The sequence below is a fragment of the Maribacter vaceletii genome (assembly GCF_003634105.1).
GTDB classification, from domain to species: Bacteria; Bacteroidota; Bacteroidia; order Flavobacteriales; family Flavobacteriaceae; genus Maribacter_B; species Maribacter_B vaceletii.
This window is the reverse complement of the sequence record NZ_RBIQ01000009.1, coordinates 345,306-402,976: the sequence shown is the minus strand read 5'-3', so window position 1 is coordinate 402,976 and position 57,671 is coordinate 345,306. Positions and strand designations below refer to the sequence as shown.

Sequence of the window (57,671 nt, the reverse complement as noted above, 5' to 3'; positions counted from 1 at the left end):
TTTTTGTACTTATAGTTTTCTATAATTTTAAGTGCATCTAGACTATTCTTTTGTGGAATAATAAAAGACTCTAACTCCTCAATATTATTTATTTGCTCTTCTATAGGAATAAAAGCATAACCCTTATATTGGCCTTCTAAAACAGCTACTATTCCTATTTCATCTTTAGTCCTTCCTTGTTCTTTTATAAAATAACTATCATTAGAGGTCTTTAAATCCTTTAGTGCTAATGTTACTCTTTTATTATATTGTTTTGTGGTTTCTTGTTGTTTACAAATACCGTTACATTTTTTTATTTTGTAATGGGAGCAGTGTGTAATATTCTCTTGTAAATGACAATACTTAGGGCATAAATTATACGCTTCGCATATTTTTTCTAATGCAAGCCTACAGTCTGTTATACTAAAAAAATGTTGTACAGCATTTGGAGCAGATTTTATTTTATTATAAGCAATATGTAAAATACCATTGCGGTCTTCGTAACTAAAAATACCATATTGTAAAGCAGTTCTTTTTTGCGCTTTGTTGTAGATTGGCATTTCTTTTTTTATAGCAGCAGACTCCATTAATAATGCTATAAGTTCATTTCCAGAAGGCTTAAAATCTAAATGTGCAGTTTTGGAACACATTTCAATTTCTTTTGTTGTTTTATTATAAAAATGACTTAGTACTCTTTTTTTTATTGCAATAGCTTTGCCAATATATATACTTATATTTTCTTCATTTTTAAAATAATATATCCCCGCTTTATTAGGTAGTTTATTAAACTCCTCTTTTGGTAGTGCTGGTGGTAAAGTGTTTTCTTGTGACCTAGAATTTAAAAAAGAACTAAAAACATCTGTTGCATTTTTGCTGTTTAAAAGCTTTTTAAAAAGTAGTAAAGTAGCGTGGGCATCACCACGAGCTCTATGTCTATTACTTAAAGGAATATTTAAAGAAGTACATAACTTTCCTAAACTATAAGACTTTAGCCCTGGGATTAATTTTCTTGATAGCCTAACGGTACATAGTTTTTTTCTGCTAAAGGGTATTCCAATATTCTGTAACTCGTTCTTAATTATATTATAATCAAACCCTACACTATGCGCTACAAATATGGTGTCTTTTGTAATATCTAGTATTTTTGGAGCAATTTCATGTATAGTAGGGGCGTCACGAACCATTGCATTATCTATACCTGTAAGTCTGGTAATAAAATATGGAATTTCACATTCTGGATTTACTAAACTTGTATACTCTTCTACAACTTCATTTCCATCATACTTAAATATAGAGATTTCGGTAATTTTATTTCCTTTTACTCCATCTCCAGTAGTTTCTATATCTATTATGGTATACATGTTCTATTTCTTAATAGGAAAGTTAAGAAATATATGTGTTTTCTAGCAAAACTCTATAAAAGAATAATAGACTTAATCTATTATCCCATTCTTTTTACAAAAAGACAAAACATCATCTATAGAATGTGATTTAGCTTTTCTTAGAATATTTTTTCGATGTGTTTGTACTGTTAATTTACTTAGAGATAATTGGTCTGCAATTTCTCTTGATGTTTTTTTTTGTTCAATTAAATGTATAATCTCTTTTTCTCTTTTAGTATAAAAGTTAGTATACAATTTATAAATTACTTTTTTAAACTCAATTAAATCTAATTCATTTGCTTGAAAATTCCACTCTACGCGATCATGAGTTTCTAGAAAAGAAATATCTGTAAGTAATGAAAAATTACTTATCATTTTACCTTCTTCATCTCTTTCTAATACAGAAGATTGCACTAAAAGTTTGCAGTAGGTGCCATCTTTTTTCAAAAATCTAAAAGAGAGTAATAAATGGGCTTCTTCATTTTGTATAGGAGTATTAACAACATGCATTACCACCCCTTTTGTAATGTTTTTTACAAGTTCTCTATCTTCAGGATGTGTATAAGAAATAATATCTTCTGTATTAAATTCTTCTAATTTGTAACCAGTTAAATTTTCTAAGCCTTTTTCGTATACAATACCTCTAGATCTCCAATTTGCAACATATAAACATTGTTTACTGTTTAAAGGGAAATTATTAAAATATTCGTAGTCTTTAGATTTTTTAAGAGATACACCTAGATTTTCTTGTATATTTTGGCGCAAATCTTTTATTTCCTCATTTTCTCTCATTCGTTATAAACTAGTATTACAAATACGACATTTATAGGTTAAATGCTTTGTTTATTGGAAATTTGGGGAACGTATGGAGAATGTTATTTAGTTTTGATTATGAAAAATTTACGTATGTAAATTCTTCAAAAAATAATCATATTCTAAAACGTTATTGTAAAAGTACTGTTTTTATTTGGTTTATTAAATATATAAATGTCTGTATAAATGAGTTTTAGTGTAGGTATTTATTCTATAAAGTTAGAGAATATAAATAAATAAACCCTTCACATACTTTCCTAGCAATAGTTCCCCCGAGTATTAACTAAGTTTTTTGTAAAGGGTTGTTAGTTTATATGCGTTATAATTAATAGCATTATTTATATGTAGTGTAGTTTTTAAAACTATTCACAAAAATAGAACTGATTATCTAATAACACAATACCTATTAGAGGGTATTTATTACCTGAGCATAGGTTTTACACCTAGTTTAGGTAAGAAAAATCTTTTAGAAAATTTAATTATTGTTTCTTAATTTTTTTACTTCATCTTTTGTAATACTACTATAGTTATTTCCAAAATTTGAACGTACATACGTTAGTACATCTGCTATTTGTTCATCTGTTAGAAAATCATGAGCAGCCATTACATTACTATATACTTCTCCATCTACTTTTTCTCCAGCCATACCATTAAGTAATACCCCAATAAGAGCCTTTTTATCTCCTTTTACCCAATTGGTATTTACTAATGGTGGATTTAAACCTTGTACCCCTTTTCCATTTGCTTGGTGGCAAGCTAAGCAGTAGGTATCGTAAACTTTTTTTCCATTAGGATTATTGGTAGTTTTCTTGGTAATTTCTTCAGGTTTTTTATAAGTTATAACGGTTTCTTTTATGTTAGAATTTTCTCCATAATACATAATTCGCCATATTTTCCCGGTAGCAGATGAAGTAACGTATAGAGAGCCATCTGGGCCTTGGGCAATTCCCATAGGTCTGTTTATAGCATCTGCAGGATTTTTAACTTCTTCCATGCCTGCAAAGTTATCGGCAAAAATTTCCCATTTACCAGATGGTTTCCCATTTTTCATAGGAACAAAAACTACAAAGAACCCTTTTTGCGGCAGCGGAGATCTATTCCAGGAACCATGAAATACTATAAAAGCACCATTTTTATATCGTTCTGGAAATTGATTTCCGGTATAAAATAATAAATCATTTGGAGCCATATGCCCTGGAAATGCCATTAAAGGAGCTTTTATTCCCTCGCATTTTCCTTGTTGTATGCCATCTCCTCCATACTCAGGAGCTAACATTTTTTTGTTTTTATTTTGGTCAAAATAACAGTAAGGCCATCCAAAATCATCGCCTTTACTTACTTGTAAAAATTCTTCTGCCGGTAGTTGCGCATTTTCTTCTTTGGTATATAAATCTGGCCAAAGTTGGTGTAATTGGTCTCTACCATGTTGCATAGCATATAAACTATTGGCAGCAAAATTCCAATCAAGCCCCATAGCATTACGAATACCTGTTGCATATTTAAAACCATCTTTACCGTGTACCTGCTTTGTTTTATTGGTTTTAAAGCTCCAGATACCAGCCTGTAAATCTAGATGCGGGCATGGGTCCATTCCACTTTTTCCTGGACTACGAGCTTCTTTTTGACAAGCATTTGAAGGGGAACCTACGGTTACGTATATGTTCCCTTTGTCATCAAAAGTAAAAGGTTTAGAAGAGTGGTCATTTTGTTTTGGAAAGCCAGATATTACTAATTCTGGTTCTAAGTTTGGGAGTAAGTTGTCTTTTTTTAGTGCATATCTATACACTTCTGTTGTAGAGGAGGCGTATAAAAAACCATTGTTAATATCTATTCCACTACCAGAGAAGTTACCAAACTCTTTTACAATGTCAGATTTTCCATTCCCAGTAGTATCTCTAAAGGCTATAATACCATTGTTAGTTACTTTTTTTAGCATTTTCACATAAATATCTCCATTATCTCTTACCGTTATATGTCTTGCCATTTTTCCAAGTCCGTTATGAACTACTATAGCTCCAAAATCTTTTGGTAAGCTAATGTCTCCATTATTAGAGTCTGGCGATGGTAGGGTAGCGGAAGGAATATCCTTTTTGCTTTCGCAAGAGGTAATAAAACAAAGTAATAGGGTGGCAAAAAAAAGCTTATTCATTCTTTAAAATTTTATTTAAGAGTTTTTAAACTTAAGCTATTTTTTAATAAGTAGCAATAGGGAATATTTTTAGAACTATTTAAGGGGAATAAGTTTTAATATACCCCATAAATTTTTCATTTATGGGGTTGTGTGGAGCCGGAGGGATTCGAACCCTCGTCCAAACAAGTAATTACAATACTTTCTACGTGCTTAGTTTCTATTTAATTTTAGATACGTACCTGACTAGAAACCGCCCAATACATACTTAGCTTCTTTAAGTTTTAGTGATACTGCCAAAGCAACAATATCCTTATATCGACATTTATGGTGCCCCGATTTGAATCGCCGTCGACAGAGGCTATTCAGGGACATCTCGCTTCTCTACCTAGTAGAGACGAGGCTAATCTTACTATAATTCAGATTAAGCGGCAAGAGCGTAATTATTTTCGCCAATTAAAAGTGTGATACATGAGATTAACGAGCCACATAACAAAGCTCGGCATGCTTATATTCCAATTAGTCTCGCTGTCAAAACCAGTCGGCCCCTTAATGAGTTAAATCGATTTTATCGATTGTAAACGAATTAAGCCTTGAACGAAGCCGAAGGGCATTCATTCATACTCAATTCTCTCCTTATTTTTTTCAAAGAACTATGCTCTATTAATTATAAAACTTATATTAATTTTGAGCCTGTACTAAAAAGTAGCTTACAAAGGTACTTCAAAAAGTATTCCAAAAAAAGTTTTGTGGTTAGACTCTTGTATTGTTATATTTACAACTAAAATAGCTTAGTAAGTTATAAAATTATTATTATGAAATTCGGAATTATTCAAGAACGCAAAAATCCACCAGATCGCCGTGTTGTGTTATCACCAGAAGCTTGCGTACAAGTACAGAATAAGTTTAAAGATGCAAAAATAATTGTAGAGCCATCTAACATTCGTGTTTTTAAAGATGAGGAGTACAGTACTTCTGGAATAACAGTGGCATCTAAAATGGAAGAGTGTGATGTTCTTATTGGTGTAAAAGAGGTTCCTGTTGAATCTTTGATTTCGAATAAAAAATACTTTTTCTTTTCGCATACAATTAAAAAGCAGCCCTATAATAGAAAACTTTTAAAAGCTATTTTAGAAAAGAATATAGAAATGTACGACCATGAAGTTATCACTAATACAAAAGAGCAACGTGTAGTTGCTTTTGGTCGGTATGCAGGAATAGTTGGTGCATATAATGGACTTAGAACCTATGGTTTAAAATATGATTTGTTCCAATTACCAAAGGCAGAAGAATTAATTAATCAAGAAGATTTAATAAAACAACTAAAAGGGATAACATTGCCTAATATAAAAATAATGTTAACCGGTAGAGGTAGAGTAGGGAATGGTGCTAGGGAAATGTTAGATGCCATGCAGATTAGAAAAGTAAATGTTACCCAATATTTAGAAGAAGATTTTAAAGAACCTGTGTATTGCCAAATAGATGCATCGGATTATAATAAACGTAAAGATGGTGTGCGTGGTAATAAAGCAGACTTTTTTGCAAAACCTGAGGAATACAAAACTAATTTTACAAGATTTACTAAAGTAACCGATTTTTATATTGCTGGCCATTTTTATGGCGATGGTGCTCCTTATTTATATACTAGGGAAGATGCTAAGCATCCAGATTTTAAAATAAAAGTAGTAGCCGATGTTAGTTGTGATATAGATGGTCCTGTGGCTACAACAATAAGACCTTCAACCATTGCAAAACCTGTATATGGTTATGATCCACAATCAGAAAAAGAAATAGATTTTAAAGACCCTAAAGCTATTGCTGTAATGGCGGTAGATAATTTGCCTTGTGAGCTTCCAAGAGATGCTAGTAACGGCTTTGGAGAAGCATTTGTAAAGCATGTAATTCCTGCTTTTTTTAATGCGGATAAGGATGGTGTTTTACACAGAGCAAGAATGACAGAAAATGGAAAACTAACAGAACGGTATTCTTATTTGCAAGATTATGTAGATGGTAAAGAATAAGACTTAGGGGGTATTTTGTTTTGTAGCGCGCATTATAGGTTTTAGTACCAAAAATGAAATCCACATGAAACTGCCAAAGCCTATTGTCCATACCCATGCTTCCCATAAGAAAAGACATTTGTAAAGACAGTAAAATAAAATTTTTGGCCTAGCTATAATATCCCATGAATTAAAACGTAGGAACCTACCAATAAAAATACCAAAACCACTTAAATAACAAGTTGTAAATAATGTATAGTTAGCTATTTTTTGTGTATACTTTTTAGTAAGAAAATGAAAAATATCTATCATAGATAAAGCACCTAATAATACCCCATTAAGAGCAAAAATAAATAACATGAAAAGGTCTACCCACATAGTAGACTTTCCGGTTTCTAAATGAATAAAATCTGTTATTATATATGGGCTATTTGGTAAAAAGAGAAGCCAAAAAATAAAAAAAACTGTAAGCGTTGGTTTAGAAGCTTGTACTTTAGAATTGTACCTAATTATTTTAGATAGAAATAATGGTAAAATAGCCAAAAACAAATTCCATAATAAGAAAGTGAAATCTATACTATGGGTAGTTATTACTCTATATAATAACGCAAGACTACATAAAAAAGAAAGTAATAATAGCCTTATATAATAAGGGTTATTACGTAAAAATGTAGATTTCATTTTTTAGAATTAGAATTTGGGCTTTTATAGTAACGATTCCAATCTAATTTTGTTGTAAGAAAAATAGTATAAATTAAGTTGTGTAGTTGTAAAGTAATTATTAAAGCTCATTTACAGTTTTCCTAATAGCAACTAAATTAGATAAGAGTCCTTCTAAGTGATCTAAATGTAACATATTAGCACCATCACTTTTAGCGTTAGCGGGATCAAAATGTGTTTCCATAAAAATACCGTCTACACCAGTAACAATACCTGCACGAGCAATAGTTTCAATCATATCAGGTCTTCCGCCAGTAACTCCAGAAGATTGGTTTGGTTGTTGTAAAGAATGTGTAACATCTAAAACCACTGGAGCAAATTGCTTCATGGTAGGGATGCCTCTAAAATCTACAATCATATCTTGGTAGCCAAACATAGTTCCGCGATCTGTAACCATAACTTGTTGGTTGTCAGAATCGGTTACTTTAGTAACAGCATGTTTCATACTTTCTGGACTCATAAATTGTCCTTTTTTTAAGTTAACTACTTTACCTGTTTTAGCCGCTGCAACTACCAAATCTGTTTGGCGAACTAAAAAAGCAGGAATTTGCAGAATATCTACATATTGCGCAGCTCTTTCTGCATCTTCATTAGTATGAATGTCTGTAACTGTAGGAACATTAAAAGTGTCGGAAACTTTTCTTAAGATTTTCAAAGCTTTTTCATCGCCAATTCCTGTAAAAGAATCTACTCTACTTCGGTTAGCTTTTTTAAAACTTCCTTTAAATACATAAGGGATTTTAAGAGCATCAGTAACAGAAACTATTTTTTCAGCAATTCTTAATGCCATATCTTCTCCTTCAATAGCACATGGCCCAGATAAAAGAAAAAAGTTGTTGCTATTGGTATGTTTTAGCTGCGGTATAAGTTCTAGTTTCATTTCTTAAGTAGTTTAATACAAAGATACAATTTCTATCTGCCAAGTATAACAATCTTTCATGTGGGTTATTCTTCTTAAATAGACTTTTTTTTACGGTAATTGTTATAATAAAATTTATATTATCTGATTGTATTGGAAGTCTCTCAAAATCAATAAGATAAAAATAACACAACTATTAGCTAGCATCAAAAAAATAAAAGTATCTTTGCACGCTTAAAATAGCTATTAAGACTGCTATTAAATAAATTATTTATGTCAACAACAAAGAATATTGCCATTATTGCGCACGTAGATCACGGTAAAACAACCTTGGTAGATAAGATTATGTATCACTGTCAACTGTTTCGCGAGAACCAGAATACAGGAGATTTAATTTTGGATAATAACGATTTGGAACGTGAGCGTGGTATTACCATTACCTCTAAAAATGTTTCTGTTGTTTATAAAGGAACAAAAATTAATATTATTGATACTCCTGGTCACGCCGATTTTGGTGGAGAAGTAGAGCGTGTATTAAATATGGCAGATGGTGTTTTGTTGTTGGTTGATGCTTTTGAAGGCCCAATGCCACAAACACGTTTTGTATTACAAAAAGCTATAGACCTAGGTTTAAAACCTTGTGTGGTTGTTAATAAAGTAGATAAAGAAAACTGTACTCCAGATGAAGTACATGAAAAAGTTTTTGATTTAATGTTCGAGTTAGGTGCTGAAGAATGGCAGCTAGATTTTCCAACAGTATACGGTTCAGCTAAAAATAACTGGATGAGTGACGATTGGAAAAACGAAACAGAAAATATTGAGCCATTATTAGATATGGTTATTGAGCATGTGCCATCTTTTGAACCAAAAGAAGGAAACACGCAAATGTTAATTACATCTTTAGACTTTTCTTCTTTTACAGGACGTATTGCAATTGGAAGATTGCAAAGAGGTTCTTTAGTAGAAGGGCAACAAGTTTCTTTAGTAAAAAGAGATGGTAGCATTGTAAAATCAAAAATAAAAGAGCTTTTTGTTTTTGAAGGTTTAGGAAAACTAAAAGTAAAAGAAGTAGCTACAGGAGATATTTGTGCTATTACAGGTATTGAAGGTTTTGAAATAGGAGATACGGTTGCAGATATTGAAGCGCCAGAAGGGTTAAAAACAATTGCTATAGATGAGCCTACTATGAGTATGCTTTTTACTATTAATGATAGCCCATTCTTTGGTAAAGATGGTAAGTTTGTTACTTCTAGACATATTAACGAAAGATTACAAAAAGAGCTTGAGAAAAATTTAGCTTTACGTGTAAACGAAACAGATAGCGCAGATAAGTTTCTAGTATTTGGTCGTGGGGTATTACACCTTTCGGTTTTAATAGAAACTATGCGTAGAGAAGGTTATGAACTTCAAATTGGACAACCACAAGTAATTATTAAAGAAATTGATGGTGTTAAATGTGAGCCTATTGAAGCATTAACTATAGATTTACCAGAAAGCGTTTCTGGAAAAGCGGTAGAATTTGTTTCTATGCGTAAAGGAGAAATGACTAGTATGGAAGCAAAAGGGGAGCGTATGGTATGCGAGTTCTTAATTCCGTCTAGAGGTATTATAGGTCTTCGTAACCAATTATTAACTGCTACAGCAGGTGAGGCAATTATGTCGCACAGATTCTTAGAATATCAACCAATGAAAGGAGATATTCCACAAAGACAAAATGGTTCTTTAGTTTCTATGGAACTTGGTAAAGCTATTCCTTATTCTATTGATAAATTACAAGATAGAGGTAAGTTTTTTGTAGATCCAGGAGAAGATATTTACGAAGGACAAGTTATTGGAGAAAATTCTAGAGGAGATGATATGACGGTGAATATCACTAAAACTAAGAAACTTTCTAATGTACGTTCTTCAGGAGCAGATGATAAAGCTAAAATTGTACCTGCAATTAAATTCTCATTAGAAGAAGCTTTGGAATATATACAAAAAGATGAGTATGTAGAAGTAACTCCATCTCACTTAAGATTACGTAAAATTTACTTAACAGAAAATGAGCGTAAGCGTAATAAAATAGCTTAATTATAATTAAGATACTTTATAGAAAATCTCAAGAATTTATTTCTTGAGATTTTTTTTTTCTTTTTATGTTAGGTTACTATTGGAGTGCGACTATTATTTTTAATAAACACTTTTAATTATGAAAAATATATTTAAAATTATTACTGTAGTTTTAATAGTAGGATTTGTTTCCTGTAAAGAGGCTTCTAAAAAGGGAGTAGCAAAAGAAGTAATTATAGAGAAAGAGGGGTATTCTATTCCAGATACTTGGATTCAAAAAAGAGTAGAAAATGCAAAAGCAAGATTAAATGCTACCGATGCAGGAAAAGTTTTATGGAAAGGAATGGAAGCACAAGGTGGTTTAGAAAAATGGTTTGCAAACGGTTTTTTTTCTTTTCGTTTTGATTACCAACCAGAAGATGGTTCTACACGTAGAAACTCTTACCAAACAGTAGATACTTGGAATAACAAAGCTAGGCATAATAGTATAAAAGATACAACAGCAACCTTTGGTTGGGATGGTGAAGAAGCTTGGGTAAACGCTAAAGATAGTTTGGCATTTAAATACGATACTAAATTTTGGGCTTTAACACCAATATATCTTTTTGGACACCCATTTGTATTAGATGGGGAAGGGGTTAATTTAGAACTTTTAGAAGACAAAGAATATAAGGGGGCTTTACAAGATGTTATTAAAGTAACATTTGCTTCTGGTACTGGTGATGCTCCAGATGATTATTATAAATTATATTTTGATAAGAGTACACATAAAATGAGTGCTATTTTATACATAGTATCGTATCCAGGTTATTTTCCTAATGGAGGGCATGCGCCAGAAAAAATTCTTGAAATTGTAGAATGGGCAACTATAGATGGGATTAATTTGCCAGTAAAATTAAAAACACACTGGTCCAAAGATGGAGATTTAGGAGAGTATATCACTAAAATTGAAATTAGTGATATTTCTTTTTCACCTAGTGTGCCAGAAAACTATTTTTCAGCACCAGAGGGAGCAAAAATTTTAAAATAGTTTGTGCTAAATAGAAAATAAAAAAGTTTCATTCTAATTCTAAAGAATGAAACTTTTTTTATTTTTTAATCTTTTGGAGCTTGATGTAGAGCAGCTGCAGCAGCACCTATAATACCAGCATGATTTTTTAATTCAGCAGGAATAACAGGAGTATCAATAGTAATTTGTTTGCTATATTCTTTAAAATCTTTAGAAGCGCCGCCACCTAATATAATTAAGTCTGGACAGGTAATAACTTCTACATATTCTAAGAACGTGTTAAAACGCTTTCCCCATTTTTTATAAGACAAGTTTTCGCGGTCTTTGGCAGAACCTGCAGCCCATTGCTCAATTTTTTTATATTTTTTATATGGTATTTGCCCTAATTCAAAATTAGGTAGTAGTTCTCCGTTTAAAAATACGCCGCTTCCTAAACCAGTACCAATAGTAATCATAATAACAAGACCGTCTTTTCCTTTTCCAGTACCATAATTCATGGTAGCATAGCCAGCAGCATCTGCATCATTAATTACTGTAACAGGAAGTTTTGTTACTTCGCTTAACAACTCATGTACATTTATATTTACCCAAGATTTGTGCAAGTTTCCTGGTGCTTTACATACGCCATGTTTAACTATGGATGGAAAACCAACCCCTATAGGTCCTTTGTAATCAAAATGTTCTGCAATTTGTTTTATTACATCGGCCATTTCATTTGGCTTTCTATCGGGAGGTGTAGGTATTCTATAGCGCTCCGTGGTCATTTCACCAGTTATTGTGTCTACCAAAGCTCCTTTCATACCAGAGCCGCCTATATCTATTCCTAAAACTATCATACGTAATTTTTTATTGAACTACCAAAATAACGAAAAGAATGATAAAAAGATTGTTTGTACTTGTTAATTTGGCTTTTGGAAATTTTTGTATTAAGTCCAAAGTCCAAAGTCCAAAGTCCAAAGTCCAAAGTCCAAAGTCCAAAGTCCAAAGTCCTGAGTCTTTTGTCTTGACTCCTTAATCTATTATCTATATTCTCTCTTCTCTTTATTCTTTTTTTAAATAAAATTTTCCTCGTTTGCTTAGGTTTTTAAGTTGAGATAATTTTTCTTACCATCAACCTCTAAACAGCCCTTTGTACTACCTCAAAAACTTTATTAGCATCACATTTGAGTGTTTTTGCAGGGTATTTTAGAATAAGAGCATAGTCATGTGTTGCCATAAGTATAGTTCTGCCGGCTTTGTTAATTTCTTGTAAAACCTTCATAACTTCAACACTAGTTTGTGGGTCAAGATTACCTGTGGGTTCATCGGCAATAATGAGTTCTGGGTCATTTAGTAAAGCTCGTGCTATGGCAATACGTTGTTGTTCGCCGCCAGAAAGTTCATGAGGAAATTTAAAACCTTTAGTTTTCATGCCAACTTTATCTAAAACCTTTTCTACTTGGGTATTCATTTTAGTTGCATCTTTCCAACCTGTAGCTTTTAAAACAAAAAGTAGATTTTTATTAATATTACGATCTGGTAAAAGTTTAAAGTCTTGGAATACAACCCCTAATTTTCTTCTTAAATACGGAATGTCTTTTTCTTTAAGTGTTTTTAAATCGAAATTCACAATTTTTCCGGAGCCTTGTTTTAGGGGTAAATCGCCATAAAGGGTTTTCATAAAACTGCTTTTGCCGCTACCTGTTTTTCCTATTAAGTAAACAAATTCTCCTTTTTGTACATGTAAACTAACTTCATTAAGTACTAAACTATCTTTTTGAAATATAGCTACATCTTTAAGTTCTAGCACAGTTGCATTCTCTTCCATAATCAAGTATTGTTAATATAAAAGTAATAAGTTCTAAAGGATTAGCTAGTACGCTTTTTTAAAAATCTTTTTCTTTAATTAGTTTTGATCTAAGTTTTAATAAAAATTTAAGACTTATCCACCTTGTAATATATACTTCGGAACAATATTTGTCGTTGTATATTTTAGTTAATAGTTAGAGAACGCTATGTTTAAAAAAAGTACTACAATACTTCCCATACTTTTGGGAATGGTTTCTTTTGGGAGTGCCCAAGAAACAACTATACACACACACCAAGACAAACAATATCAGGATGCTTTAACGCTTTATAATAATGAGCAATACCAAGCTGCGCAAACCGTTTTTGAAAAAGTAGCGGTTTCTACTACCGATGAGGAGATAGCAGCTAATAGTGCATATTATGCAGCAAATGCTGCGGTTAGGTTAAACCAGTTAGGAGCAGACCGTCTTATGGAAGATTTTGTGGAAAGCTATCCAACTTCTACCAAAAGGAACTCTGCTTATGCAGATGTGGCAGAGTATTATTTTGAAACAGGAAAATATCCGTATGCACTAAAATGGTACAATAAAGTAGATCAAGGAGCTCTTTCTAGAAAAGAGATGGATAAGTTTAATTTTAACTATGGTTATGCTCTATTTTCTTCAAAGAAAACAAAAGAAGCAGAAAAATACCTATCACAAGTAACTTCTTCCCCATTGTATGGTTCGCAAGCTAAATATTATTTAGGATATATATCGTATCAACAAGATGATTATGAAGCGGCAAATGAACGTTTTGACCAAATAACAGATCAAAAGGTTTTAGAGGAAAAACTGTCGTACTACCAAGCAGATATGAATTTTAAGCTTGGAAAGTTTGAAGAAGCTATCGCTTTAGCAAAAAAACAATTACCTAAAGCAGATCGTAGAGAAACATCCGAATTAAATAAAATAATAGGGGAAAGTTATTTTAATTTAAAGCAATACCAAAATGCAGTTCCTTATTTAGAGGAGTACAATGGAAAAAAAGGAAAATGGAATAATACAGATTACTATTTGTTAGGCTATGCATATTACAAACAGCAAGATTTTGCCAATGCTATTCAACAGTTTAATAAAATAATTGGAGGTACAAATAGTGTTTCTCAAAATGCGTATTACCATTTAGCAGAGTGTTATTTAAAATTAGAGAAGAAACAAGAGGCGTTAAATGCATTTAGAAATGCTTCACAAATGGATTTTTCTTCTGAAATACAGAAAGATGCTTATTTAAATTATGCTCGTTTAAGTTATGAGGTTGGTAATGCTTATGAGCCAGTACCGCAAGTAATCACAAATTACTTAAAGCAATACCCTAATGATGCACATAAAGAAGAAATGCAAGAACTTTTAGTAGATTCTTATATTACTTCTAAGAATTTTGCTGGGGCAATGGAATTATTAGAAAAAAATAAAAATTATGCTAGCAAAACTACCTATCAAAAAGTTGCTTTTTATAGAGGTGTAGAGTTGTTTGTTGATGGGGACTATGGAAATGCATCGGAAGTTTTTTCAAAATCTTTAGCAAGTGCAGAAGATGCTAGTTTTAAAGCCAGAGCAAGCTATTGGAAAGCAGAGTCTGATTATCTATTAAATAATTTTGATGCTGCTCTAGCAGGATTTATAGCTTTTAAACAAAGTTCTAATGCTTCTTTGTTAGAGGAGAATAAGGATGTTGATTATAATTTGGCTTACACGTATTTTAAAAAGAAAGAGTATGCAAATGCAGTTTCATATTTTGATAGTTTTACCAAGCAAGGATCTACAGATACCCAGAAACTTAATGATGCTTATTTACGTTTAGGAGATAGCTATTTTGTTACCAGAAAATATTGGCCTGCTATAGAAACCTATAATAAATCTTTAGCATTAACTGGCCCCGAAAAAGATTATGCTGCGTATCAAAAAGCAATGAGTTATGGTTTTGTAGATCGCAAAGCAAAAAAGATAGATGGGTTAAATAGTTTTGTTTCTACCTACTCTAAATCTACACTTAGAGATGACGCATTGTTTGAACTTGGAAACACCTACATAGCAGAAGGGCAAGAAAGTAAGGGTCTTAATGCGTATAATAGATTGGTTACAGATTTTAGAGGAAGCTCTTTAGTTCCTCAGGCTTTAATGCGCCAGGGCTTAGTACATTATAATGCAAGTAGAAATGAGCAAGCTTTGGTTAAGTTTAAAACAGTAGTAAGAGATTTTCCAAAAACGCAAGAAGCAATACAGGCTGTAGCAACTGCAAAATTGGTATATGTAGATTTAGGGAAAGTTAATGAGTATGCTGCTTGGGTAAAAGATTTAGATTTTGTTGAGGTAACCGATGCAGAGCTAGATAATGCTAGTTATGAGTCTGCAGATAAACAAAATTTAGAAGGTAATAAAGATGCTGCTATAAAAGGATATGTTAATTACATAAAGCAATTTCCAAATGGATTGCATAGTATACCTGCTAATTTTAATGTAGCACAATTATATTTTGGAAAAGGTCAAAAAGAAAAGGCGTTACCATACTACCAATATGTAGCAGACAGTGGCGCTAGTGAATATTCTGAGCAGGCTTTAACACGTGTGTGTGAAGTGTATATTGCAGATAAAAACTACGATAAAGCATTGCCATATTTAAAGCGTTTAGAATCAGTTGCAAATATTCAGCAAAACAGAACATTTGCGCAGTCTAACTTAATGAAAGGTTATTATCAGAAAAAAGACTACAGCAATACTATTTCTTATGCAGAAAAGGTATTGGCAACAGCAAGTATAGATAATAGAATTAAAAGTGACGCGCAGATAATGATAGCGCGTTCTGCTATAAAAACTAATGATACACCTAGAGCAAAAGATGCTTACGCTAAGGTTTTAAAAATAGCCTCTGGAGAAACAGCTGCTGAAGCTTTGTATTATGATGCTTATTTTAAGTACCAGGATTCTAGTTATGAAGATTCTAACATAGCGGTGCAAAAATTAGCAAAAGACTATTCTAGTTATAAAGAGTGGGGAGGTAAAGGCTTGGTTATAATGGCTAAGAATTTTTATGCTTTGAATGATGCTTACCAAGCAACTTATATTTTGGAAAGTGTAATTGCCAATTTTAGTCAGTATCCAGATTTAGTTGCAGAAGCAAAAGGAGAATTGTCTATCATAAAGGCAAAAGAAGCACAAAGTAACTCATCTGTAAATCCTAATTAATAGATTTTAATAGTATCCCGTTTTTTGGGAAAAAAGAACCATATATGCGCACATACATAAAATTTACACTTATTACATTTTTTGGGTGTATTCAGATAGGAATAGCACAAGAAACAGAAGAGGATGATTTAGGAACAGAAACTGTTACCGTAACTAAAGCTTATTCCCCAACGGTTTCTGATGCTTTTAAAATTAAATCATCACCAAGTATAAATGACTCTATAGAGTTGCAGAAAAAACCTATAAACTATAGTATTTTTTCAGTTCCTGTAGCTTCTACTTTTACACCTGCAAAAGGAAAAGCATCTAAAGTAGAAAAGCTTCCACCTCCAGTGTTGTATAATTCCTATGCATCTGTTGGTGTTGGTAATTACGGTAATGCTACAGCAGATTTTTATACTAGTAGAGCTTTGAATAGAGATGAGAGATTAGATATAGGTCTTAATCATATTTCGTCTAGAGGAGATTTAGATGGTGTAGTTTTAAGTAATATATTTTCGGACTCTAAATTAGATGCTTCTTATTCTAAAAGAGATAGAGATATGGATTGGGGAGCAGATGTAGCCTTACAACACCAACTTTATAATTGGTATGGATTACCTCCTACAGTTACAGATCCCGCTATTATAGATTCTATAGACGAGCGTCAAAATTATTATATGGGTGAAGTGGAAGCACATATAAATGTAGAAGATGCAATTTTTACAAATGCAGATATTGCCTATAGAAGGTTTTGGGATGCTGTTAAATCTGGAGAAAATAGAGTGGTTTTTAACGCAGGAGCTTCTTTTCCTATAAATGATGAAACTGTAGATATTGGTTTTAATGTAGATTATGTTAATGGTAATTTTAAGAATAGTGATGTAAACAGTGCAACTAATTTGGAAGGTGTAGAATACCGAAATATGCAAGCAAGTATTAATCCAAGTTTAACCATGTTACGTGATGATTTATCTCTGCGTTTAGGAGTAAACTTAGTTTATGGTGTTAATACTGATGCAGATACTAGTGATAGTAATTTTTATATATACCCAGCAGTAACTGCATCCTATCGTTTGTTGGGAGAAAATGCAATTGCCTATGGAGGGATAGTAGGAGAGTTAAAGCAAAACTCCTATTATGACTTTGTGGAAGAAAATCCATACATTTCTCCAACAATTACTATTGCGCCAACAGATAAGCAGTACAATGCATATTTGGGTTTAAAAGGACAATTATTACCTAACTTAAGCTATAATGTAAAAGCATTTTATAGCGCAGAAAACAAGAGTCCTTTATTTAAATTAAATCCTGAAAATGATTTTAGGGATGATGAAAAAGGATATTACTACGGTAATTCTTTTGAAGTTTTTTATGATGATATAAAAACACTTGGGTTCTTTGCAGAATTAAATGTAGATGTAAATAGAAATTTTACATTAGGTGTCAATGCTGAATTTTTGGATTATTCTACAGAAACAGAAAACCCTGCATGGAATTTACCAACAACAAAAGCTTCGTTGTTTATAGATTACCAAATAGGAAAAAAATGGTTTGCTAGAGCCAATTTATTTTATGTAGGAGAGCGCGAAGATTATTCTTCTAGAGTAGTACAAAATATACCACAGAGTGATTATCCAGCAACTTTAATTAACTTAGAGAGTTATTTTGATGTTAATCTGCAAGTAGGTTATAGGTACACAGACCAGTGGTCTTTTTTTATAAAAGGAGCTAATTTAACCAATTCAGATTATCAAAACTGGGCAAACTATCCAGTACAAGGAATACAAGTGTTAGGTGGAGCAACCTATAAATTTGATTTTTAATTATTTCAAAATTAAAAGTAAATACTATTTTGTTCTAGATAACGTTTATTAATAATGTAGGTAAAAACTTACAAAATTTTTATGCAAAATGTTTTTCAACTTTTAATAGTCTTTGTAGGATTACAGCTTTATACTGTTAATGCTCAAAATTTAATTACAAACCCTAGTTTCGAGAAATTTAGTGTTTGTCCAGATGAGTATGGTAATGTAGCAGAAGACGTTGGAAGTTGGAGTAAGGCTACAGAAGGAACTTCAGATTATTTTAATACCTGTAGCTCTAAAATGGGCGTGCCAAATAATTTTAATGGTAGCCAAACTGCTGCTTTTGGTTCTGCTTATGCTGGAGCATATTTTTTAGCACCTAATAATTATAGAGAATACATACAAGGAAAGTTAACTAAGACTCTAGAGAAAGGAAAACGTTATGGTGTAAGTTTTTATGTAAGCCTTTCTGAAAAATCTAATTATGCAATTGGAGATATTGGAGTTTTGTTATCTGCCAAGGAAATAAATGTAAAGAGTACTAAGGTTATTAAAAGACCTTCTGTGAAAAGTAAAAAAAATAACAGCTTTAATTATGCAGAAATAAAAGAGCCTTCTTTTTTTAAAGATAAAAAAGGTTGGACAGAAGTTTATACAGAAATAACAGCTTGTGGTACTGAAAATTTTTTAATAATTGGAAATTTTAAGGATAATAGAGACACAAAAACCTTGCAAGCGAATGGGTCAAAAAATGCTTCATATTATTATATAGACATGGTTTCTGTACTACCAATAGAAACTAGTTCCTATGAAAATTTAAAAGTAGATAGGGTATATGCATTTAAAAAAGTTCATTTTCCTGTAGATGATTATGGATTAGATGTAGTTTCAAAAACCGATTTAAAATCACTTTACAAGCATCTTAAGAAAAATCCTGAAATGTTTATTTCTATACATGCGCACACAGATAATGATGGTAATTTATCCTATAATAAAAGTTTGTCTAACAAAAGAGCAAAATCTGTTGCAAATTATTTAATAGCTTTAGGTGTAAAACAGAGCCGTATAAAATGGTATGGTCATGGAGAAAAAAAACCTGCAGTAGCTAATAAGTCTTTAGTTGACAAACAAAAGAATAGAAGAGCAGAGTTTATTTTGTCTGAAAAAAGATTTATACCAAAAAGCAGGAACAATTACGCAGAAACCTTATTTGAAGACGATTAGTTATTTACTTAAATCCATTTCTTTTATACTTTCAATTCTATTTCTAATTAAGAAAGCATCAATAGTTTCAAAATGTTCTATGACTCTTTTTTCTTTAAACTCAAACACTTTTTTAGATAAGCCTTGTAGAAAATCACGATCGTGAGAAACTAATATTAAAGTTCCGTCAAACTCTAATAAAGCATCTTTTAAAACATCTTTAGATTTTAAATCTAAATGGTTTGTAGGTTCATCTAATATTAGAACATTTACAGGTTCTAATAAAAGTTTTACCATAGCTAATCTGGTTTTTTCTCCTCCAGATAATACACTAACTTTTTTATCAATTGCATCGCCACTAAACATAAATCTGCCAAGTACATTTTTTATTTGGTTTCTTATATCGCCCTTAGCAACTTCATCCACAGTTTGGAAAACGGTAAGGTCTGGATCTAGTAAAGATGCTTGATTTTGAGCAAAATATCCAACCTTTGCATTGTGCCCTAAAGTACAGCTGCCTTCAAAATCTATTTGCCCCATAATGGCTTTAATCATGGTAGATTTTCCTTCTCCATTTCTACCTACAAAAGAAACTTTTTCTCCTCTAGCAATACTTAGATTAGCATTTTTAAAAACTATATGATCGTCATAATTTTTAGAAAGGTCTATTGCGGTAACTGGGTAATCTCCAGAACGTGGTGCAGGAGGAAAACGAAGCCTTAAGGAGCTATTGTCTACTTCATCAATCTCTATAATTTGTAGTTTTTCTAGCATGCGTTCTCTAGAAGAAACTTGATTAGTTTTAGAGTAGGTGCCTTTAAAACGGTCTATAAAAGCTTGGTTGTCTGCAATAAATTTTTGTTGTTCTTGGTAGGCTTTAATTTGGTGGCTTCTGCGTTCTTCTCTTAGTTGTAGGTAGTGCGAGTAGTTTGCTTTGTAATCATAAATTTTACCCATAGTTATTTCTACAGTACGGTTTGTAATATTATCTATAAAAGCACGGTCATGAGATATTACAACTACAGCTTTTGCTTTGTTAAGTAAAAAATCTTCTAGCCATAGAACAGATTCTATATCTACGTGGTTAGTAGGCTCATCTAAAAGTATTAAATCTGGCTTTTGTAATAGTATTTTTACTAACTCAATACGCATACGCCAACCACCACTAAACTCACTTGTTGGTCTATGAAAATCATGCCGTTTAAAACCCAGTCCGGCTAAAGCTTTTTCTACTTCGGCTTCGTAATTAATATCTTCTAAGGCATAGTATTTTTCGCCTAAATCAGACACTTTTTGTATAAGTTTCATGTATTCGTTAGACTCATAATCTGTGCGGGTTTCTAAAGCTTTATTTATTTCTTCAATTTCATCACGCATGTCAAAAATATGACCAAAAGCTTTAGATGCTTCTTCTAAAACAGTACAATTATCTTCGGTAAGTAAATGTTGTGGTAAGTATGCAATTACGGCATCTTTAGGGAAACGAATGTTACCTTTTGTTGGGTTTTGTATACCTGCTATAATTTTCATTAGAGTAGATTTTCCAGCACCATTTTTACCCATAAGGGCAATTTTATCTTGTTCATTTATAACAAAAGAAACGTCGCTAAATAAGGTTTCTCCACTAAATTCTACGGCTACATTATCTACTGAAATCATGGTTAATTTTTTAAGACAGCAAAACTAACAAAAACTATGGCATTTTATAGAAGATTAATACGACTGATATATTAAATAGATTTTTTATAATTAATAGGACTTATTAGCGTTATTATTTTGTGTAATATAAATTAGAAAAATGAAAAAGATAATATTTGTGTTCGTTGCTTTTTTAAGCGGGTTTACTGCAATAGTGGCATCACCAATTAAGAATAGCGAAGTTGTAGAATGTATTGCTTTGCATGTTAATGAGGAAAATGCTTTAGAAGGTGCATGGATGTTTGCAGTAAAAGGTGCAGCAAAATCTTATGCAGAAGGACAATTAATTATTGCTAAAGTTAAAGGAGAGTTTGTAGTAAAGCTTAATGCAGAGGCTGGTTCTCTTTACGCAGAAAACATAGTAGTAAATAATAATGAAATTTCTTTTGAAATAGTTATAAATAAAGAGAAGGTTTTCTTTTCTCTTTCTGCAGCTAATAATAAAATTTCTGGAACAAGTAGTTCTGCTTCTAAAACTTTTAAGGTAGAAGGAGTAAAAGAAGTTTTATTACAGTGATAGTATGTAAAAAATAAAAGTATAAAAAACCAAGGTAAATTTGCCTTGGTTTTTTTATACTTTATTTAATTGTAATGTTATAATGATACAGGTACAGTAACTCTGGTAGTATCCCAACCCATTACTAATGCAGCACCATCTTCTTTCTCTTGAAAGCTTATGGAAAAAGCATCTAGGGTTTCTTTTGCGGTAGATGCATTTACATTAACACGCAATACATCATCAGCTTTTTCGTAAGTGTAAGCGCCCCATTGATTTAATTTACTGTTAAGAATAATAGTCCACTCTTTTTCTCCAGGAATTGTAAATAAAGCATAAGTTCCAGCTTTAATATCATTATCTGCTATTTTAACGTCTTTATAAAAAGTAATTTCAGAAGCTTCATTTGCTCCAGTACGCCATATTTCTCCTGCAGGAGCTAGTTGTGAAATAGAACGTCCTTTTAATTGCGGGCGACTATAAATTACACGCACTATTTTTTCAGAAATTTTATAACTACTAGGAAAAGTAGCCATATCCATAGGGCTTCTATCTAAGTCGTTAAATTTTTGGGCGTTTGTGTTAGTAGTAAATGCTAATGAAAGCATTAAAGTAAAAAGTACAAGTAAGTTTTTCATGATAAAGATTATTTAATGTAAAGTCAAATCTAGTGAGTTCTAGATGTAATGATACATAAAAAGTCGTTAAAGTTTTTATAACTTACATAATGTAGGGATTATAGGAATAAAGCAGTTAATAAGTGATATATTTTAATTTATATGGTTATTTAAAGTTTTAATGTGAAATTAATATTGCTGTTTGTGTTTTCTAATTGAAAGTTAATGCGCATCTTTGTTTAAGAATTGATATAATTATAATAATATGTGTGGAATTGTATGTGCGTTTGATGTAAAGGAAAGCACGGAGGTTTTAAGACCTCAGTTGTTAGAAATGTCTAAAAAGATTAGACATAGAGGGCCAGATTGGAGTGGAATATATGCAGATGAAAAAGCAATCTTAGCTCATGAAAGATTAGCTATTGTAGATCCAGCTTCAGGTACTCAGCCTTTGTTTAGTGAAGATAAAAAATTAGTATTAGCTGCTAACGGTGAAATTTATAACCATAGAGAGTTAAGAAAGCAATTTGAAGGTACTTATAATTTTCAAACAGAGTCTGACTGTGAAGTAATATTAGCTTTATACCAAGAAAAAGGTGCAAGCTTTATTGACGAGTTAAATGGTATTTTTGGATTTGCTATTTACGACACAGAGAAGGATTCTTATTTTGTTGCAAGAGACCATATGGGAATTATCCCTTTATATATGGGATGGGATAAAAACGGTACTTTTTATGTAGCGTCAGAGTTAAAGGCTTTAGAAGGCACTTGTACAAAAATTGAATTATTTCCTCCAGGACACTATTTAGATAGTAAAGACGGCGAACTTAAGAAGTGGTATACTAGAGATTGGATGGAGTATGATGCAGTTAAGGAAAACGAAACTAGTATTAAGGAGGTAAAAGAAGCTTTAGAAGCAGCAGTACATAGACAATTAATGTCTGATGTTCCTTACGGTGTTTTATTATCAGGAGGGTTAGATTCTTCTGTAACATCTGCAGTTGCTAAAAAATATGCACAAAAGAGAGTAGAGTCTGGAGATACTAAGGATGCTTGGTGGCCACAATTGCACTCTTTTTCTGTAGGCTTAGAAGGTTCTCCAGATTTAGCAGCAGCACAAAAAGTTGCAGACCATATTGGTACCGTACACCACGAAATTAAGTTTACCATACAAGAAGGTTTAGATGCTATTAAAGATGTTATTTATAACATAGAAACCTATGATATTACTACCATTCGTTCTTCTACACCAATGTACTTAATGGCAAGAGTTATTAAGTCTATGGGTATAAAAATGGTATTATCTGGCGAAGGGGCAGATGAAATTTTTGGAGGTTACTTGTACTTTCATAAAGCGCCAAATGCGCAAGAGTTTCATGAAGAGACCGTACGTAAATTAGATAAGCTACATATGTATGATTGTTTAAGAGCTAATAAGAGTTTAGCTGCTTGGGGAATTGAAGGACGTGTGCCATTTTTAGATAAAGAATTTATGGATGTTGCTATGCGTATAAACCCAAAAGATAAAATGATTAATGGGGAACGTATGGAAAAATGGGTAGTTCGTAAGGCATTTGAAGATATGATACCTGAAAGTGTTGCCTGGAGACAAAAAGAACAATTTAGTGATGGTGTTGGGTATAGTTGGATTGATACCTTAAAAGAATTGGTGGAAAAAGAAATTACAGATGAGCAAATTGAAAATGCAGCTTTTCGTTTTCCAATAAACACACCATTAAATAAAGAAGAGTATTACTATAGAACTATATTTGAAGGACACTTTCCAAGTGATGCAGCGGCATTAAGTGTACCACAAGAAGCAAGTGTTGCATGTAGTACAGCAACAGCTTTAGAATGGGATGAGGCATTTAAGAACATGAACGACCCTTCTGGTAGAGCAATAGCTAACGTACATGACGAAGCGTATTAACAATTAAATAGTGAATTATACGTTAACAATAATTCTGTTTGTCTATTCGAGAGAATAGTCTCAGTTTTTTTATTTTAATTAGTCCTTAAGAAGCGCCCAATTGGGTGCTTCTTTTGTTAGGGTAAGTGGTTAATAGTTTCTTTGCGCGAGTAATTATTTTTTTAGAAAAAAGGGAAATTAATTTAAAAGGTTTTTTAGGCACTTTTGATATTTTAGTTGTTTTGTGTTTTTCTTTTTCTTTTTGTTAAAATGGATTTAAGGTACTTTTAAGGCTTTTTTATGAGCTTTTGTTAAAATCAGGTAAATTGTTGATAACTATTTGATATTGGCTTAAAATCATTTAAAAAAGACATATCCTTTATTTTATCTTTGTTAAGTTGCTATTGCAATAAGTTTAAATTAGGAATAAAATTAATATGAGCGAAGAAGCAAAAAAGAATAATTATTCGGCAGACAGTATTCAGGCCCTAGAGGGTATGGAGCACGTACGTATGCGTCCATCCATGTATATTGGAGATGTTGGAGTTAGAGGATTACATCATTTAGTATATGAAGTGGTAGATAACTCCATTGATGAAGCTATGGGAGGGCATTGTGACGAAATTAGCGTTACAATAAATGAAGATAATTCTATTACAACAAAGGATAATGGTAGAGGTATACCAGTAGGTTTACATAAAAAAGAAGGAGTGTCTGCTTTAGAGGTTGTAATGACCAAAATTGGAGCAGGAGGTAAGTTTGATAAGGATTCTTATAAAGTTTCTGGTGGTTTACACGGTGTGGGTGTATCTTGTGTAAATGCATTATCTAATGATTTAAAAGCTACAGTATACAGAGAGGGTGTTATTTGGGAGCAAGAATATAAAAGAGGAAAAGCCCAATACCCAGTAAAAAGAGTTGGAGAAACAGAGGATAGAGGTACCGTAGTAACCTTTAAGCCAGATGATTCTATTTTTACGCAAACTACAGAATATAATTACGAGACACTTGCAAATAGAATGCGAGAACTTGCCTTTTTAAATAAAGGAATAACTATAACAATAACAGATAAAAGAAATAAGGACGATAAAGGAGAATTTATTTCGGAAACTTTTCATTCTACAGAAGGTCTTAAAGAATTTGTTAAGTTTTTAGATGGTACAAGAGAATCATTAATACAGAATGTTATCTCCATGGAAGGAGAAAAAAATAATATTCCTGTAGAAGTAGCAATGATTTATAACACATCTTATACAGAGAACCTTCATTCCTATGTAAATAATATTAATACACATGAAGGAGGTACGCATTTATCTGGTTTTAGAAGAGGGCTTACAAGTACTCTAAAGAAATATGCAGATTCTTCTGGAATGTTAGATAAATTAAAGTTTGAAATTCAAGGGGATGACTTTAGAGAAGGATTAACTGCAATTGTATCTGTAAAAGTAGCAGAACCACAGTTTGAAGGGCAAACAAAAACAAAATTGGGTAACCGTGAGGTTTCTTCAGCAGTAAGTCAAGCAGTTTCTGAAATGCTTACCAATTACTTAGAAGAAAATCCAGACGAAGCTAAAACCATTATTCAAAAGGTAATTTTAGCGGCAACGGCACGTCATGCAGCAACAAAAGCTCGTGAGATGGTACAGCGAAAAACTGTAATGAGTATAGGAGGCTTGCCAGGAAAATTATCCGATTGTTCAGAGCAGGATCCTGCACAATGTGAAGTATTCTTAGTAGAGGGAGATTCTGCAGGTGGTACTGCTAAACAAGGAAGAGATAGAATGTTTCAAGCAATATTGCCATTGCGTGGAAAAATATTAAACGTTGAAAAGGCAATGCCACATCGTGTCTTTGAAAATGAAGAAATAAAAAATATATATACTGCTTTAGGAGTTACTATTGGTACCGAAGAAGATAGTAAGGCATTAAACTTATCAAAATTAAGATACCATAAAGTAGTTATCATGTGTGATGCCGATGTAGATGGTAGTCATATTGAAACGTTAATACTAACTTTCTTTTTTCGTTATATGCGTGAATTAATAGAAGGAGGTCATGTTTATATTGCTACGCCGCCACTATATTTAGTTAAAAAAGGTGCTAAAAAACGATACGCTTGGACTGATGAAGAACGAGATGAAATTGCAGAAAGTTTTAACGGTAGTGTAGGGATACAACGTTATAAGGGTCTTGGGGAAATGAATGCAGAGCAATTATGGGATACAACTATGAACCCAGAATTTAGAACATTACGACAAATTACTATAGATAATGCAACTGAGACAGATAGAGTTTTCTCTATGCTAATGGGAGATGAAGTTCCTCCTAGAAGAGAATTTATTGAGAAAAATGCTGTTTATGCTAACATTGATGTATAAAAAAAGCTATTTACACAACAAAAACTCGCCTCGAAAGGGCGAGTTTTTTAGTTTTGGTGAAAATTTTAATCATGAAAAATATACTTTTTTTATTAGCATTAGCATCTAGTTTGCAAATAATGGCGCAATCTAATGCTAACGATTTATTTGCAGCAGGGGTAAACGATGCAGAAAAATTTACAAATGCATATGTAACTCCAATGTCCGAAGGCTTACTATATAGTATGTCTAATGGCTGGTATAATTCAGGAAAAGCAAAACCCCTTGGAGGTTTTGAAATATCTATAATTGGTAATATGGCTTCTTTTAAAAATAAAGAGGATAAAAAAGGATTTGAATTAAATACTGCAGATTATGAAAATTTGCAATTTCAAGATGGTAGTATTGTAAAAACAGTAGCTACTGCTCTTGGAGATATAGAAGGGGTTGGTGTATATGTAGATGGTCCTTTAGCGGGTAATATAGATCGTCAAGATTTTGAGTTGCCAACAGGATTGTCATCAGAGAATATAAATTTTGTGCCTTCAGCTTTTGTGCAGGTAAGTTTAGGTTTAATAAAAGGCACAGAAATTAAAGCAAGATTTTTACCAAAGATTAATACAGATGAAGCTAAATTAGGTTTTTATGGTGTTGGTTTACAACATGAGTTCACTAGTTTATTGCCAGCAGAAAAAATTTGGCCTATAGCTATTTCGGGAGTAATTGGTTACACTCATTTAAATGGTTCTTATGATTTTACAGATCAAGGAGTAATAGCAGGAGAAGACCAAAAGTTAGATGCAAAAATGAATACTTGGGTTTTTCAAGCTATAGTGTCTACTAAATTACCAATAATTAACTTTTATGGTGGATTAGGGTATGTAACCGGAAAATCAGAAATTGATGTATTAGGAACCTATAGTGGGGGGTTATTAGCTGGTAGTGTAACAGACCCTTTTTCTATTAATAATAAAATAAGCGGTGTAACCGGAAATGTTGGAGCAAAATTAAAACTTGGCTTTTTTAGATTACATGCAGATTATACGCTTGCAGAATTTAATACCCTATCTATGGGAATTAATTTTGGATTTAGATAAAAATGAAAAAGGAGCTTTAAAACAAAAGCTCCTTTTTTAATCACCGTTTTATGTTTTTTTTATTCTCTCAGCGCAATTAAACCACCATTTTGATCTTGTAAAAGAACACCTTCTGGACTTTTATCTACAATTACAAAAACATCATTAGTCTTATCTGGTAAACCAGGATAAGAGACCGTATAAACTCCATTTTTCTGAGTCCATTTAAAATCTGTTTTCATAGTAATAGAGCCATTTTGTAAATCATGGTACCTTCCTAAATAAGCATCGTTAAAAATCCACTCTTGTTTACTTGTCGTTTGCTTATTTGTTTCATTGTCTGATGATGTATTTGCATTTGACCAAATACCAATCACTGGGTCGTTGTTTTCTTCAATTCGAGAACAATTACTTACTAAGATTATAGCTATAATAGCTAAGAATGAAAATACTTTTTTCATTTTGTAGATATTAGATTTGGGGGTTACCATATTATAACGAGAATATTGAAAATTGTATTGCTAAAATTCGACGTACTGCATTAAAATTGTTAGATAATCGATTAAGTGACTTTTTTTTAGGGTTAAAGGGTAGATTATACGTTTATTTTATCGGTTTAAAAGTTAAATTTTGATGGATATCTTCCCTACTTTTTAGGGATAATTCAGTACTTTTGGTATGTTAAAAGAAAATTTTAAAAATATAAGTATATGAAAATTACCGTAGTAGGAGCAGGTGCCGTTGGGGCAAGTTGTGCAGAGTACATTGCTATTAAAGATTTTGCATCTGAAGTAGTTTTATTAGATATTAAAGAAGGCTATGCAGAAGGTAAAGCAATGGATTTAATGCAAACCGCTTCTTTAAACAGTTTTGATACAAAAATTACTGGAGTTACTAATGATTATTCTAAAACTGCAGGTAGTGATATTGCTGTAATTACTTCAGGGATTCCTAGAAAACCAGGAATGACTCGTGAAGAGTTAATAGGTATTAATGCAGGAATTGTAAAAACAGTTTCTTCTAGTTTAATAGAGCATTCTCCAAATGTAATATTAATAGTTGTTAGTAATCCTATGGATACTATGACCTATTTAGTACACAAAACAACAGACCTACCTAAAAACCGTATTATTGGTATGGGTGGCGCATTAGATAGCGCTCGTTTTAAATATAGATTAGCAGAGGCTATGGAAGCTCCAATTTCTGATATAGACGGAATGGTAATTGGTGGTCATAGTGATAAAGGAATGGTTCCTTTAACATCGCATGCTACAAGAAATAGTATTAAAGTTTCTGAGTTTTTATCTGATGAAAGATTGGAAAAAGTTGCTGCAGATACTAAAGTAGGTGGTGCAACATTAACTGGACTTTTAGGAACAAGTGCTTGGTATGCTCCAGGTGCAGCAGTTTCTGGTTTAGTACAAGCAATTGCATGTGACCAAAAGAAAATGTTCCCTTGTTCTACATATTTAGAAGGAGAATATGGTTTAAATGATATTTGTATTGGTGTTCCTGTAATTTTAGGAAAAAACGGTATTGAACGTATCGTAGATGTTCCTTTAAGTGATGCAGAAAAAGCAAAAATGCAAGAAAGTGCTGCTGGTGTTACTAAAACTAATGGCCTTTTAGAGTTGTAGTTTACACACTCATAAACACATAAGAAAGCCTTTATAGTTTAGCTATAAAGGCTTTCTTTCTATAACAAGATAGGGGGCAGTAACATATATTGTAAAAAATATACTACCTAGTATAATCTTTCTTTTTATATTTGCCGCATGAATGCAAAATGGTGCGTAAGTACTTTAATTATTATTCTAGCCCTATTTGGGCTAAGTCAAGAGCAAACAAAAGCTTCTAATCAGCAAATTTTATTACAATTTACAGATGTAGAATTAGCTTCAGAAACTGTTCATGATGAGGTTTTGGCTACCATTACTAAAAAGCTACAGGTCTTAGGTGTAGATACTATTGAAATAGTAGAAAACGACAAGTCGCAATTAAGTATACGTTATTATAGTGCTATTGATGCAGATAGTGTAAAAGAATTTCTTACAAAAGAAAACCAACTTACATTAAATAAGGAAGATGCAAATAGTTTTCCTCTAGATTTTCCAATAGATGAACTTCCAGAAAGTTATAATTTAATAATTTCAGACCTTCATCAGCAGGTTAAAGAAGGTCAAAATTTAAATGGAAAGTATGCTTTTATTGTAAAGCAAGATTTAAATAAATTATCTAGACTAGTAGTTTTACCTTCTAAAAATACAATTGTTTTTAAACAATTGGCTGTTGTAGAGGCAGCATTTAGAAATAATAAGAACGTTGCAATTGCAAAATACAACACTTCACAAATAATTCCAGAAGTAAGGGCAGGGCCTTATGAAAATGGAAACAGTTAATTCCATTAAAAAAGAATAGTACTAAAGATTGTAGTTACTTCACATAAAAGTAATTTGCTTTAGGTTATAAATTTCATACAATCATAATCAACATAAATTAAATAAATTTTTAAAATGCAAAACAAAGGACTTATAAAGCTTTTTGCTTTATTATTTGGGTTAGTAAGTATATACCAGCTTTCCTACACTTTTATTACAAGTAAAGTAGAGAAGGAAGCACAGGTTTTTGCTGCTAGCCGTATTTCAGAATCGGAAGCAGACCATATTTCTAAAAGAGAAACATTAGCGGCAAGCTATTTAGATTCTATAGGTGGTAATAGTGTTTTTGGTTACACAAATTACAATGAAGCAAAGAAGAAAGAATTAAATAAAGGGTTAGACCTTAAAGGGGGTATTAATGTTACCCTTCAAATTTCGGTAAAAGATATCTTAAAGGGGCTTGCAAATAATACTAAAAATCCAGTTTTTAATAAAGCGTTAGCAGATGCAGATGCTTTGTCTAAAGATAGTGATGATACGTATGTAGAGTTGTTTTTTGAAGCTTTTGATAAAATAAAAGGCGAAACTAAATTAGCTTCACCAGATATTTTTGCAAATAAAGCACTTAGTGAAGAGGTTAATTTTCAAATGTCTGATGATGCTGTTAAGCCAGTAATTAGAAAGAAAATAGACGAATCTATCGTTTCTGCTTTCGAAGTATTAAGAGAGCGTATTGATGGTTTTGGTGTTACACAACCAAACATACAAAGAGAAGGTAATTCTGGACGTATCTTAGTAGAGCTTCCTGGGGCAAGAGATATAGCTAGAGCGCAAAGTTTATTATCAAGTACAGCACAATTAGAATTCTGGGAAACGTACAAACAAGGAAACCCAAGTTTTAATAATTTTTTAATTTCTGCTAATGAGAAATTAAAAACTATAGTAGATATTAAGAAACCAGAACCAGAAGTTTTAGAGTCAGAAATAGATTCATTGTTATCTGATGTAGCTGCAGATTCTTTAGATTTAGCAAGCCAAGTAAATCCTTTATACGATTTATTAATTCCTGCTAATCCAGGAACAAATGCAATGTTTAGAGCTGCAATTAAAGATACTGCACAATTAGGAGCATATTTAAGAATGCCAGAAATTAGACGTTTATTACCTGCAGATATTCAGTTTACAAAATTTGTGTGGGAACGTCCTACTAGCGAAGAGGTTGAGGTTATAGATTTGTATGCTTTAAAATCTAACAGAGATGCTACGCCAAGAATTAGCGGCGATGTTGTTAGTGATGCAAGAGATGATTTTGACCAATTTAACAAGCCTGCAGTTTCTATGACCATGAACACTAAAGGTGCTAAATTATGGGAAAAATTAACTGGAGATGCATATAGCAATCAAACAGGTATTGCAATTGTTTTAGATAATAAAGTGTACACAGCACCTGGAGTTTCTACAGGGCCAATTACTGGAGGGCGTTCAGAAATTACAGGTAACTTTACAATTAATGAAACTAAAGATATTTCTAATGTATTGCGTGCTGGTAAACTACCTGCTTCAGCAGAAATTATTCAGTCAGAAATTGTTGGACCATCTTTAGGACAAGAAGCTATAGATAGTGGTTTTATGTCTTTCTTAATTGCAATGGCTATTGTATTATTATGGATGATAGCATATTACGGTAAAGCTGGTGCCTTTGCAGATATCGCTTTATTATTAAACATCTTATTAATCTTTGGGGTACTTACTAGCTTAAATGCGGTGCTTACTTTACCTGGTATTGCAGGTATTGTATTAACCATAGGTATGTCTGTGGATGCTAACGTACTTATCTTTGAGCGTATTAAAGAAGAGTTAGCAAAAGGGAAAGGAAAATCGCAAGCTGTTTCAGATGGTTTTGGTAATGCATTATCTTCTATTTTAGATGCTAACATTACTACTGGTCTTACGGCAATAATCTTATTTGTTTTTGGTTCTGGTCCAATTAAAGGATTTGCAACTACATTATTAATAGGTATTCTTACCTCTTTATTTACTGCAATATTTATTACTAGATTATTAGTAGATTGGTATATAAGTGGTAAGGGAAGAACATTAGATTTTTCTACAGGAGCAACGAAAAACTTGTTTAAAAACATTAGTATTAATTTCTTAGGAAAAAGAAAAATTGCTTATGTAATTTCTGCAATATTAGTAGGTGTAGGGTTATTTTCATTATTCTTTGGAGCAGGATTACAACAAGGGGTAGATTTTGTTGGTGGTCGATCGTATCAAGTACGTTTTGAACAACAGGTAAACCCTTCAGAAATAGCATCAGAATTAAATACTGTATTTGGTAGTGGTACTAATGTTAAGACTTACGGAGAATCCAATCAAATAAAAATTACAACACCTTATAAAGTAGATGTTGAAGGTATTGAAGTAGATACTGAAATTCAAGAAAAATTATTTACTGCATTACAAAAATATTTACCAGATGGAATTTCACAACAAGATTTTAATGTTGGTAGTAATGAGGCATCTATAGGTATTTTACAATCTGTAAAAGTAGGTCCTACTATTGCAGATGATATTAAGAATAATGCATTCTTAGCAATTTTAGGTTCTTTAGCAGTTGTATTCTTATATATCTTAATACGTTTCCGTAAGTGGCAATTCTCTTTAGGTGCAGTTGTAGCGGTTTTCCATGATGTATTAATAGTATTAGGTATTTTCTCTTTGTTAGGGAAAATAATGCCTTTTAATATGGAAATAGACCAAGCGTTTATTGCGGCAATACTTACTGTAATTGGATATTCTTTAAATGATACCGTTGTAGTATTTGACCGTATTAGAGAAATCATAGCGGAAAGAGGTTGGAACAAAGGAGAAAATGTAAATTCTGCTATTAATAGTACGTTAGGAAGAACCTTAAATACGTCTTTAACTACTTTAGTGGTATTGTTAGCAATATTTATCTTTGGAGGAGAATCTTTAAGAGGGTTTATGTTTGCAATGATTATTGGTGTTGTTGTAGGTACGTACTCTTCTGTATTTATCGCAACTCCAGTTATGTTTGATACCTTGAAGAAAAAAATACTTTCAGGTAAAGCAGATACTATTATTAATGATAGTAAAGAAAAAGAATAATAATATTTTTTTAACCATGAAAAGGCTTAAGTAATTTTACTTAAGCCTTTTTTGTTTTTAATAGGAATTCTACAATTTAGTTATTGTTCCTACGGATCCTGTGGTAGAAGGAGTTAATAAATATTGATATTGTGGTGTTAAATTGCTTTCTTTTCTGTGTGATACAAATAAAATAGTAGTTTGCGATTCTTGTGCCATTTTATTCACAAGAGAAACTAATATACTAGCAGAAAAATCATCTAACCCTGCTGTAGGTTCATCTAGTATAAGTAATTCTGGATGCTTAACCATAGCTCTGGTGGTCATAATTACTCTTTTTTGCCCCATAGACAACTCTTTAAATAAAGTGTCTTTTAAGTCCTCCATCTGTAAAAGCTTTAGCCATTCTAGCGCACGTTGTTTTTGAACATCTGTGGGTTTTGTATACAACCCTATAGAGTCGTTATAACCAGATATTAGCATATTTTCAATAGTATGGTTGCCTTTAAACTTATCGGTCATAGAGGGCGTAAAATACCCAATGCGTTTTTTTATATCCCAAATACTTTCTCCGCTGCCTTTCTTTTTTCCAAAAATGTATAAGTCTTGTCCGTAGCCTTTTGGGTTTTCCCCAGTAAGCATGGATAGTATTGTAGTTTTTCCGCTTCCATTAGCACCAATTAATTCCCAAAAAGAACCACGGTCTATTTGCCAATTAATATTTTTTAAAACAGTTTTATCGCCAAATGATACAGTAACATTTTTTAGTTTAATTAATGTTTTTTCAATAAAGTTAGAAGTGAGTATTGGAGGAGGAATACTACCAGTTATTTTGTTTTTTGTCTTAAAAAGTGGAATAGTGTTTAGAGAGGAATATGTTTTTAAAGTTTCATTTTCTAAAGCTGCATAATGGGTAAGAAATGGTAGGGTGTCTTCTTTTCTACTTATCAGTTGTATAAAAGAAATTTTATCAGCTTTCTCTGTAAGTGTTTTTTTTATATTTATTTGCGACTCTATGTCTAGGTTGTCAAAAACATTATCTAGGATAATTACTTTATTATCTGTGCTAAAAAGATGTTTTAAAAGTGCCTTTTTTTGCTCTCCACTTGACATGGATTTTAAAGACTGATTGCTGTTTTTTGTAATTATTTTGGTGTCATGACGATCTTCATCCTCAATTAAACCTGCAATAGTAATTTTAGAAAATAATGCTATTTTATGGCCAACATAAGATTCTATATTTTGATACGAGCTATTTTTTAAAAACTCATGTATCAACTGTTTTTTGTTTGATGTATTCGTGATATATATTCCCCAATGATGGTTAGTTTTCATAATAATACTCTATATATATGTACAGGATTGTTTTTATAGGTAGTAGTCTTGTCTAAAAACATACCATTTGCAATTGCTACTTTTTGAGAAGGAATATTATCTATATGAATAATAGAAATTATAGAGTTTGTTATTTTGTTTTTCAATGCATAAGCTTTGCATTTTTTTGCGGCTTCTGTAGCATATCCTAATCTTCTGTATTTAGGTAGTATAGAGTATCCAATTTCTATTTCCTTACTAGTGTCAACAGTTTGTACTAGTAGTCCGCACATACCTATAAATTGTAAAGACTCTTTATCTAGCAAGGCATTCATACCTCCTAGATTATTGTTGTATCTATTAAAAATACCTTTAAAATGATTTTCGCAGGCAATTTTAGGGTCTTTGTCCAAACCTTCCCAAAATTGGGTGCTTGTTGGGTCTTCATAAAATGGAAGCCAAGAATTAAAATCTGAAGGAATTATTTTTCTAAATAGTAGGCGTTCTGTTTCTATTTCTTCTAATAGTAGTTGCACAGTATTAAAGTTTTGTAAACTCTATAGTATCTCCTACTTCTAAAATCCATTTTTCAGCTAATCCTGCATTTACTTCTAAAACATATTTTACAGGAACAATAGAAGATAAAGAGGTTTCATCTAATGGCTTTGCATTTTCTTCGAAACTAGCAATTTTTAAATTTTCATCAATATAAATTATATCCAGAGGAAACAGCGTGTTTTTCATGTAAAAAGAATGCATTCTTACATCTGGAAAAATAAAAAGCATTCCTTCATTGGTTGCCATACCTTCTCTGTACATAAGACCAGTTTGTGTTTCGTACTCCGTTTCTGCTATCTCAATATTTATTTTTGTTAAGACAGAATCTTTATTGCCTTTACGTATGGTTAATGTACCTTCTTTCTTAAACTCTATTGCAGCAGTTTTAACTACTTTTTTATTTTCTGTTTTACAAGAAAATAATGTTGCAGCTATAAATACTAAGAATAATAAAGAGTGTTGTAAAGATTTCATCTTAAATATTATTTAGAACTAAATTTAGACGGTTTAAACATAAAATAGAAGCCAATAATTATAAAAGGAATACTTAACCATTGGCCAGTAGATAATACCCCTAAAGATTCCTCAAAACCACCTTGGCTTTTCTTTACAAATTCTACAATAAATCTAATACTCCAAAGAAGCACTAAAAATAGACCTAGTAAATAGCCAGGTTTGTCTTTTTTGTCTGTTTTCCAGTATAAAAAGTGAAGAATTATAAAAACAAAAATATAGCTTATACCTTCATATAATTGCGCAGGATGACGATAAGGAATTTCTTCTAAATATTGAGCAAACTTAGGATTGTTTTCTATGGCTGCGTATGCTGCGTTTAATGTTTTTTCTTTTGTTACAGCAAGTGCTTTAGAAGGGTGTAAATCATCTGAGTCTCTAATGAAACGAGTGGCAAATGCAAATGATTTTTCTACAGGTTTTCCATTAATTTCAGAATTAAAGAAGTTTCCTAAACGCACACAAAAAGCACCTATAGACACAGGAACAACTAACCTATCTAGAATCCATAAAATTTTAAATTCTGGAAATTTTCTGGTGTATAAATACATTCCAATAATAATACCAATGGTAGCGCCATGACTAGCTAGTCCAGTAAAGCCGGTAAACTCATAGCCATTAATAAAACCAAATAAAGCACTATTTGCAGACTCCCTTATTGGTAACAAGATTTCAATTATATGGTTTTTGTAATATGGCCAATCGTAAAAGAAAACATGCCCTAATCGAGCTCCAAGCATTGTGGCTAATACGGTATAAATAAAAAGAGAATCTAGCTGTTCTACCGTTTTCTTTTCATTCAAAAATATTTTTTTCATTAAAAACCATCCTAATGCAAAAGAGGTAATCCATAATAAATTGTAGTATTTAATCTGAATGAAACCAATATTAAAAAGAGTTTCATTGGGATTCCATGTAAAGCCTAAGAAAAACATAGTAGAGTTTTATTTTTTTAATGTGCGACTAAGATAGTTAATTACTTAAGAAACAAATGTTAGTATTTTTTTAATTTCCCTTGAAATTTAAGGTACAGGATCATATCCTTTTCCTCCCCAAGGATGGCAACTAAATATTCTTTTTGTTGCTAGCCACCCACCTTTAAAAAGACCATGTTTTTTCAAGGCCTCTAAAGTATACTGCGAACATGTAGGGGAGTATCGGCATGTTGCTGGTGTAAACGGTGATATTGCAGTTTGGTAAAACTTAACTAAAAGAACAAAAGGTGCTATTAGGATTTTTTTTACCATATTTTTTATTATAAAATGGTAAAAGTAGTGCCTTCTTTTCCGTCTTTTAATTCTATCCCCATTTCTGCTAATTGGTTTCTAATTTTGTCTGATGTGGCAAAATCTTTATTCTCTCTAGCTTCTTTTCTTAATTCAATTAAAAGTTCTACAACACCGTCTATTTTATTAGAGTTATTATCTTTAGTGTTTTTGTCTTCTAGCCCAAGAACATCAAAAACAAAACTATGAAGTGTATCTGTCAATACTGTTTTGTCTGCTAAGGTAATACTAGCTTTTTCTTCTTTAATAAGGTTAATTTGTTTTACGGCTTCAAATAATTTTGCAATAAGTATTGGGCTGTTAAAATCATCGTTCATGGCATCATAACATTGTTGTTGCCATTGTTCTACATTAAAAGTAGAAGAGTCTTTAACGGTTACTTTATTTAAACTATCTATAGCTTCCATAAGTTTGTTAAATCCTTTTTCTGATGCTAAAAGGGCATCATTACTAATATCTAAAATACTAGTGTAATGTGCTTGCATCATAAAAAAGCGAACTACAGATGGTGAAAATGCTTTACTTAAGAAAGTGTTTTCTCCAGTAAAAATTTCATTTGGTAAAATACTGTTTCCAGTAGATTTTGCCATTTTCTTACCATTTAAAGTAAGCATATTGGCATGTAGCCAATAATTTACAGGAGAATGTCCATTACAAGCTTCTGCTTGTGCAATTTCACATTCGTGATGCGGGAATTTTAAATCCATTCCGCCACCATGTATATCAAAAGTCTCTCCTAAATATTTTGTACTCATTGCTGTACACTCTAAATGCCAGCCAGGAAAACCGTCTCCCCAAGGAGAAGGCCATCGCATAATGTGTTCTGGTTCTGCTTTTTTCCATAAAGCAAAATCCTGCGGATTTCTTTTTTCACTTTGTGCTGCTAATTCACGTGTATTAGCAATCATATCTTCTAATTTTCTCCCGCTAAGTTTACCGTATTCTTTTTTTTCATTAAAGGTCTTTACATCAAAATAAACAGAGCCATTTATTTCATAAGCAAACCCTTTGCTTATAATTTCTTTTATAATTTCTATTTGCTCAATTATATGTCCAGTAGCAGTTGGTTCTATGCTAGGAGGAAGAAAATTAAATTTTTCTAAAATAGTATGGAAATCAACGGTATAGCGCTGTACAACTTCCATTGGTTCTAGTTGTTCTAAACGCGCTTTTTTAGCAATTTTGTCTTCCCCTTCATCTGCATCATCTACCAAATGGCCAGCATCTGTAATATTCCTTACATACCTTACTTTAAACCCAAGATGCTTAAAGTATCTAAAAATCATATCAAAAGACATAAATGTTCTACAGTTTCCTAAATGGACATTGCTGTAAACTGTAGGGCCACAAACATACATACCTATGTGACCTTCATTTATGGGTTTAAAAACTTCTTTTTTTCCACTAAGGGAATTATATATTTTTAAAGTTTGATTTTTAAATACTTGCATTTTGGAAAAGGAATGGTATTAAAATTTAGTTTCTAGTTGAATAAAATTTAAAAATTCTCTACGTACGGCTTCTTCTTTAAATTTCCCACCATATTCTGCAGTAACTGTACTACTTTCTATATCACTAATTCCTCGAGAATTTACGCATAAATGTTTGGCATCAATAATACAAGCAACATCTTCTGTTCCTAAAACTTTTTGCAATTCTTTTACAACCTGAATAGTAAGTCTTTCCTGTACTTGAGGTCTTTTTGCGTAATAATCTACAATACGATTCATTTTAGAAAGCCCAACTACAGACCCGCTAGAAATGTATGCAATATGAGCCCTACCAACAATAGGTAATAAGTGGTGCTCACAGGTAGAATAAAGAGTAATGTTTTTTTCTACAAGCATTTCTCCATACTTGTATTTATTATCAAAAGTAGATGCTTTAGGTTTGCGGTCTGGGTGTAATCCGCCAAAAATTTCATTAACAAACATTTTTGCCACTCTGTTTGGAGTTCCTTTTAGACTATCGTCATTTAAGTCTAAACCTAGGGTGTGTAAAATATCGGTAACGCTAGCTTTAATCTTTTCTATTTTCTCTTTATCATTCAGAACAAATGCATCTTCTCTCATAGGAGTATCTTCTGCAGATGATATATGGTCGTCTCCCATGTTATCAAATTGCTCTTCTAATGTTGTGTCGATTTTCATTTAAATTCAACTTTAATGGAAGCGCAAAGATATACATAATATGGCAGTTTATACTATATTCTAGTGCTTACACAACATAAATTAGTGTTAAGAAAACAGGTTGGTTATTTTTAGGAATTACAAATTTGTATAAGTTTATGAACCGCTTAGGTGTTGTAATATGTTTTCTTTTTTTTGCTTCTGGCTTGTTGCTAAATGCTCAAGTTTCTCCAGATTGCGCTAATGCTATTCCTATTTGTAATGATACTCCTGTAAATGGAGGTACAACTGGTTATGGTGTAGACGATTTTAATGGAGCTACAGAAAGTGGTTGTTTACGGCAAACAACATCTGGAGTAATAGAAACTAATTCTGCCTGGTATAAGTTTAGGACTGGTGCTAGCGGACAGTTGGGTTTTAATATAGGTTTTGATACTTCTGAAGATTGGGACTTTGCATTATATAAAACATCAGATTGTAATAATTTAGGAACTCCTGTTCGTTGCAATTTTTTTGATAATATGGAAGCTAACACCTATATGGGTGTTGGAGAAAATCCTAACGGAGATACTGATACTATTCTGTATGAAGACTGGTTACAGGTAGAACCAGGAGAAGATTATTTATTGCTAATAAATAATTTTAGTAATACTAACTCAGGTTTTTCAATTCAGTTTTCGGGACATATTTTTGTCACAAATCCTAACAATGCTTTAGATTGTTCTATAATTAATAATTTATTAGGACCGCCTGTATCTGCTTGTGATACAGATACGGTTATTTTAGATGCTACAACAGCAACCGCTATTAGTTATGAGTGGTATTTAGATTTAGGAACAGGATTTTCAAGAATACCTGGTGAAAGTGCAGCTACATTAAATGTTGCCGTTTCTGCATTATATCGTGTTCTAGTGGTTATGCCTATGGGGAATAATATTGTTAGTGAGGCGCAGGTGGCTTTTTCGCCATCGCCAGTTACATATCCTTTACAAGATGAAATTTCTTGCTCTGGAAATTCTCAAATTAATTTACAATTAAAAGATTCGGAAGCATTAGGAACGCAAAGTTCTAATGATTTTAGAGTTAGTTATCATGCATCACAAAATGATGCAACAAATGGTGTAGATCCATTAGAGAAAGAAAATACAGTTTTAACTGGTTCGCAAACCATATACGTTCGTACAACTTCTATAGAAAATCCTAAGTGTTTTGATGCCTCTGAGAGTTTTAATTATACAAGTGTAGAAACCCCTGTATTAACTTTTGATGAAGAATTATTTTTATGTGCCAATGAAACTTCTGGAACTATTGGGGAATTGTCTCCAAATTCAAATTACACATATAACTGGGATACAGGAGAAACTTCTTCTAGTATTGTTGCAAGTGAAGCTGGGATTTATACTTTAACTGTAACGCATACAAGCAATGGCGTAAGTTGTACAAATTCAAGAAGTGTTACTGTTGTTAAGTCAGAATTACCAGAAGTAACAGATATAAAAATAGAAGACCTGCAAAGTAGTAATACTGTAGAAGTATTTATAAATTTAGAAGGCGAGTATACCTATCAAATTGACGAAGAAACAGTACAACAATCTAGACGATTTAGTAATGTGTTGCCTGGTAGGCATACTGTAAAAGTGATAGACCCAAAAGGTTGTGGAGAAGTAACCGAAGAAATTGTAGTAATAGGTTTTGAAAAATTCTTTACACCAAACGGAGATTCTATTAATGATTACTGGCAAATAAAAGAAATTGCAGAATTGCAAAATCCGCAAGTGTATATTTATGACCGTTTTGGTAAATTTTTATTTCAATTTGGAAGTACTTCAAAAGGTTGGGATGGCACCTATAACGGAGTGCCTTTACCTGCAACGGATTATTGGTTTAAGCTAGATTATATCAATGAAAATGGGCAGACTCAAACCGCAAAATATATAAATAATCATTTTTCTTTAAAACGATGATTTCTTACGCTTAGGAAGTGATTTTTATGCTTTTCATCGATTAAGTGTTTAATTTTTATGTTTAATATACTAAACTGATGGTGTACTAGTTATAGTAGTAATCTCTAATGTAATGTTAGCACCACAACCTATGCGATTACTTTATTTAACGATTATTTGTTTTTTATTTCTTTTGTTTAATGCAAATGCGCAACAAAATTCGGCCGACTGTAGGACTGCGATACCTGTATGTGCAGATGCTCCTATTTTTTCTGAAGCTGATGGAGGTGGAGATATAGATGATTTTGATCCAGACGTAGTTAGAGAATCCGGATGTTTAGAAAAAGGAAGTATTTCTTCGGCTAACATAGAGAATAATACATCTTGGTATGTTTTTAGAGCTGGTACTGGCGGGCAAGTCGGTTTTGATATAGAATCTTTAGCAATAGGAGGGGGTACTGGAACACCAACAGCAGAATGGGATTTTGCAGTATATGGTCCAGATGTAGACTGTGGAGATATTGGTAGCGGAGTAGCGCAACCAATTAGATGTAATTACGAAGTAAATACCACAAATTTTACTGGAGTAGGGGTAAACCCAGAAAACGGACAAGAAGGAGCACCATTTTTAACCGGTAGCCAGAATACTTATGACGAGTGGTTGGATGTGCAGCCTGGAGAAATATATTATATTTTAATAAACAACTTTAATACTAATTTTGATGGAGACCCTGAACCTTATTCCTTAACTTTTACGGGGAGTTCGGTTGAAGCGGACCAAAATACAGCCTTAGATTGCACCTTGCGTGATGAATTTTTAGGATTAGATATTGTTGCCTGTGAAGGGGATCCTGATATTACATTAAGTGCACTTAATTCTCCTGCAGGTTCAGATATAGGGAGTGTAGAATGGACGGTAGATTATGAAGATGATGGGGTTGTTGATGCTACTTTACCTGGTTCTGGAGATTTTGGAGCGGAATTAGTAGTTGCAAGCCCTAATTCGGGTAGGTATTTTGCAGTAATAACTACTGCTAGTGGTACGCCTCCTACAGTTGCGGACGATGGAGGAGTGTTAATTACTTTTCATGGGGAGCCTGTATTGGACCGTGTAGAAATTTTAGAAACAAACTTATCAGCGGATCCAGACAAGAATAATATAGAGATTTTTGTGGTTGGTAATAGTAAATATGAATTTGCTATAAATGGAGGAGAGTTTCAAGACGACCCAATTTTTACAGATATACCGCCAGGTTTAAATACCTTAATAATAAATGATAAGAATGGTTGTGGAATTACAGAGCCTATAGACTTTTTTATAATAGGGTATCCAAAATTCTTTACACCAAATAGTGATGGATTTCATGATTCTTGGAATGTTTTAGGTATTGATAGATTAACAGATGCTAGGGTATTTATTTTTGATCGCTACGGTAAATTGTTAAAACAGTTAGATGCTAATACAATTGGTTGGGATGGCACCTATAACGGCAGGCAGTTACCTTCTACAGATTACTGGTTTAGGTTGGAATATGCAGAGGATGAAAATGGTCTTATAGTTGCTAAAAACAGAAAAACTCATTTTACATTAAAAAGATAAAAAAAAGAGCCTTTAAAAAGGCTCTTTTTAATTTTACAGTGTTTTTTTAGAAATTTAAAGTGTAACTAAGAGTAGCTGTAGTATTAATTCTATTTACAACAGTAGGATTTGTAAGTCCTGTGGTAAATAATAATTCGCTCACATCTTGGTCTGTTCTGCTTAATCCAAAATCTAATTTACTTCCTCCAAAATTAAAGCCTATTCCTCCAGAAAATCCACTTAAGTCTCCAGTGAAATTGTTAGTGTCATATGGACTTTGTTCGTAGCGGTATCCTGCTCTTAGGCTAACTAATGCTATTCTATATTCTCCACCAATTCTTACTGTAGAAACACCTCCAAGAGTATTTCTTATATTGTCGTTTTCAATAGAAAAATTAGGGTCATTTGTAGGTCTAAATTCTGCTTTAGACATATCTTGGTAACCATAGTCAAAACTAAGAAGTCCTTGCTTACCAAAAACAAAAGCTAAACTTCCTGTAAGCTTGCTAGGGGTTTTAAGGGTATAGGTATCAAATATATTTACAACATTAAAGTTAATAAACCCAATATCATCATCTGCTAAATTAGAATCTATTTTTTGTGAAAATTCATCATTAATTCTATACCAAGTAGGAGTTTGGTAGCTACCACCAATGCGTATAAATTGATTAAGTTTTGCAATAGCTCCAATATTTAAAGAGACTCCATTTCCTTCTGTATGTAAAGAACTATCAAATATTGTTTCTTGTATAGGAGAACCATTGTCATAACCTCTCTCTGTAAATTCTTTGAGCTCATCATACATGATGCTATGGAAATTTAAAGAAGCTCCTAAGTATAAGTTTTCCTTGTATTGCGTACCTATGTTTAATGTTAATTTGCTGTTGTATCCAGAAGTGTTTTTTAAATAAGATTGGTTTACAGTGGTATAATTAGCATTTCTTGTATATTGATCCGTATCATCATTTTCATTAACAGGGTCGATTATGCCTCCATAATATCCTAGAAATGCTTGCTGACTTCCAAAACCTGCATTAGCACCAATATCTAAATAGGCATCTTCTAAAAATTCACCATCTTGCTTTAGAATAGAGCCAAAAGGAACCCCTTGGGCAAAATCTAAAAAATAATTATCTATCCCTTGCCTACTTTCTCCTGATGCAAAAAACTCATTATCAAAATTTGTAGCTAAATCATAATTTATGGCAAGTGTAATTTTTTTCCAATCGCTATCGCTATTATTTTTAAGAACAAAAACACCACCAGCTTGGTTTATATTTAAGCTATTTAATTTTGTTCCGTTACCTGTGTTAAAGTAACTAGCGTAATTATCTCTATTATAGTTACTTCCAGATATAGTGAAAAGACTATTTGTAAATACTGCAGATCCTGCAGGGTTAGTATTTAGAGCAGATAAGTCTCCTCCTAAGGCTCCAAATGCACCACTCATTGCATTGTAACGAGCTGTTCCTGTTGTATTTTCTGTGCTATATCGTAATGCATCAGCACTATTTTGGGCGCTTATTGTAATGCATGCCAAAAGGCATAAAGAAGTATATAAATGTTTCATGGAATTTTTTTTTATGAGTTACAAGCTTAAAATACTAGTTTCTACCTCTGCTACTAGATGACCTAGAACCGCTACTTCTGCTAGAAGAACTGCTAGAACTTCTATAGCTACCACTACTTCTGCCAGAAGAGCTACTTCTTCCAGAGCTATAATTGCTGCTGCGTGGAGAAGAACTTCTATAAGATTGATTAGATCTAGAACTACTAGATCTAGAGCTGCTTGTTCTAGGACTGCTTGTTCTGGAACTAGAGCTTCTGTATGATGATGTTCTAGGTGCAGTACTTGTGCTTCTAGAGTTAGAACTTCTGCTTCTGTAAGTGCTTGATCTTGGAGAAGAACTTCTGCTAGCTTGGTTTGTTCTAGAAGAACTATTATATCTAGGAGTTGCTCTAGTGCTTCTGCTTGTTCTATAGGCTCTATTTTGATCTACGCCAACAGATCTGCTAGAACTTCCGCTTCTATAGCTTCTAGATGTGGTTCCTCTAGTGTTAGAGGAACGAGTACTTGAACTTCTATATCTTGGTGAACTTGTTCTGCCAGAATAACTAGATCTAGTCGTAGATCGCGTAGCTCTGCTAGAATTATTTCTTGCATTACCTCTTGAGTAGTATCCTCTTCTAGAGTTGTTGTATGCATAACTTCTATTGTACCTGTTGTACCTATTATTGTAATAAGGATGTCTGTTACCGTAATAACCTCCGTAACCATAATAATAAGGAGAGTTCCAGCGATTTCTAAATCCGTATCCGCCCCAGCCCCATGGGTTGTTAAAGCCCCAACCATTATTCCATCCAAAGTTGTTCCAGCCATATCCATAACCGCCCCAGCCATTATTCCATCCAAAGTTGTTCCAACCATATCCGTAGCCACCCCAGCCCCAATTATTCCAGCCGTTATTCCATCCATTATTATAAACTGTAATGCTTACATCAGAAGTATTGTCGCCCCAATTACCATACCCTTCATAATCATTTTCAGATGTGTAATAATCTGTTAGTTGTCCTTCGCTAATGCTATCATTAACAACTTTACTAGAATAGGAATCTACATCTGTAAAAATTTCTTCATCTAATATTTCGTTATATTGATTTGCTTTTTCACCAAAGTAATCAGAATAAGTGTTGTTCTCGTTTTGTTTTTTAACAACGGTTCTATTTGGTGTGCGAACTTCTGTAGTTGTTTCATTACCAGATGCGTAAATGCCATCATTGTCGTAATAAGATGCTTGTTGGTAAGAACCACAAGAAACGGCAAAAACACCTAAAATGGCAAGTGAAAGCACTTTGCTAAAAGAATAAAGGGGTCTAGAATATATCATCGTTGTAAAATTAATTGTTGAACATAGTAAAAATAATTAGTTTTACCGAATTATTTTCAATAACATAAACACAAGTTTTGTGCCAAACTACATATAATGAGTAAAAAATTAACGAAGAGAAGCGAGGATTATTCTAAATGGTATAATGAACTTGTAGTAAAAGCCGATTTAGCTGAAAATTCAGGAGTTCGCGGTTGTATGGTTATTAAACCTTACGGATACGCAATATGGGAGAAAATGCAAGCTGCATTAGATAAAATGTTTAAAGAAACAGGGCATGAGAATGCTTATTTTCCACTTTTTATACCAAAATCTTATTTGAGTAAAGAAGCTAGTCATGTAGAAGGTTTTGCTAAAGAATGCGCTGTAGTAACACATTACAGACTTAAAAATGCCGAGGATGGTTCTGGTGTTATTGTTGATCCAGAGGCTAAATTAGAAGAAGAGTTAATAGTTAGGCCAACTTCTGAAACTATTATTTGGGATACCTACCGTAAATGGATACAATCTTATAGAGATTTACCATTATTAATTAACCAATGGGCTAATGTGGTACGTTGGGAAATGCGTACACGTCTTTTCTTAAGAACAGCAGAATTTTTATGGCAAGAAGGGCATACAGCCCATGCAACTGAAAAAGAAGCTATTGAAGAAGCAGAACAAATGATGCATGTGTATGCAGATTTTGCAGAGAACCACATGGCGGTGCCAGTAATAAAAGGTGTAAAAACAGAAAGTGAGCGTTTTGCAGGTGCTGTAGAAACCTATTGCATAGAGGCTTTAATGCAAGATGGTAAGGCATTACAGGCAGGTACATCGCACTTTTTGGGTCAAAATTTTGCAAAAGCTTTTGATGTTAAATTTGCAAACAAAGAAGGAAAAAAAGAACATGTATGGGCAACTTCTTGGGGTGTTTCTACACGTTTAATGGGGGCGTTAATTATGACGCATAGTGATGATAGTGGATTGGTTTTACCTCCTATGTTGGCTCCTATACAAGTTGTAATTGTTCCAATTTATAAAGGGATAGATCAATTAGATGCTATATCGGAAAAAGTAAATCCTTTAGTAAAAGAGTTACGTGCAAAAGGGTTTTCTGTTAAGTTTGATAATAGAGATACGCACAAGCCAGGATTTAAATTTAATGAGTACGAATTAAAAGGGGTTCCAGTGCGTTTAGCAATTGGCCCTAGAGATTTAGAAAATGGTACGTATGAAGTTGCAAGAAGAGATACTTTTGAGAAAGAAACAGTTGCAGCCGATGCAGTGATTTCTAAAATTGAATTTTTGATGGAAGATATTCAGAAGAACATACATCAAAAAGCATTAAAGCATAGAGAAGACCATATAACAGAAGTAGATACTTACGAAGAGTTTAAAGATGTTTTAGAAAACAAAGGTGGTTTTGTTTCTGTACATTGGGACGGTACTACAGAGACAGAAGATAAGATAAAAGAAGAAACAAAAGCAACTATTCGTTGTATTCCTATGGATGCAAAAGAAGAAAATGGGGTAGATATAATCTCTGGAAAACCCTCTAAAAGAAGGGTGTTATTTGCAAAAGCATATTAATTTTTAAAAAAAATATGTACAGGTGTTGCGATAGTAAAAAATAATTGTATTTTTGCATCCGCATTTACACAATGTATGGTCCGTTCGTCTAGGGGTTAGGACGCCAGGTTTTCATCCTGGTAACAGGGGTTCGATTCCCCTACGGACTACAAAAAAGTTCTGAAATATTGAATTTTAAATGTCTTAACGGTCCGTTCGTCTAGGGGTTAGGACGCCAGGTTTTCATCCTGGTAACAGGGGTTCGATTCCCCTACGGACTACAAAATTGGGATAATATCCCTAACAACAACATAATAATAAAAAGAAGATGGCAAATCACAAGTCAGCATTAAAGAGAATTAGAAGAAACGAAGCAGTACGTTTACGTAACAGATACCAACACAAAACAATGCGTAATGCATTAAGAAAGTTGCGTACACAAGAAACTAAGAAAGATGCTGAGGCACTTTTTCCTAGTGTTGTTAGTATGATAGATCGTTTAGCTAAGCGTAACATTATTCATTCTAATAAAGCAGCTAACTTAAAAAGTAAATTAGCAAAGCACGTAGCGGCTTTATAATTTACTCTTTTTATAATATTTAAGAGCTCTAACCATTGGTTAGGGCTTTTTTTGTTTTCTACTTTTCTTGCTAAGAAAGTATTGTGTAATACTATGTTTTGTCTTTTAAGCGTTAAAATAATATGAAGGCTATTCTTTTTTTATAGGATAATAGCTAAGCTAAAAAATAGTTTTATGCCAACAACTAAATTACTACTTGTTTCTTTTGTCTTCCTAATGTTTTCATGTAGTGATGCTACTAAGGATACTATTGAGTCTACAAACGCAGATGTTGCATTACTTTTTTCTAAGAATCCTAAGGGGTATAATGAACTCTATAAATTGCATAAAGGGGAGCAAACTCTTTTGTTAAGTGATTCAAATTATGATTTTTGGTGGCCCAAAGTAAGTCCAGACAAATCTAAAATACTGGTATATAGGTCTGCTGTTAATCCAGATAAAAACCATGATGATTATCTAAATGCAGAATTGTTGCTTATAAATATAGATGGTACTAATCTGCAAGTATTACTTCCTAAAAATGCGAATGGTTGGAATGCACAAGGAGTTTGTAGGTGGAATAAAGATGGGACAAAAATTTTAATGTGTGCTGAGGTAGATACAAATGTGGGTTTACAATGGCGTTTGGTCGAGACTGATGCTTTAGGAAAAAATCCTAAAATACTATCTAATTATTGGGCTATAGATTGTAATTATTCTGTAGATAATTCTAGTGTTGTGTTTATGGGTTTTGCTAATAATGAACTTTCTTTTGATTTAACCAAGTTAGAGTTGCAGAAAGGAAGGTATAGTAAAGAAAATAATGAGATAACGAATATTGTTTCACTTACGCAGAATAGCTCCCGTGACCACGATCCAGATTTTTCTCCAGATGCTACTAAAATTGTTTTCTCAGGCGGTAACGCTGAGTATAGTAATGTAGATTTACTTTTGTATGATGTAAATACAAATAAAGAATCTGTTTTGTTAGATGATGCTAATGCTAACGGAGGTAGTATGTGTTGGTCTCCAGATGGCAAGTATGTGTACTTTCATAGCTTAGAAGTTTTTAAAACGCCATTCCGTATTAAGAAAATTAATGTTACTACTAAAGAGGTGCAAACTGTTTTAGAAACTACGGATAACAATTATGGGTTTTATCATCCGGAAGCATATTAAAAAAAATAGTAGGTAAACTACCTCGGGACAAGCCCACGAGGCATTTATTAGGAAGCTAATTTTGATTTCGAGGCAAGCCTCGGAGTATTAAAATCTCGATTATCGAGCAAAAGAAAAATCCCTAGTAGAAATTTCTACTAGGGATTTTATATATAAGTTGTTTTTAAATTAGTAGACTATTATTGGTTCATAGTCATTAAAAATTCCTCATTGTTTTTTGTTTGCTTAAAACGTTGCTCTATAAACTCCATAGCCTCTACAGGGTTCATATCTGCTAAATACTTACGCATAATCCACATACGTTGTATGGTGTCCTTATCTAAAAGTAAATCGTCTCTACGTGTACTAGAAGAAGTAAGGTCAATTGCAGGGAATATTCTACGGTTAGATATTTTACGATCTAACTGTAATTCCATATTACCAGTACCTTTAAATTCTTCAAAGATAACTTCATCCATTTTAGAGCCAGTTTCTGTAAGTGCAGTAGCAATTATAGAAAGAGAGCCACCGCCTTCAATGTTACGGGCAGCACCAAAGAAACGTTTTGGTTTGTTCAATGCGTTAGCATCTACACCACCACTTAATACTTTACCAGAAGCTGGTTGTACGGTGTTGTATGCACGCGCTAATCTTGTTATAGAATCTAATAGTATAACAACATCATGGCCACATTCTACTAAACGTTTCGCTTTTTCTAAAACTATATTAGCTATACGAACATGCTCAGAAGGTTCTTTGTCAAAGGTAGAAGCAACAACCTCTCCTTTTACATTACGTTGCATGTCTGTAACCTCTTCAGGGCGTTCATCAATTAATAATATAATTTGATACACCTCAGGGTGGTTCGCAGCAATACCGTTAGCAATATCTTTAAGAAGCATTGTTTTACCAGTTTTTGGCTGAGAAACAACCATACCTCTTTGTCCTTTACCAATAGGAGAGAACAAATCTATAATACGTGTAGATATAGAACTTTGGCGTTCTGCTAATCTAAATTTTTCTTGTGGGAATAATGGCGTTAAATGCTCAAAAGAAACACGGTCTCTTACAATTTGAGGGTCAATACCATTAATTTTGTTTACTTTAATTAGAGGAAAATATTTTTCGCCCTCTTTTGGTGGTCTTACGTTACCAAGAACGGTATCTCCAGTTTTTAAACCAAATAAACGAATTTGAGACTGTGATACATAAATATCATCCGGAGAAGACAAGTAATTATAATCAGACGAACGTAAAAAACCGTACCCATCTTGCATTATATCTAAAACACCTTCACTAGCAATAATACTATCAAATTCAAACTCTGGCTCTTTGTATCTATTTTTTAGATCCTTGTCAAAGTTGTTATTTTTTTCGTGCTTATTAGGACGATTCCTTTGTGTATTTTGGTTTTTGTGTTGTGGTGTTTTTTTCTGAAAATCTTTCTTATCACCATTATTGTTTTGTACAGGTCTTGGTCTTGGTCTAGGCCTTTTTTCTTCTGTACTTTCCGTTTTCGCAGCTTCTGCTACTTTAGGAGTATTTGTTGTTTCATTACTAGGGGCGGTAGTTTTTGCTGGTGTATCTTTAGCAGGTTCTACAACTTTTCTAGTAATTTTTGGTCTAGGCTTTCTTGGGGTAGTTTTTGCAGCAGGTTTTTCTTCTGTTGCTTTTGCTTTAGGCGCAGGAGCGGCTTTAGCTTTTGGTTCTGTTTTTACAACCTCGGCAGCAGCTTTAGGATTGGCCGCTTGCACGTCAAGAATTTGGTAAACCAAATCTAATTTTTTCTGTGTTTTGTATTTAGGAACATTTAATCCTTTTGCAATCTCTTGAAGCTCAGGAAGCTTTTTTGATTTTAAATCTGAAATCTCAAACATTAATTATATAATAAATTAGTATGTCTTTTTTATGACTATTTTAAAGAAGTGTTGATACTTGGATAATTTATTTGGGAAAAGAATTCCCGAAAAAAGGTAAGTATTTTTTTATAACGTAACAATAATACAAATTATTTTTAAGAATACGTGGTTATTTTTAAAAAAGACACCTATTTTTGCAAATAATAAAGGCAAGTTACTGTATGATTCAGAGAATACAATCCGTTTATTTATTCGTTGTTATCTTATTAAGTGGTGTATTACCATTTATACTACCCTTGTGGAAAGATGCTGAGGGAGTAGAATTTTTTGCAAAACAAAACGTTCTAATTGCAGTTGCATTTTATAGTATTGCAGCATTAGCGTTCCTTGCCATTATGCTTTTTAAACAAAGAAAAAATCAATTTGTAGTAAACAGATTGAATATGATATTTAATATTTTTTTACTAGGATTTTTCGTTTATCGATCACTAAATTTATCCGGAGAAACTTTGGTTTCTGAGAAGGGTATTGGGATGTTGATTCCTGTATTTTCTATCGTTTTTTTAGTTCTTGCCAATAGAGCTATAAAGAAGGATGAAGATCTTGTAAAATCTGTAGATCGTTTACGTTAAACCTTATATCTTAGTAGTATTAGTGCGTTAAATCCGGGGTTGTTCCCGGGTTTTTATTTTTTATTTTGCCTTAGTTAAAGCCATTTCAATACAACCATCTGGAATAATTCGTTGTTTTTCTGTGTCTTTTTGTGCAGGAACTTCTAGGGTCCAGTAGCAGCTTATTAGAGATTCTAAATCTGAATGTGGTGGATATGTTTGATAGTTTATTGGTAGGGTAAAAGTTTTTCTTAATATCGTTCACTTTTTTTCAATGTCCAAATATTTAGAACGTTACTTGTAAGGTGGTTTGTAGCATCTGGTTCCACAATTTCAATCTCCATAATTGCCTTTAAAGCTATTTTGTATTTTTTGCTTTCTAACAAATATCCATCAATATAAATTTCTGATTGTTTATCCATTCCGAAAAACGCATTCAATTCCGATTGCGTTTTAGAGATAAGTTTTTCTTTTAAATCTACAAATAATATTCCTTGCTCCGTTAGGTTATAATAGTCGGCACTTTTTCTATACGGTTGGTCTTTTATAACATATACTCCCTTAACTTTTTCTTTTACTTCTTGTTCTGTATTTCCTAAACTCTTGAATATAGATTCGTTACCAATCACATTTTTATTGTAAATAAAGCTCGGATTTTTAGTTTTTGCTTGTGGTAACTTTATGTAAACATCTTGTGAAAACATATTTGTTGAGACGAATAAAACAAATAGTAAGGGTATTATTTTTTTCATTTTCACTCTATAATCGAGATTTAAATTCTCCGAGGCTTGCTTCGAAAGCAAAATTAGTTTCCTAATAAATGCCTTGTAGGCTTGTCCCGAGGTAGTTTACTTATCAAATAAAATAGATTTAGCGACTTTATAAAAATACGCTGCATTGGATAAGCACCAAAATCCGTATTAATTATAACCACTGAGAGGTAATTTATTTTTTAGTTCTTTAAGTATTCCTTTATTCGATTTTTCTTTAGCGGAATAGTATATTTTTGTTCCGTCTAATTTGGTGAAAAGAATATAAGGTTTTTGTTCTGAGTTCAAAATTAATTTAACAACCTCTCCGTTTTTAGTTTTAAAGTAGCCTTTTCGTATTTCTCCAATTGCGAATCCGTTTGTTTTTAAAGAAATATTTGGCAATTCATTCTCAATTTCAATACTTTTAATTTGGTCGGTTTGTAAAATTTCACCGTAAGTTCCTTTGAATTCAACTTTTTGTGAATCGAATAATATTTTATTCTCTTTAAATCCGTATGTTAAAAGACCTATCACAAAAATAAAAGCGCCAGCAAGGGTAAAAATCCCTATTTTATTTGATTTTGTCTTTAGTCCTCCTGTAAATATTGAGGTTGTAATTGCAAAATATATATACGCTAAAATTGGATATACACCTAAAAAAATTCCAGCTACATTTTTGTTTATTACGTTTAATCCATATCCAAGGATTAAAAATGAAACTCCTAAAACAATATGGAATTTTCTAAAAAATGGAATAAAGGATTTAAGGTCAACTTTTTTTCTTTCTTCTTTACTCATTGTGTTATATCCAGAAAGAAGATATTCCGCGTTATTTTCTGTAACAATAAATCCTATTGTTATAAAAGTTAAACTCATACCAATTAATACGTATATCATTTTTTATTTTTTTACTAAACTCCAGAATGTATGGAGTTCCTATTATAGATAACTTATTATAAGAGGGAAGTAACTCAAAAATAAAAGAAATTACAGTATAAACTACATTTTTTTGTAGGAATTTACAGCAAATATTAAAAAAGTTATTTAAATAGCGGTTTTGGGAATAAGACGTTGTTAGTAAAATACTTTAAACTTATGGTATAGTTTTCTTGTCTAAGGCTATCCCGGGGCTTTAGGGGCATATGATTTACTAATTTAATTATTAATAGACTTTTTTTATAACACTTATTGGCTATGTTTATATACTGTATTGTAAACAGTTTTTAATTCCAAATCCCATTAGATTCCGTTAAAATCATTGGGTCTTTATCGGTAATTAATATTGTTTGTTCGTGTTGTGTTACATACCCTCCTTTGTTGCCTACTAAAGTCCATCCATCATTTAACTCGATAGCAATAGTAGATTTTGTTGCTATAAAAGTTTCTATTGCAACTGTAGTATTCTTTCTAAATCTTTCATGATTTGTTCTTACTCTATAATTTAAAATATTCTCTGGTTCTTCGTGTAAACTTCTTCCAACTCCGTGACCAGCCAAGTTTTTAATTACCTTAAAACCAGATTTTTTGGCTTCAGTCTCTATTATATAACCAATTTCAGAAATTTTTACTCCACCTTTGATATTACTTATAGCTTTGCTTAAAATATTTTTAGAAGCATCTACAAGAGGTTGGTGGTTGTAAATGTCTTTACCAAGAACAAAAGACCCTCCATTGTCAGACCAAAAACCATTTAATTCTGCTGATACATCAATATTAATCAAATCTCCTTCTTTTAATATTTTTTTATCAGAGGGTATTCCGTGTGCTGCTTCTTCATTTAAACTTATGCAAGTAAATCCAGGAAAATCATAAGTTTCATAAGGTGCTGATTTTGCTCCGTAGCTTTTTAAAATTTCGCCACCATATGCATCTAATTCTTTAGTAGACATTCCAACTTTAGCATATTCTCGCATCAATTTTAGTGTAGTTCCAACAACTTCACTAACTTTTTTCATTCCTTCTAATTCAAATTCTTTTGTTATGGACATCTTAATTGTTTGTTTTAATTGGCTACGGCTTGTGCGGGAATAAATATATTAGAATTTCCGATTTAGCACTTTATACCTTATTTGCTATAGAGATTGTTGGGTATTGGTTTTTTATTCGGTTTTCTTATTAGGCGTAATTCTTTTAATATTTAAAAAAGGGCTTTTAATTAAATAGAGGAATGATTGTTTTTCATCCGTATCAAATTCTGCCAATCCATATTTCATATCCTCTACTGGCATCATTTTAAAGGTTCCAAATAATCTGTCCCAAATAATAAATATATCGGCATAGTTAGAATCTGTATACATCTGTTCTTGTTGGTGGTGTACTCTATGATGGTCAGGCATTACAAATAATAACCCTAAAGACGAATTTAACCATTTTGGATAATTTAGATTTGCGTGTTCAAAAAAGAAGAATATATAAAGGATAAAATAATACAATGCCATAGAAAAGACATCTGTACCAAATAGTGCAGCAGTAATTATATTTCCAATTCCAAATACAAGAATTAACTCAATGGGATGAAAACGAAAAACAGTTGAAGAATCCATTGTTGTATCACTGTGATGTACTCTATGAAATCTCCATAGTAAAGGAATTTTATGAGTTCCTCTATGAATCCAGTACGCTGTTATGTCATACAAGGCAACGGAAATACAAAGTTTAGCCCAAACAGGTAATTCAATTAAATATAAAAGTCCAATGCTGTTTTCATTTAACCATTCAATTGAAAAAACTTGAAACGTAACAAAAAATATATTTAGAATAACTAGTAGTATTTGGAACAATACATTTTGAAATAGATGATTTAGTCTTTTCTTGAAACTAAAAGGCGATTTCATTATTTGTTCTAAAGAAAAGAAAAAGGCAATTAAACCAATTACAATATAGTTTGGGTCAATACCCAATAGTTTATTTAGAAAATCCATAGGTAATACTGTTTTAATTTCTGGTTTACGTTCGGTTTTTTTTAGCTTGTTTTCAACGTTTTTCTATATGGTTTGTTGCATGTTTTAAGCACCTAATTTAGCAAATACAAACCGAATAGAAAATTCGCGAGTCCCGAAGCTTCGGGAGCGTAAGTAGGCGAGTACTAGCAATGAATTATACACAGTGTTGCCACCAGTTATTTTATCAGTTTAATTATATTCGGATACAAATTTTCTGCATGTCCTTTACTCGTTTTAATTGCAAAAATTATTGGTAATATTATGTTCAAAACATAAAGTCCAATAAAAATGTAAAAAAGTACAGGATAATGACCATAATGCATAATTTTCGAAAATGCGAATCCAGTTATGCTTAAAAATGTTAGAATTGACCATAAAATTTGATAATTCAAAAGATTTGTTCCGATTTCTTTCAGTCCAACAATTTTATCTTTTTTATTCATCCATAAAATCAGCGGAACAATTATATTTCCAACAGGAATAGCTAAAAATACTATTACAGAAAGTTGAAAAATTGTCAGATAACTTTTATTTGGCTGTTTTCCATAATCTAGAATATCTTCTGCGTTTAAGTCCAGAACCTCACAAATTAAATTCAAGGTTTTTCCGCGAGGTTCACTTTCATTATTTTCAATTCGTTGTATTGTTCTTAAATTAACTTTTGCAGATTCAGCCAACCCCTCTTGAGAAAGTCCTTTTTGCTTTCTTATTTCTCTGATTTTTTTCCCAATTTCGTTCATAGTTAATTTTGGTTTATTGTTTCTACAAAACTAATTATGAATCTGTCTATTTGATAACGGTTTGTTTGCGACATTTTTACGGCAATCTTGTCAATGTATTGATTTCGCATTTAACGTACCAAATGTTTTACAACGGTCTCGGCTAAGCGTAGTGCGGTAGAAAGGAAACTTTTCGTTTCCGTCTTCGCACGAAGCTAAAGCTTATTATTTGGTTTTGTTTTTTATTATCCAAAGCTACCCAGAAGCTTCGTGGCATAAGATTTAGCGACATTATAAATATACACAGACCTTTCTATTTTACCCAAAAGTCCGCAATACGTTTAGGTATTGTTATGCTTAGTTATTATTTTAGACTCTGTTCATTTAATTTCTTAACAAAACTCAATAGATTAGTTCCTAAGTTACTTCTTTCATTACTTTCTTTATTATTTAAGGTTTTCGAATCAAACAAAGCATTTATTTTGGTTAATAAATTTTCCAGTTCCTTAGATTTTAGAAAAGCCCTGTTACGCATATAATAGTCTTTTGCCTTTTCTGCAAAAAAATCTATTAATGATTGAAGCGCCTTCGTTTTGTCTTCAGAATTACCATTAAGATTTTCTACAAGTATAGGATGAAACTCACGATAATCGTCAAGAAACTTTATTCTTGCGGTTATAAAGTCCTCCGTTTTAGATTTTGTTATCAATTCCTTTTTTAGATCATCAAATCTTTTTTTGTTTTTGATTATGGTATAAATTCCCGCTATTCCGGATATAATTATTGAAACAGAACCAGCAATAATCGCAGTAATAATATTTTCAGACATTTTCCCTTTAATTAACGTCTCGGCTATGATTAGTACGGGGATAAAAGAGCACTTTTGTTTCCGTTTAAGTAATTAGCCGAATCTTTTTGTTTGTTTTTATCTTTTCAATTTTAAAAGCCAAATCCAAAAGATTTGGCGACCTTACAAAAATAGACAAGAACCTTTCGACTAAACACTAATCGCCCAATTTGCTGTATATAGTGTTGTAGCCAGTTATTTTAGACTAAAACTCTTTTCTGTCAATCCTTTTTCAAGTAAATAATTAAATAGTTCTTTTGATTCTTCTCCTCCAATTTCTGCATGATGAAGTAAGGACAAACCGTGTGGACCTTTTGAGAATATTAGATTAGGATACGCTTCTAATGTAGGCTTGACCAAATTCGTTTTTCCTAGCATCGTAAGAACAAAAAGGTTTACTCTAGCACCTTTTTCAATTAAATAGTTTGCCACTTCTTTATTCCCTTTATGACCAGCGCCTTCAATAGCCTCTTCAAAGTCGCCATTTCCCCAGTCGTATCGACTATAGATTAGATTGGGATAGTCAATTAGCATACTCTTTACTTTGTCTAAATTAAAATGTCCTGCAAGAACAAATTCTTTGACAAGTTCAACTTTATAAGGTTCTGGGTCAGTTTGATTTGCCCCAAAACTCAAAGTCGGAATCAAACCTAATCCTACACTACTTATAATTCCTTTTTTAATAAATGACTTTCTGTTCATAAATATTCATTTTGAGTTGACACTATTTTTTAATTAGCTACAACGGTTTTGTGTATGATTAGTGGCGTGTTCAAGCACCTAATTTAGCAAATACAAACCGAATAGAAAATCCGCGAGGATTTTCGTAAGTAGGCGAGGACTAGCCATTAATTATACACGTTGTTAGCCATAGTTTTTTATATTTTAATAATCGGTTGTTTGTCTTTCATCATTTTCAAATGAGAACAGTTTTTTTCGTAAATACTCTTTTGTCGATGAACAATATCTTTTAATTTCGGATTTTGAATTTCTATTAGATATCTTGCAATTAATTCAAGAAAGACATTTACATCATTTATATGTTTATACTTGTTGTCATAGTCATAATTTATATTTTGATTACCATTTCCTCCGTGAGCAACTGTATTTCTTCCAGTGTTATAAATAATCTCTCCTAAAGATTTTGATTTTAAATAGTTATGATTATTCCAGTATTTTATTAATTCCTTTGATTTCTTTTTCAATTCAACCATTAGGTTTCTGTATTGAGTTTTTCTCTTTTTAATCATTGAATCAGTTTTAGAATCCCAGTTTGAACCATAATCTAAAAAGTAAAGAGGAATAAATTTATGTTCTACAACCTTTTCATAGTAATATTCGATAACATCTTTCAATTCAATATTGTTTGGTCTAAATAACTGCTGATAATGGTAGTTTTTTCCATACTCTACAATTCTAAACAAAAAAACACACCTAGGTAATGGTTCTATTTGTTTTAAAGAAGAGTGATATAAATCAAATAATTGTGGCATATTGATTTCTGGAAGAATAGTGAAATTTGTTTTTTTATAAAGTTTCAATATAGGTGTAGCCAAAGTTCGAAACTCTCCTTTTGGATTGTTAAAGAACTTGCTGCTATTCAAGGTTAGAAGGTCAAGTATATCAAACTCCTTGTAAATGTTTGTCAGTTTTTCGTTGTAATACTTATTGTTAGTAATAATAAAGTTAGGTGAAGCTTGAAGAAAAGCTAGAATATTTAACAAATCGTTTTTATCTTTTTTCTGTGTTTCATCTTTATATAATATACTGCTTCCGTGTCTTATATTTCCAATACTAATTTCTTTATAAATTATTCTTTCTTTTGCAAATCTCAAATAAAAATCACCACCTAGAAAATCTTCATATTTGTAAGTTGA

48 protein-coding genes, 2 tRNA genes and 1 other RNA gene (2 of these 51 cut by a window edge) are annotated in these 57,671 nt (G+C 32.3%); 21 read left to right on the top strand and 30 right to left on the bottom strand.

Annotated features, from left to right (window positions below; translation table 11 throughout):
• The 4 genes from CLV91_RS12665 to ssrA form a co-directional block, all read right to left on the bottom strand.
• Positions 1–1,340, bottom strand: the 5' portion of a protein-coding gene (locus CLV91_RS12665) for a 3'-5' exonuclease family protein (RefSeq protein WP_121068522.1). 46 nt of this gene lie to the left of the window's left edge; 1,340 of the gene's 1,386 nt are visible here — the first part of the coding sequence; its start codon is at positions 1,338–1,340; its stop codon lies off the left edge, out of view.
• A gap of 72 nt (positions 1,341–1,412) precedes the next feature.
• The gene (locus CLV91_RS12660; RefSeq protein WP_121068520.1) at positions 1,413–2,153 is read right to left on the bottom strand and encodes a LuxR C-terminal-related transcriptional regulator; all 741 of its coding nucleotides are present in this window, start codon (positions 2,151–2,153) and stop codon (positions 1,413–1,415) included.
• Between the two features lie 496 nt (positions 2,154–2,649).
• The gene (locus CLV91_RS12655) at positions 2,650–4,323 is read right to left on the bottom strand and encodes a PQQ-dependent sugar dehydrogenase (protein WP_121068518.1); all 1,674 of its coding nucleotides are present in this window, start codon (positions 4,321–4,323) and stop codon (positions 2,650–2,652) included.
• A 130-nt stretch (positions 4,324–4,453) separates the two neighbouring features.
• Positions 4,454–4,851, bottom strand: a transfer-messenger RNA (tmRNA) gene (gene ssrA, locus CLV91_RS12650).
• A gap of 266 nt (positions 4,852–5,117) precedes the next feature.
• Between ssrA and CLV91_RS12645 the strand changes: the two genes are divergently transcribed.
• On the top strand, positions 5,118–6,323 hold the full coding sequence (locus CLV91_RS12645) for an NAD(P)-dependent oxidoreductase (protein WP_121068516.1): 1,206 nt from the start codon (positions 5,118–5,120) through the stop codon (positions 6,321–6,323).
• 3 nt (positions 6,324–6,326) lie between these two features.
• On the opposite strand, the gene CLV91_RS12640 is transcribed toward CLV91_RS12645, so the two are convergent.
• Together CLV91_RS12640 and kdsA are read right to left on the bottom strand one after the other, a co-directional pair.
• On the bottom strand, positions 6,327–6,983 hold the full coding sequence (locus CLV91_RS12640) for a DUF1361 domain-containing protein (RefSeq protein WP_121068514.1): 657 nt from the start codon (positions 6,981–6,983) through the stop codon (positions 6,327–6,329).
• A 100-nt stretch (positions 6,984–7,083) separates the two neighbouring features.
• The gene (kdsA, locus tag CLV91_RS12635) at positions 7,084–7,902 is read right to left on the bottom strand and encodes a 3-deoxy-8-phosphooctulonate synthase (RefSeq protein ID WP_121068512.1); all 819 of its coding nucleotides are present in this window, start codon (positions 7,900–7,902) and stop codon (positions 7,084–7,086) included.
• 252 nt (positions 7,903–8,154) lie between these two features.
• On the opposite strand from kdsA, the gene typA reads away from it, so the two are divergent.
• The gene (gene typA / locus CLV91_RS12630) at positions 8,155–9,954 is read left to right on the top strand and encodes a translational GTPase TypA (RefSeq protein ID WP_121068509.1); all 1,800 of its coding nucleotides are present in this window, start codon (positions 8,155–8,157) and stop codon (positions 9,952–9,954) included.
• A gap of 118 nt (positions 9,955–10,072) precedes the next feature.
• Positions 10,073–10,963 (top strand): LolA-like protein, encoded by an 891-nt coding sequence (locus tag CLV91_RS12625; RefSeq protein ID WP_121068507.1) that lies wholly within the window; start codon positions 10,073–10,075, stop codon positions 10,961–10,963.
• A 65-nt stretch (positions 10,964–11,028) separates the two neighbouring features.
• On the opposite strand, the gene ppgK is transcribed toward CLV91_RS12625, so the two are convergent.
• Positions 11,029–11,778: a polyphosphate--glucose phosphotransferase gene (ppgK, locus tag CLV91_RS12620; RefSeq protein WP_121068505.1), complete on the bottom strand. Its 750-nt coding sequence runs from the start codon at positions 11,776–11,778 to the stop codon at positions 11,029–11,031.
• A gap of 281 nt (positions 11,779–12,059) precedes the next feature.
• The gene (locus CLV91_RS12615; protein ID WP_121068503.1) at positions 12,060–12,749 is read right to left on the bottom strand and encodes a cell division ATP-binding protein FtsE; all 690 of its coding nucleotides are present in this window, start codon (positions 12,747–12,749) and stop codon (positions 12,060–12,062) included.
• 187 nt (positions 12,750–12,936) lie between these two features.
• Here CLV91_RS12615 and CLV91_RS12610 point away from each other — a divergent pair, with 187 nt between their 5' ends.
• The 3 genes from CLV91_RS12610 (at position 12,937) to CLV91_RS12600 (ending at position 18,965) form a co-directional block, all read left to right on the top strand.
• Positions 12,937–15,954, top strand: coding sequence for a tetratricopeptide repeat protein (locus tag CLV91_RS12610; RefSeq protein ID WP_121068500.1), 3,018 nt, complete (start codon positions 12,937–12,939; stop codon positions 15,952–15,954).
• A 44-nt stretch (positions 15,955–15,998) separates the two neighbouring features.
• Positions 15,999–17,759: a TonB-dependent receptor gene (locus tag CLV91_RS12605; RefSeq protein ID WP_121068498.1), complete on the top strand. Its 1,761-nt coding sequence runs from the start codon at positions 15,999–16,001 to the stop codon at positions 17,757–17,759.
• An 81-nt stretch (positions 17,760–17,840) separates the two neighbouring features.
• Positions 17,841–18,965: an OmpA family protein gene (locus CLV91_RS12600; RefSeq protein WP_121068496.1), complete on the top strand. Its 1,125-nt coding sequence runs from the start codon at positions 17,841–17,843 to the stop codon at positions 18,963–18,965.
• On the opposite strand, the gene CLV91_RS12595 is transcribed toward CLV91_RS12600, so the two are convergent.
• On the bottom strand, positions 18,966–20,603 hold the full coding sequence (locus tag CLV91_RS12595) for an ABC-F family ATP-binding cassette domain-containing protein (RefSeq protein ID WP_121068494.1): 1,638 nt from the start codon (positions 20,601–20,603) through the stop codon (positions 18,966–18,968). It abuts the gene before it with no gap.
• Positions 20,604–20,742: 139 nt separating this feature from the next.
• Between CLV91_RS12595 and CLV91_RS12590 the strand changes: the two genes are divergently transcribed.
• Positions 20,743–21,159: a hypothetical protein gene (locus tag CLV91_RS12590; RefSeq protein ID WP_121068493.1), complete on the top strand. Its 417-nt coding sequence runs from the start codon at positions 20,743–20,745 to the stop codon at positions 21,157–21,159.
• A gap of 77 nt (positions 21,160–21,236) precedes the next feature.
• Here the strand turns inward: CLV91_RS12590 and CLV91_RS12585 are convergent, their stop codons facing one another.
• Positions 21,237–21,776 (bottom strand): DUF2911 domain-containing protein, encoded by a 540-nt coding sequence (locus CLV91_RS12585; protein ID WP_121068491.1) that lies wholly within the window; start codon positions 21,774–21,776, stop codon positions 21,237–21,239.
• Positions 21,777–22,020: 244 nt separating this feature from the next.
• On the opposite strand from CLV91_RS12585, the gene asnB reads away from it, so the two are divergent.
• The 3 genes from asnB (at position 22,021) to CLV91_RS12570 (ending at position 27,118) form a co-directional block, all read left to right on the top strand.
• Complete coding sequence (gene asnB / locus CLV91_RS12580) at positions 22,021–23,685, top strand: asparagine synthase B (protein WP_121068489.1); 1,665 nt, start codon at positions 22,021–22,023, stop codon at positions 23,683–23,685.
• A gap of 416 nt (positions 23,686–24,101) precedes the next feature.
• The gene (gene gyrB / locus CLV91_RS12575; protein WP_121068487.1) at positions 24,102–26,042 is read left to right on the top strand and encodes a DNA topoisomerase (ATP-hydrolyzing) subunit B; all 1,941 of its coding nucleotides are present in this window, start codon (positions 24,102–24,104) and stop codon (positions 26,040–26,042) included.
• Between the two features lie 71 nt (positions 26,043–26,113).
• Positions 26,114–27,118, top strand: a complete 1,005-nt coding sequence (locus CLV91_RS12570) for a DUF6588 family protein (protein ID WP_121068485.1) — start codon at positions 26,114–26,116, stop codon at positions 27,116–27,118.
• Between the two features lie 59 nt (positions 27,119–27,177).
• Here the strand turns inward: CLV91_RS12570 and CLV91_RS12565 are convergent, their stop codons facing one another.
• Entirely contained in the window at positions 27,178–27,558 is a 381-nt protein-coding gene (locus CLV91_RS12565) for a hypothetical protein (protein WP_121068625.1), read from the bottom strand.
• Between the two features lie 249 nt (positions 27,559–27,807).
• Here CLV91_RS12565 and CLV91_RS12560 point away from each other — a divergent pair, with 249 nt between their 5' ends.
• The 3 genes from CLV91_RS12560 to secDF all read left to right on the top strand — a co-directional run bounded on the left by CLV91_RS12560 (position 27,808) and on the right by secDF (position 32,607).
• Complete coding sequence (locus CLV91_RS12560) at positions 27,808–28,734, top strand: malate dehydrogenase (RefSeq protein WP_121068483.1); 927 nt, start codon at positions 27,808–27,810, stop codon at positions 28,732–28,734.
• Between the two features lie 138 nt (positions 28,735–28,872).
• Positions 28,873–29,496: a hypothetical protein gene (locus CLV91_RS12555; protein ID WP_121068481.1), complete on the top strand. Its 624-nt coding sequence runs from the start codon at positions 28,873–28,875 to the stop codon at positions 29,494–29,496.
• Between the two features lie 114 nt (positions 29,497–29,610).
• The gene (gene secDF, locus CLV91_RS12550; RefSeq protein ID WP_121068479.1) at positions 29,611–32,607 is read left to right on the top strand and encodes a protein translocase subunit SecDF; all 2,997 of its coding nucleotides are present in this window, start codon (positions 29,611–29,613) and stop codon (positions 32,605–32,607) included.
• Positions 32,608–32,676: 69 nt separating this feature from the next.
• Here the strand turns inward: secDF and CLV91_RS12545 are convergent, their stop codons facing one another.
• The 7 genes from CLV91_RS12545 to folE form a co-directional block, all read right to left on the bottom strand.
• Positions 32,677–33,921 (bottom strand): ATP-binding cassette domain-containing protein, encoded by a 1,245-nt coding sequence (locus CLV91_RS12545; protein WP_121068477.1) that lies wholly within the window; start codon positions 33,919–33,921, stop codon positions 32,677–32,679.
• Entirely contained in the window at positions 33,918–34,436 is a 519-nt protein-coding gene (locus tag CLV91_RS12540; protein WP_121068475.1) for a GNAT family N-acetyltransferase, read from the bottom strand. The genes CLV91_RS12545 and CLV91_RS12540 overlap by 4 nt, the downstream gene beginning before the upstream one ends.
• Positions 34,437–34,440: 4 nt before the next feature.
• Positions 34,441–34,932: a DUF192 domain-containing protein gene (locus CLV91_RS12535; RefSeq protein ID WP_121068473.1), complete on the bottom strand. Its 492-nt coding sequence runs from the start codon at positions 34,930–34,932 to the stop codon at positions 34,441–34,443.
• An 8-nt stretch (positions 34,933–34,940) separates the two neighbouring features.
• The gene (gene lgt, locus CLV91_RS12530) at positions 34,941–35,906 is read right to left on the bottom strand and encodes a prolipoprotein diacylglyceryl transferase (protein WP_121068471.1); all 966 of its coding nucleotides are present in this window, start codon (positions 35,904–35,906) and stop codon (positions 34,941–34,943) included.
• Positions 35,907–35,993: 87 nt separating this feature from the next.
• On the bottom strand, positions 35,994–36,218 hold the full coding sequence (yidD, locus tag CLV91_RS12525; protein ID WP_121068469.1) for a membrane protein insertion efficiency factor YidD: 225 nt from the start codon (positions 36,216–36,218) through the stop codon (positions 35,994–35,996).
• Positions 36,219–36,226: 8 nt separating this feature from the next.
• The gene (cysS, locus tag CLV91_RS12520) at positions 36,227–37,708 is read right to left on the bottom strand and encodes a cysteine--tRNA ligase (protein WP_121068467.1); all 1,482 of its coding nucleotides are present in this window, start codon (positions 37,706–37,708) and stop codon (positions 36,227–36,229) included.
• 18 nt (positions 37,709–37,726) lie between these two features.
• Positions 37,727–38,407 (bottom strand): GTP cyclohydrolase I FolE, encoded by a 681-nt coding sequence (gene folE, locus CLV91_RS12515; RefSeq protein ID WP_121068465.1) that lies wholly within the window; start codon positions 38,405–38,407, stop codon positions 37,727–37,729.
• Between the two features lie 137 nt (positions 38,408–38,544).
• Here folE and CLV91_RS12510 point away from each other — a divergent pair, with 137 nt between their 5' ends.
• Positions 38,545–40,350: a T9SS type B sorting domain-containing protein gene (locus CLV91_RS12510; protein ID WP_121068463.1), complete on the top strand. Its 1,806-nt coding sequence runs from the start codon at positions 38,545–38,547 to the stop codon at positions 40,348–40,350.
• Positions 40,351–40,462: 112 nt separating this feature from the next.
• A complete protein-coding gene (locus CLV91_RS12505) occupies positions 40,463–41,929 on the top strand; it encodes a T9SS type B sorting domain-containing protein (protein WP_245987187.1) in 1,467 nt (488 codons plus the stop codon).
• A 46-nt stretch (positions 41,930–41,975) separates the two neighbouring features.
• Here the strand turns inward: CLV91_RS12505 and CLV91_RS12500 are convergent, their stop codons facing one another.
• Together CLV91_RS12500 and CLV91_RS12495 are read right to left on the bottom strand one after the other, a co-directional pair.
• Entirely contained in the window at positions 41,976–43,478 is a 1,503-nt protein-coding gene (locus CLV91_RS12500; protein WP_121068461.1) for an OmpP1/FadL family transporter, read from the bottom strand.
• Between the two features lie 34 nt (positions 43,479–43,512).
• On the bottom strand, positions 43,513–44,796 hold the full coding sequence (locus tag CLV91_RS12495) for a hypothetical protein (protein WP_121068460.1): 1,284 nt from the start codon (positions 44,794–44,796) through the stop codon (positions 43,513–43,515).
• 96 nt (positions 44,797–44,892) lie between these two features.
• Here CLV91_RS12495 and proS point away from each other — a divergent pair, with 96 nt between their 5' ends.
• The 5 genes from proS to CLV91_RS12470 all read left to right on the top strand — a co-directional run bounded on the left by proS (position 44,893) and on the right by CLV91_RS12470 (position 48,085).
• Positions 44,893–46,368 carry a proline--tRNA ligase gene (proS, locus tag CLV91_RS12490; protein ID WP_121068458.1) on the top strand — a complete coding sequence of 492 codons (1,476 nt, stop codon included), beginning with the start codon at positions 44,893–44,895 and terminating at the stop codon, positions 46,366–46,368.
• 77 nt (positions 46,369–46,445) lie between these two features.
• Positions 46,446–46,517: transfer RNA gene (locus CLV91_RS12485), tRNA-Glu, on the top strand.
• 39 nt (positions 46,518–46,556) lie between these two features.
• Positions 46,557–46,628: transfer RNA gene (locus CLV91_RS12480), tRNA-Glu, on the top strand.
• A gap of 47 nt (positions 46,629–46,675) precedes the next feature.
• The gene (gene rpsT, locus CLV91_RS12475) at positions 46,676–46,927 is read left to right on the top strand and encodes a 30S ribosomal protein S20 (protein ID WP_121068456.1); all 252 of its coding nucleotides are present in this window, start codon (positions 46,676–46,678) and stop codon (positions 46,925–46,927) included.
• 174 nt (positions 46,928–47,101) lie between these two features.
• Complete coding sequence (locus tag CLV91_RS12470; RefSeq protein WP_121068454.1) at positions 47,102–48,085, top strand: TolB family protein; 984 nt, start codon at positions 47,102–47,104, stop codon at positions 48,083–48,085.
• Positions 48,086–48,264: 179 nt separating this feature from the next.
• Here the strand turns inward: CLV91_RS12470 and rho are convergent, their stop codons facing one another.
• Positions 48,265–49,941, bottom strand: coding sequence for a transcription termination factor Rho (gene rho, locus CLV91_RS12465; protein ID WP_121068452.1), 1,677 nt, complete (start codon positions 49,939–49,941; stop codon positions 48,265–48,267).
• Between the two features lie 203 nt (positions 49,942–50,144).
• Here rho and CLV91_RS12460 point away from each other — a divergent pair, with 203 nt between their 5' ends.
• On the top strand, positions 50,145–50,555 hold the full coding sequence (locus CLV91_RS12460) for a DUF4293 domain-containing protein (RefSeq protein ID WP_121068450.1): 411 nt from the start codon (positions 50,145–50,147) through the stop codon (positions 50,553–50,555).
• 60 nt (positions 50,556–50,615) lie between these two features.
• On the opposite strand, the gene CLV91_RS17050 is transcribed toward CLV91_RS12460, so the two are convergent.
• From CLV91_RS17050 to CLV91_RS12415, 9 genes are all read right to left on the bottom strand, one after another.
• Entirely contained in the window at positions 50,616–50,765 is a 150-nt protein-coding gene (locus tag CLV91_RS17050; protein WP_317124777.1) for a DUF6597 domain-containing transcriptional factor, read from the bottom strand.
• A gap of 20 nt (positions 50,766–50,785) precedes the next feature.
• Entirely contained in the window at positions 50,786–51,286 is a 501-nt protein-coding gene (locus tag CLV91_RS12450; protein WP_147406420.1) for a hypothetical protein, read from the bottom strand.
• A gap of 168 nt (positions 51,287–51,454) precedes the next feature.
• Positions 51,455–52,162 carry a DUF3784 domain-containing protein gene (locus CLV91_RS12445; protein WP_245987188.1) on the bottom strand — a complete coding sequence of 236 codons (708 nt, stop codon included), beginning with the start codon at positions 52,160–52,162 and terminating at the stop codon, positions 51,455–51,457.
• Positions 52,163–52,509: 347 nt separating this feature from the next.
• Positions 52,510–53,274: a type I methionyl aminopeptidase gene (map, locus tag CLV91_RS12440; protein ID WP_121068444.1), complete on the bottom strand. Its 765-nt coding sequence runs from the start codon at positions 53,272–53,274 to the stop codon at positions 52,510–52,512.
• A gap of 111 nt (positions 53,275–53,385) precedes the next feature.
• On the bottom strand, positions 53,386–54,207 hold the full coding sequence (locus tag CLV91_RS12435; protein WP_121068442.1) for a sterol desaturase family protein: 822 nt from the start codon (positions 54,205–54,207) through the stop codon (positions 53,386–53,388).
• Between the two features lie 197 nt (positions 54,208–54,404).
• On the bottom strand, positions 54,405–54,968 hold the full coding sequence (locus CLV91_RS12430) for a helix-turn-helix domain-containing protein (protein ID WP_121068440.1): 564 nt from the start codon (positions 54,966–54,968) through the stop codon (positions 54,405–54,407).
• A 343-nt stretch (positions 54,969–55,311) separates the two neighbouring features.
• Positions 55,312–55,776, bottom strand: coding sequence for a hypothetical protein (locus tag CLV91_RS12425; RefSeq protein WP_121068438.1), 465 nt, complete (start codon positions 55,774–55,776; stop codon positions 55,312–55,314).
• 213 nt (positions 55,777–55,989) lie between these two features.
• Entirely contained in the window at positions 55,990–56,496 is a 507-nt protein-coding gene (locus CLV91_RS12420; RefSeq protein ID WP_121068436.1) for an ankyrin repeat domain-containing protein, read from the bottom strand.
• A 176-nt stretch (positions 56,497–56,672) separates the two neighbouring features.
• Positions 56,673–57,671: the 3' portion of a hypothetical protein gene (locus CLV91_RS12415; RefSeq protein ID WP_121068434.1), read on the bottom strand. It continues 444 nt past the right edge of the window; the window shows 999 of its 1,443 coding nt (coding positions 445–1,443); its start codon lies off the right edge, out of view; it ends in the stop codon at positions 56,673–56,675.

Bases quoted from the DNA above. Each gene is read 5' to 3' on its own strand.
- folE (WP_121068465.1), bottom strand. From the start codon at position 38,407: ATGAAAATCGACACAACATTAGAAGAGCAATTTGATAACATGGGAGAC.
- CLV91_RS12590 (WP_121068493.1), top strand. From the start codon at position 20,743: ATGAAAAAGATAATATTTGTGTTCGTTGCTTTTTTAAGCGGGTTTACT.
- CLV91_RS12605 (WP_121068498.1), top strand. From the start codon at position 15,999: ATGCGCACATACATAAAATTTACACTTATTACATTTTTTGGGTGTATT.
- rpsT (WP_121068456.1), top strand. From the start codon at position 46,676: ATGGCAAATCACAAGTCAGCATTAAAGAGAATTAGAAGAAACGAAGCA.
- ppgK (WP_121068505.1), bottom strand. From the start codon at position 11,778: ATGATAGTTTTAGGAATAGATATAGGCGGCTCTGGTATGAAAGGAGCT.
- CLV91_RS12445 (WP_245987188.1), bottom strand. From the start codon at position 52,162: ATGAGTTTAACTTTTATAACAATAGGATTTATTGTTACAGAAAATAAC.
- typA (WP_121068509.1), top strand. From the start codon at position 8,155: ATGTCAACAACAAAGAATATTGCCATTATTGCGCACGTAGATCACGGT.
- CLV91_RS12470 (WP_121068454.1), top strand. From the start codon at position 47,102: ATGCCAACAACTAAATTACTACTTGTTTCTTTTGTCTTCCTAATGTTT.
- CLV91_RS12505 (WP_245987187.1), top strand. From the start codon at position 40,463: ATGTTAGCACCACAACCTATGCGATTACTTTATTTAACGATTATTTGT.
- lgt (WP_121068471.1), bottom strand. From the start codon at position 35,906: ATGTTTTTCTTAGGCTTTACATGGAATCCCAATGAAACTCTTTTTAAT.
- cysS (WP_121068467.1), bottom strand. From the start codon at position 37,708: ATGCAAGTATTTAAAAATCAAACTTTAAAAATATATAATTCCCTTAGT.
- proS (WP_121068458.1), top strand. From the start codon at position 44,893: ATGAGTAAAAAATTAACGAAGAGAAGCGAGGATTATTCTAAATGGTAT.
- CLV91_RS12570 (WP_121068485.1), top strand. From the start codon at position 26,114: ATGAAAAATATACTTTTTTTATTAGCATTAGCATCTAGTTTGCAAATA.
- CLV91_RS12535 (WP_121068473.1), bottom strand. From the start codon at position 34,932: ATGAAATCTTTACAACACTCTTTATTATTCTTAGTATTTATAGCTGCA.
- CLV91_RS12625 (WP_121068507.1), top strand. From the start codon at position 10,073: ATGAAAAATATATTTAAAATTATTACTGTAGTTTTAATAGTAGGATTT.
- CLV91_RS12430 (WP_121068440.1), bottom strand. From the start codon at position 54,968: ATGAACGAAATTGGGAAAAAAATCAGAGAAATAAGAAAGCAAAAAGGA.
- CLV91_RS12510 (WP_121068463.1), top strand. From the start codon at position 38,545: ATGAACCGCTTAGGTGTTGTAATATGTTTTCTTTTTTTTGCTTCTGGC.
- secDF (WP_121068479.1), top strand. From the start codon at position 29,611: ATGCAAAACAAAGGACTTATAAAGCTTTTTGCTTTATTATTTGGGTTA.
- CLV91_RS12555 (WP_121068481.1), top strand. From the start codon at position 28,873: ATGAATGCAAAATGGTGCGTAAGTACTTTAATTATTATTCTAGCCCTA.
- CLV91_RS12645 (WP_121068516.1), top strand. From the start codon at position 5,118: ATGAAATTCGGAATTATTCAAGAACGCAAAAATCCACCAGATCGCCGT.
- CLV91_RS12615 (WP_121068503.1), bottom strand. From the start codon at position 12,749: ATGGAAGAGAATGCAACTGTGCTAGAACTTAAAGATGTAGCTATATTT.
- CLV91_RS12595 (WP_121068494.1), bottom strand. From the start codon at position 20,603: ATGATTTCAGTAGATAATGTAGCCGTAGAATTTAGTGGAGAAACCTTA.
- gyrB (WP_121068487.1), top strand. From the start codon at position 24,102: ATGAGCGAAGAAGCAAAAAAGAATAATTATTCGGCAGACAGTATTCAG.
- CLV91_RS12585 (WP_121068491.1), bottom strand. From the start codon at position 21,776: ATGAAAAACTTACTTGTACTTTTTACTTTAATGCTTTCATTAGCATTT.
- CLV91_RS12500 (WP_121068461.1), bottom strand. From the start codon at position 43,478: ATGAAACATTTATATACTTCTTTATGCCTTTTGGCATGCATTACAATA.
- CLV91_RS12420 (WP_121068436.1), bottom strand. From the start codon at position 56,496: ATGAACAGAAAGTCATTTATTAAAAAAGGAATTATAAGTAGTGTAGGA.
- kdsA (WP_121068512.1), bottom strand. From the start codon at position 7,902: ATGAAACTAGAACTTATACCGCAGCTAAAACATACCAATAGCAACAAC.
- CLV91_RS12640 (WP_121068514.1), bottom strand. From the start codon at position 6,983: ATGAAATCTACATTTTTACGTAATAACCCTTATTATATAAGGCTATTA.
- map (WP_121068444.1), bottom strand. From the start codon at position 53,274: ATGTCCATAACAAAAGAATTTGAATTAGAAGGAATGAAAAAAGTTAGT.
- CLV91_RS12600 (WP_121068496.1), top strand. From the start codon at position 17,841: ATGCAAAATGTTTTTCAACTTTTAATAGTCTTTGTAGGATTACAGCTT.
- CLV91_RS12435 (WP_121068442.1), bottom strand. From the start codon at position 54,207: ATGGATTTTCTAAATAAACTATTGGGTATTGACCCAAACTATATTGTA.
- rho (WP_121068452.1), bottom strand. From the start codon at position 49,941: ATGTTTGAGATTTCAGATTTAAAATCAAAAAAGCTTCCTGAGCTTCAA.
- CLV91_RS12610 (WP_121068500.1), top strand. From the start codon at position 12,937: ATGTTTAAAAAAAGTACTACAATACTTCCCATACTTTTGGGAATGGTT.
- CLV91_RS12565 (WP_121068625.1), bottom strand. From the start codon at position 27,558: ATGAAAAAAGTATTTTCATTCTTAGCTATTATAGCTATAATCTTAGTA.
- CLV91_RS12545 (WP_121068477.1), bottom strand. From the start codon at position 33,921: ATGAAAACTAACCATCATTGGGGAATATATATCACGAATACATCAAAC.
- CLV91_RS12660 (WP_121068520.1), bottom strand. From the start codon at position 2,153: ATGAGAGAAAATGAGGAAATAAAAGATTTGCGCCAAAATATACAAGAA.
- CLV91_RS12560 (WP_121068483.1), top strand. From the start codon at position 27,808: ATGAAAATTACCGTAGTAGGAGCAGGTGCCGTTGGGGCAAGTTGTGCA.
- yidD (WP_121068469.1), bottom strand. From the start codon at position 36,218: ATGGTAAAAAAAATCCTAATAGCACCTTTTGTTCTTTTAGTTAAGTTT.
- CLV91_RS12450 (WP_147406420.1), bottom strand. From the start codon at position 51,286: ATGAAAAAAATAATACCCTTACTATTTGTTTTATTCGTCTCAACAAAT.
- asnB (WP_121068489.1), top strand. From the start codon at position 22,021: ATGTGTGGAATTGTATGTGCGTTTGATGTAAAGGAAAGCACGGAGGTT.
- CLV91_RS12425 (WP_121068438.1), bottom strand. From the start codon at position 55,776: ATGTCTGAAAATATTATTACTGCGATTATTGCTGGTTCTGTTTCAATA.
- CLV91_RS12460 (WP_121068450.1), top strand. From the start codon at position 50,145: ATGATTCAGAGAATACAATCCGTTTATTTATTCGTTGTTATCTTATTA.
- CLV91_RS12495 (WP_121068460.1), bottom strand. From the start codon at position 44,796: ATGATATATTCTAGACCCCTTTATTCTTTTAGCAAAGTGCTTTCACTT.
- CLV91_RS12655 (WP_121068518.1), bottom strand. From the start codon at position 4,323: ATGAATAAGCTTTTTTTTGCCACCCTATTACTTTGTTTTATTACCTCT.